The sequence below is a fragment of the Pseudanabaena sp. BC1403 genome, assembly GCF_002914585.1.
Classification (GTDB): Bacteria; Cyanobacteriota; Cyanobacteriia; order Pseudanabaenales; family Pseudanabaenaceae; genus Pseudanabaena.
Window position 1 is genome coordinate 1 of sequence record NZ_PDDM01000003.1, and the last position, 57,671, is coordinate 57,671.

General features: G+C 42.5%; 39 protein-coding genes (1 of these 39 running past the window's edge). 21 read left to right on the top strand and 18 right to left on the bottom strand.

Annotation, left to right across the window (positions count from 1 at the left end; all coding sequences use genetic code 11):
* The first annotated feature begins 492 nt into the window (after window positions 1–492).
* Window positions 493–3,084 carry an ATP-binding protein gene (locus tag CQ839_RS03905; protein WP_103666977.1) on the top strand — a complete coding sequence of 864 codons (2,592 nt, stop codon included), beginning with the start codon at window positions 493–495 and terminating at the stop codon, window positions 3,082–3,084.
* Window positions 3,085–3,150: 66 nt separating this feature from the next.
* Here CQ839_RS03905 and CQ839_RS03910 read toward each other — a convergent pair whose 3' ends face one another.
* Together CQ839_RS03910 and CQ839_RS03915 are read right to left on the bottom strand one after the other, a co-directional pair.
* Complete coding sequence (locus tag CQ839_RS03910; protein ID WP_103666978.1) at window positions 3,151–4,284, bottom strand: hybrid sensor histidine kinase/response regulator; 1,134 nt, start codon at window positions 4,282–4,284, stop codon at window positions 3,151–3,153.
* A 19-nt stretch (window positions 4,285–4,303) separates the two neighbouring features.
* Window positions 4,304–8,029 (bottom strand): GAF domain-containing protein, encoded by a 3,726-nt coding sequence (locus CQ839_RS03915; protein ID WP_103666979.1) that lies wholly within the window; start codon window positions 8,027–8,029, stop codon window positions 4,304–4,306.
* A 375-nt stretch (window positions 8,030–8,404) separates the two neighbouring features.
* Here CQ839_RS03915 and CQ839_RS03920 point away from each other — a divergent pair, with 375 nt between their 5' ends.
* The 4 genes from CQ839_RS03920 (at window position 8,405) to CQ839_RS03935 (ending at window position 19,190) form a co-directional block, all read left to right on the top strand.
* Window positions 8,405–10,165, top strand: a complete 1,761-nt coding sequence (locus CQ839_RS03920) for a GAF domain-containing protein (protein ID WP_103666980.1) — start codon at window positions 8,405–8,407, stop codon at window positions 10,163–10,165.
* Between the two features lie 131 nt (window positions 10,166–10,296).
* Window positions 10,297–15,705 (top strand): PAS domain S-box protein, encoded by a 5,409-nt coding sequence (locus tag CQ839_RS03925; RefSeq protein WP_103666981.1) that lies wholly within the window; start codon window positions 10,297–10,299, stop codon window positions 15,703–15,705.
* A 3-nt stretch (window positions 15,706–15,708) separates the two neighbouring features.
* Window positions 15,709–16,128, top strand: coding sequence for a response regulator (locus tag CQ839_RS03930; protein WP_103666982.1), 420 nt, complete (start codon window positions 15,709–15,711; stop codon window positions 16,126–16,128).
* Between the two features lie 11 nt (window positions 16,129–16,139).
* Window positions 16,140–19,190, top strand: coding sequence for a response regulator (locus CQ839_RS03935; RefSeq protein ID WP_103666983.1), 3,051 nt, complete (start codon window positions 16,140–16,142; stop codon window positions 19,188–19,190).
* Window positions 19,191–19,408: 218 nt separating this feature from the next.
* Here the strand turns inward: CQ839_RS03935 and CQ839_RS03940 are convergent, their stop codons facing one another.
* Window positions 19,409–20,296 (bottom strand): ion channel, encoded by an 888-nt coding sequence (locus tag CQ839_RS03940; protein ID WP_103666984.1) that lies wholly within the window; start codon window positions 20,294–20,296, stop codon window positions 19,409–19,411.
* Window positions 20,297–20,381: 85 nt separating this feature from the next.
* On the opposite strand from CQ839_RS03940, the gene sfsA reads away from it, so the two are divergent.
* The 8 genes from sfsA (at window position 20,382) to CQ839_RS03980 (ending at window position 30,075) form a co-directional block, all read left to right on the top strand.
* Window positions 20,382–21,095, top strand: coding sequence for a DNA/RNA nuclease SfsA (gene sfsA / locus CQ839_RS03945; protein ID WP_103666985.1), 714 nt, complete (start codon window positions 20,382–20,384; stop codon window positions 21,093–21,095).
* Window positions 21,096–21,512: 417 nt separating this feature from the next.
* Window positions 21,513–22,040: a hypothetical protein gene (locus CQ839_RS03950; RefSeq protein ID WP_103666986.1), complete on the top strand. Its 528-nt coding sequence runs from the start codon at window positions 21,513–21,515 to the stop codon at window positions 22,038–22,040.
* Between the two features lie 441 nt (window positions 22,041–22,481).
* A complete protein-coding gene (locus CQ839_RS03955) occupies window positions 22,482–22,706 on the top strand; it encodes an RNA chaperone Hfq (protein WP_103666987.1) in 225 nt (74 codons plus the stop codon).
* A 338-nt stretch (window positions 22,707–23,044) separates the two neighbouring features.
* Window positions 23,045–24,160, top strand: a complete 1,116-nt coding sequence (locus tag CQ839_RS03960; protein ID WP_146048692.1) for a hypothetical protein — start codon at window positions 23,045–23,047, stop codon at window positions 24,158–24,160.
* Between the two features lie 112 nt (window positions 24,161–24,272).
* Complete coding sequence (locus CQ839_RS03965; protein WP_103666989.1) at window positions 24,273–26,150, top strand: long-chain fatty acid--CoA ligase; 1,878 nt, start codon at window positions 24,273–24,275, stop codon at window positions 26,148–26,150.
* Between the two features lie 109 nt (window positions 26,151–26,259).
* Window positions 26,260–26,715, top strand: a complete 456-nt coding sequence (locus CQ839_RS03970) for a YlqD family protein (protein WP_103666990.1) — start codon at window positions 26,260–26,262, stop codon at window positions 26,713–26,715.
* A 59-nt stretch (window positions 26,716–26,774) separates the two neighbouring features.
* Window positions 26,775–28,364 (top strand): B12-binding domain-containing radical SAM protein, encoded by a 1,590-nt coding sequence (locus CQ839_RS03975; protein WP_103666991.1) that lies wholly within the window; start codon window positions 26,775–26,777, stop codon window positions 28,362–28,364.
* 82 nt (window positions 28,365–28,446) lie between these two features.
* Window positions 28,447–30,075, top strand: coding sequence for a B12-binding domain-containing radical SAM protein (locus tag CQ839_RS03980; RefSeq protein WP_103666992.1), 1,629 nt, complete (start codon window positions 28,447–28,449; stop codon window positions 30,073–30,075).
* A gap of 35 nt (window positions 30,076–30,110) precedes the next feature.
* On the opposite strand, the gene CQ839_RS03985 is transcribed toward CQ839_RS03980, so the two are convergent.
* The 4 genes from CQ839_RS03985 to CQ839_RS04000 form a co-directional block, all read right to left on the bottom strand.
* Window positions 30,111–30,707 (bottom strand): Uma2 family endonuclease, encoded by a 597-nt coding sequence (locus tag CQ839_RS03985; RefSeq protein WP_103666993.1) that lies wholly within the window; start codon window positions 30,705–30,707, stop codon window positions 30,111–30,113.
* Window positions 30,708–30,739: 32 nt separating this feature from the next.
* Complete coding sequence (locus CQ839_RS03990) at window positions 30,740–33,409, bottom strand: PAS domain S-box protein (RefSeq protein ID WP_103666994.1); 2,670 nt, start codon at window positions 33,407–33,409, stop codon at window positions 30,740–30,742.
* A gap of 218 nt (window positions 33,410–33,627) precedes the next feature.
* On the bottom strand, window positions 33,628–34,365 hold the full coding sequence (locus CQ839_RS03995) for a phycobilisome rod-core linker polypeptide (protein WP_103666995.1): 738 nt from the start codon (window positions 34,363–34,365) through the stop codon (window positions 33,628–33,630).
* A 71-nt stretch (window positions 34,366–34,436) separates the two neighbouring features.
* Window positions 34,437–35,498, bottom strand: a complete 1,062-nt coding sequence (locus CQ839_RS04000) for a phycobilisome rod-core linker polypeptide (protein WP_103666996.1) — start codon at window positions 35,496–35,498, stop codon at window positions 34,437–34,439.
* Between the two features lie 420 nt (window positions 35,499–35,918).
* Between CQ839_RS04000 and CQ839_RS04005 the strand changes: the two genes are divergently transcribed.
* The gene (locus CQ839_RS04005) at window positions 35,919–36,608 is read left to right on the top strand and encodes a response regulator transcription factor (protein WP_103666997.1); all 690 of its coding nucleotides are present in this window, start codon (window positions 35,919–35,921) and stop codon (window positions 36,606–36,608) included.
* Window positions 36,609–36,858: 250 nt separating this feature from the next.
* On the opposite strand, the gene CQ839_RS04010 is transcribed toward CQ839_RS04005, so the two are convergent.
* The 8 genes from CQ839_RS04010 to CQ839_RS04045 form a co-directional block, all read right to left on the bottom strand.
* Complete coding sequence (locus CQ839_RS04010) at window positions 36,859–38,178, bottom strand: CmpA/NrtA family ABC transporter substrate-binding protein (RefSeq protein ID WP_103666998.1); 1,320 nt, start codon at window positions 38,176–38,178, stop codon at window positions 36,859–36,861.
* An 80-nt stretch (window positions 38,179–38,258) separates the two neighbouring features.
* The gene (gene wecB / locus CQ839_RS04015; protein ID WP_103666999.1) at window positions 38,259–39,377 is read right to left on the bottom strand and encodes a non-hydrolyzing UDP-N-acetylglucosamine 2-epimerase; all 1,119 of its coding nucleotides are present in this window, start codon (window positions 39,375–39,377) and stop codon (window positions 38,259–38,261) included.
* A gap of 8 nt (window positions 39,378–39,385) precedes the next feature.
* A complete protein-coding gene (locus tag CQ839_RS04020) occupies window positions 39,386–40,237 on the bottom strand; it encodes a hypothetical protein (RefSeq protein ID WP_103667000.1) in 852 nt (283 codons plus the stop codon).
* A 185-nt stretch (window positions 40,238–40,422) separates the two neighbouring features.
* Complete coding sequence (locus CQ839_RS04025; protein WP_103667001.1) at window positions 40,423–41,634, bottom strand: M48 family metallopeptidase; 1,212 nt, start codon at window positions 41,632–41,634, stop codon at window positions 40,423–40,425.
* 578 nt (window positions 41,635–42,212) lie between these two features.
* A complete protein-coding gene (locus tag CQ839_RS04030; RefSeq protein WP_103667002.1) occupies window positions 42,213–42,974 on the bottom strand; it encodes an alpha/beta fold hydrolase in 762 nt (253 codons plus the stop codon).
* A 385-nt stretch (window positions 42,975–43,359) separates the two neighbouring features.
* Entirely contained in the window at window positions 43,360–45,324 is a 1,965-nt protein-coding gene (locus tag CQ839_RS04035) for a WD40 repeat domain-containing serine/threonine-protein kinase (protein WP_181016092.1), read from the bottom strand.
* Between the two features lie 84 nt (window positions 45,325–45,408).
* Window positions 45,409–45,948 (bottom strand): CDP-diacylglycerol--glycerol-3-phosphate 3-phosphatidyltransferase, encoded by a 540-nt coding sequence (gene pgsA, locus CQ839_RS04040; RefSeq protein ID WP_103667172.1) that lies wholly within the window; start codon window positions 45,946–45,948, stop codon window positions 45,409–45,411.
* A gap of 47 nt (window positions 45,949–45,995) precedes the next feature.
* Window positions 45,996–47,255 (bottom strand): glycosyltransferase, encoded by a 1,260-nt coding sequence (locus CQ839_RS04045; RefSeq protein WP_103667004.1) that lies wholly within the window; start codon window positions 47,253–47,255, stop codon window positions 45,996–45,998.
* Between the two features lie 401 nt (window positions 47,256–47,656).
* Here CQ839_RS04045 and CQ839_RS04050 point away from each other — a divergent pair, with 401 nt between their 5' ends.
* The 7 genes from CQ839_RS04050 to acsF all read left to right on the top strand — a co-directional run bounded on the left by CQ839_RS04050 (window position 47,657) and on the right by acsF (window position 55,881).
* Window positions 47,657–49,003, top strand: coding sequence for a nitrate/sulfonate/bicarbonate ABC transporter ATP-binding protein (locus tag CQ839_RS04050; RefSeq protein WP_103667005.1), 1,347 nt, complete (start codon window positions 47,657–47,659; stop codon window positions 49,001–49,003).
* Between the two features lie 287 nt (window positions 49,004–49,290).
* Window positions 49,291–51,021 carry an ABC transporter permease subunit gene (locus tag CQ839_RS04055; protein WP_103667006.1) on the top strand — a complete coding sequence of 577 codons (1,731 nt, stop codon included), beginning with the start codon at window positions 49,291–49,293 and terminating at the stop codon, window positions 51,019–51,021.
* Window positions 51,022–51,280: 259 nt separating this feature from the next.
* Entirely contained in the window at window positions 51,281–52,015 is a 735-nt protein-coding gene (locus CQ839_RS04065) for a heme oxygenase (biliverdin-producing) (protein ID WP_103667008.1), read from the top strand.
* Window positions 52,016–52,046: 31 nt separating this feature from the next.
* Window positions 52,047–53,447 (top strand): oxygen-independent coproporphyrinogen III oxidase, encoded by a 1,401-nt coding sequence (hemN, locus tag CQ839_RS04070; protein ID WP_103667009.1) that lies wholly within the window; start codon window positions 52,047–52,049, stop codon window positions 53,445–53,447.
* A gap of 136 nt (window positions 53,448–53,583) precedes the next feature.
* A complete protein-coding gene (locus CQ839_RS04075) occupies window positions 53,584–54,204 on the top strand; it encodes a 4Fe-4S single cluster domain-containing protein (protein WP_103667010.1) in 621 nt (206 codons plus the stop codon).
* A 62-nt stretch (window positions 54,205–54,266) separates the two neighbouring features.
* On the top strand, window positions 54,267–54,686 hold the full coding sequence (locus tag CQ839_RS04080; RefSeq protein WP_103667011.1) for a bacteriohemerythrin: 420 nt from the start codon (window positions 54,267–54,269) through the stop codon (window positions 54,684–54,686).
* A gap of 118 nt (window positions 54,687–54,804) precedes the next feature.
* Window positions 54,805–55,881: a magnesium-protoporphyrin IX monomethyl ester (oxidative) cyclase gene (acsF, locus tag CQ839_RS04085; RefSeq protein WP_103667012.1), complete on the top strand. Its 1,077-nt coding sequence runs from the start codon at window positions 54,805–54,807 to the stop codon at window positions 55,879–55,881.
* A gap of 177 nt (window positions 55,882–56,058) precedes the next feature.
* On the opposite strand, the gene CQ839_RS04090 is transcribed toward acsF, so the two are convergent.
* The 3 genes from CQ839_RS04090 to CQ839_RS04100 all read right to left on the bottom strand — a co-directional run.
* A complete protein-coding gene (locus CQ839_RS04090) occupies window positions 56,059–56,496 on the bottom strand; it encodes a type II toxin-antitoxin system VapC family toxin (protein ID WP_103667013.1) in 438 nt (145 codons plus the stop codon).
* Window positions 56,489–56,701, bottom strand: coding sequence for a hypothetical protein (locus CQ839_RS04095; protein WP_094530300.1), 213 nt, complete (start codon window positions 56,699–56,701; stop codon window positions 56,489–56,491). Before CQ839_RS04095 ends, CQ839_RS04090 begins: the two co-directional genes overlap by 8 nt.
* A gap of 375 nt (window positions 56,702–57,076) precedes the next feature.
* Window positions 57,077–57,671, bottom strand: the 3' end of a protein-coding gene (locus CQ839_RS04100) for a lipopolysaccharide assembly protein LapB (RefSeq protein WP_103667014.1). 2,519 nt of this gene lie beyond the right edge of the window; the window shows 595 of its 3,114 coding nt (coding positions 2,520–3,114); its start codon lies off the right edge, out of view — the gene reads right to left on this strand; its stop codon occupies window positions 57,077–57,079.

Here is a 57,671-nt window from a genome sequence, read left to right on the forward strand (position 1 = left end):
CTTTCCCTCCGCTTGTCGTCGCTATTATCTTCTCCCTCTCCCTGATTCCTAATTGTTTTTTTACTTATTTTGAGAGCGGAATGTGGGATAGAAGACTTCTCAACCAAGCTCTAAGGCAACCTTTTTTCTTGGCTTGATAAATCTTTAAACAACTTTTTTTGATTTGAGAGATAATGTAGTAATGCCAAAACACAAAATGGCTACGCCATTTTGTGTTTTTAAAACCCTTACAGGGTTTGACTTTTAATTCGCAGAAGTGTTGTCACACTTTTGTGAATTGGTATAACAACTAAATATTACGTGGAAAGAATTCATGAGAGAGCAAGATTTAGGGCTGGCATGGGGGTCCATAATCCCGACCAAATCAACTTTTTCAGGCAAGGGCAATTCCTCTGTGGTTGCCTCTCTTCGCTAACAGCAAGAGAACTTTCGTCCATATTCTACAAAGCATCAAAATAAATTATAAATTAATATTTACGGACTTTCGTCGTCGTGCTCCAACCCCATAGTCCAAATCTATTAAAACAATCGGTCGCCAGCAATCTGCTGATTATCAAAGCTGACTCCACTGTAAGGGATGTGGTGAAGTTGATGGCTCAAGCGCAAGCGCTTGATGTAATGCAAGCTGAGCAGAGTGGGGGAGAGTTCAAGATCTTCAAAAGTTGCGTATCCTGCGTTTTGGTTGTTGCTGAGTCTCAACTCGTCGGGATCGTGACTCAATCTGACTTGATGCGGTTAATGGTTGAGGACTTAGATATTAATCAAACTCAGGTTGCGGCTGTAATGACTCAACCTGTGCTGTCATTAGCGCTAAAAGATTTTCGGGATGTGGAAACGCCTCTCAATTTACTGCACCAACATCACTTTAGTCATTTACCTCTAATTGACGAGCATAACTATCCAGTCGGATTAATTACCCTGCAATCACTGCTATTGCTAAAAGACAAAGAGCGATCGCATCAGCGAAGTCAACCACATCAAATTGAACATGAATCGTTGTTAACAGCGATCGCCAATCGAATAAATGCATCCCTTGACTTGCAAGTTATTCTTGACACAACAGTTGCCGAAATACGCCAATTCCTGAATACTGACCGCGTTATCGCTTACCGATTTGAGCCAGACTGGAGCGGTATTGTTGTTGCCGAATCGGTTACGCATGGTTGCGACTCTCTACTAGGGAGAGTCCTCACCGATCCACATTTTGGCGAAGCGATGGTGGAACCTTACAAAAATGGACGCATTCAGGTAACAGATAGTATCTATTTGGGTCTAACAGAATGCCATACCAAGTTTTTAGAGAACCTTCAGGTAAAGGCGATCGTTGTCGTACCGATTCTCCAAGAAGGAGAGCTTTGGGGATTATTGGCAGCGCAGGAATGTTGGCGATCGCGGCTTTGGGAGAGATCGTCAGTAACATTACTTCAGCAGTTGGCAACGCACGTTAGCATTGCGCTCCGACAAGCACATACAACGGCACAGATGCGGCAACTCAATCAGGAACTAGAGAATAAAATACTGGAGAGAACAAAAGCACTAATAACCAGTGAAACCCGTCTAAATCTGATTGTCTCGAATATATCTGATGGCATATTGATCGTCGATCAATATGGAAAAATAGTGTTTGCAAATCCATCAGCAGCAAAAATATTTGATCTGTCAATTGCGGAAATTATTGGTCAGAGCATTGGCATACCTAACTCACTGAATAGACAATTTGAAATCAATCACCTCAAGAAAGATGGCAAAATAGGAGCAAGCGTTCTGCAATTTGTACTGATTGAGTGGAATAATTATCCTGCATATTTAATATCACTACATGATATTACGGAACGTCAGGAAGCAGAAGTTAAGCTGAGTGAGAGCAATCAGCAACTGGAGATATCCAATCAAGAACTCGCTCGCGCTACGCGACTTAAAGACGAATTCCTTGCTAATATGAGTCACGAGCTCCGTACTCCTCTCAATGCCATTTTAGGTATGACCGAAGGACTACAGGAGGGAGTTTTTGGTGCAGTAAATGAGAAACAAATCAAAGCGTTACAAACTGTTGAACGCAGTGGTTCGCATCTATTATCGCTAATTAACGATATCCTCGATGTTGCCAAAATTGAATCGGGGCAGATTGAGCTAGACTACACACTCACCGATGTAGCTGCTCTTTGCCAATCTAGTCTTGCCTTTATCAAACAACAATCCGTGAAAAAGCGCATCCAACTGGAGATTAAACTACCGCAACAGCTTTCAGAACTATTAATTGACGAGAGGCGGATCCGTCAAGTATTGATTAATCTACTTAACAATGCGGTTAAATTCACTTTAGAGGAAGGACGTATTACACTAGAAGTCACGCAGCTACCTACCGATATTGATCATCTCGATTTCCCTACGCCACAATTTATCCGCATCGCCGTGATCGATACTGGTATTGGTATTACCCCAGAGAATATCCCCAAGTTATTCCAGCCATTCATCCAAATTGATAGCGCCTTAAATCGACAATATGCTGGGACAGGATTGGGCTTATCACTAGTAAAGCGTATCGTAGAACTCCATGGGGGAAAAGTTTCACTAACGAGTGAGTTGGGAAGTGGCAGTTGTTTTGCGATCGATTTACCATGCACTCCTTTTTCTCCGATTCCTCTCTCACTCCCCGACATCAATATTTCAAGTCTAGAGGCTCTAATTTCTACAACAACTCGCAAAAAATCGCATCTAATTCTATTAGCAGAAGATAATGAAGCTAATATCATGACATTTACTAGCTATCTAGAAGCTAAGGGTTATCAAATGCTCTTGGCAAACGATGGACAACAGGCGATCGCCCTTGCTAAAGCCCAACATCCTGATTTGATATTGATGGATATGCAAATGCCTGTCATGGATGGTTTAGAGGCAATCCAGCAAATCCGCCTCGATCCTAATCTGGTTGATATTCCAATTATTGCGCTGACGGCTTTGGCAATGATAGGCGATCGCGAAAGATTCCTTGAAGTTGGAGCTAGTGATTATTTAGCTAAGCCAGTTAAGCTAAAGTCTTTAGATCAAATGATTCAAATATGGTTGAATAGAGCATCTCCTTGACTGGAGTATAGAAAGCATTATTTTTCTAAATGTCTCCCTCCATTATCCATGATTCTAGATTCTTGGCTAACTGCGAACGATCGGCAGTGTCAGATGTACCGTAGTTTCATGCTGATAGACACTCGTAATCCAAAATTGTCCTCCAGTTAGCTCGGCAATTTTTCGGGAGATGGTTAAGCCAAGACCAGTCCCCTGTTGCTCGTAAGTCTCGCGCTCAAACTGAATAAAGGCATCAATTTTAGCAATTTGCTCTTCGGTCATGCCTCGACCTAAGTCGAGTACGGATAACTTCAGCATATCCCCCTCGATTTGACTGCTAACAGTAATGGATGTCCCAGAAGAGGAGAATTTCAAAGCATTATCGACTAATTCATACAAAAGCGTGGATAGATATTGCTCTGATAGCGCGATCTCGGCATCCTCAAGCGAAAATACTAGGTCGTTACTACGGTTGCTACTCTGAGCCTGCGATCGCAATGTCGTTTCGATGGCGGTACTGGAGAATTTAGTTCGCATTGGTTTAACAGGATGTTGCTTATTTACGAATGCTTCTAACTCAAAATAAACAAGTAATCTCTTTGTTAGCATTTCTATGCGACAGGCAGATTGATCGACTATGTCCAGCATCTCAAGGGCTGGAGCTATCTTCATGTCTTTGAGAAAGTCTTTGATTAACTCGATCGGAGCGATGATGCCATAGAGGGGGGTATTTAATTCGTGGGATAGGTTTGAGGCTAAGTTGCCCCGCAGCGCTCCGAGAGAAATTTTTAAGGTATCGATCGTATTTTCTTGGATCTGCGTTAAGGACTGAATCTTGTCAAACTGCTTTTTGATTCTAAGCATTGACTTAATACGGGCGCGTAACTCCTCAGGATTAACTGGCTTGCTGATGAAGTCATCGGCTCCAGCATCTAAACATTTGGCAAGGTCTGATTTGGAACTTAATGCTGTCACCATCACGATCGGAATTGCTTGCCATTTTGGCATGGCTTTGATTTGCTGACAGACCTCAATGCCGTTGATGCCAGGCATCATGACATCCAGTAAAATTAGATCGGGATTGTAGATATCTAGGGATGAAAGAGCTTGTTGACCGCTGGAAGCATAATGTATCTGATAGTCACAATCGCTTAATTGGGCAGCAATCACTGCAAAATTATTCGGTTCGTCGTCAACGATCAAAATTGAGGGTGCGTTCATATTTTCTATTGAGCTAAATTTATTGAACTAAAATTTGTTGAATTGCATCATTAAGTTGCTGAAACATGATCGGTTTAGTCAGATATTCATTGGCTCCCGCCTCTAAACATCTTTCGCGATCGCCTTCCATCGCCAGAGCTGTTAAGGCAATAATTGGAATTGCCGCAATTTGTGGATCGGTTCGGATCAGGCGAATCGCTGTTAGCCCATCCATTCTTGGCATTTGAATATCCATAATGATCGCATCTGGAGAATGAGCTTTAGCCATTGCCACAGCTTCTTCGCCATTTCTAGCAATGACCACTCGGTAATTGAGTGCTGTCAGATAAGCGGTAAGGGTGGCAATGTTTGCCTCATTATCTTCAGCTAGCAAAATCAGCGGAGCGATCGCTTTGCCAGAATTACCTGCGATCGATCGTCGAGTAGCATCAGTCATGTCGGTCGAGGGAGCGCTAGTCCCAAACATTTCATAGGGTAGGGCAACGGTAAAGCAACTCCCCTTTCCTATTTGACTCTCGGCGATGACTTGCCCCCCATGAAGTTCGACGATCTTTTTAACGAGAGCTAGACCCAAGCCAGTACCTTCGTATTGTCGGTTGAGTGCGCTATCTAACTGCATAAAGGGTTGAAAGAGTCGTTGCAAATCTTCAGGAGCAATACCAATACCTGTATCCGTGACTTGAAATACGATCGCTGGCGAATTCATGGCTCTAATTTGTTGCGGAATCGTCGCCACTCCTTGCCATGTATCTCCACTACCGATAGCAACTAACAGGCTGACTTTCCCACCGCTTGGGGTGAATTTGACGGCATTGTTGAGTAAGTTAATTAAAACCTGTTTGATGCGACGTTCTTCGACATCGATTTTGTTGATATTTTGAGGAATATTGCTATAGATTTCCAATCCCTTCTGAAATGCTTGTTGTTTGATGAAGACTAGGCTGGAATCACAGAGATTTTGGACTGAGGTGGGTTCAGTTTTTAATTCCACAATTCCTGATGAAATTTTTGATAAATCGAGAATATCGTTAATCAGTTCTAGTAGGTGTATGCCGCTTGATTCTACAATGCCGATCGCGTTTAATTGAGATTCAGTCAACGAGCCTAAAAGCTTTTCTTTGAGCGCATTTGACAGTCCTAAAATGGCATTAAGGGGCGTGCGGAGTTCGTGACTCATGTTGGCGAGAAACTCGTCTTTGAGACGGGTGGCACGAACGAGTTCTTTGTTAGTTTGCTCTAAAGCGGTGGTGCGGTTTGCCACACGGTCTTCGAGCTCTTGGTTGATCTGTTTTAGGGCTTGCGTGGCAATTTCCTGCTCGATCGCAATTTTGGCAATATTTGCCGCTAGGGCGATCGCCGCTAACTCTTGCTCTAGGGGAATGTGGATATCCCTGTGATAAATAGCAAAGGTCGCTAAAACAGAACCATTACTGGATATCGCTGGAAATGACCAACAGGATCTCAATTCATGCACCAATGCAAGTGACTTAAAGTTCTGCCAGAGTGGATCGGTGGCAATATCAGAGACAATCACAGGCTCCCGACGAAATGCAGCCGTCCCACAGAAACCAATCCCTTCGCCAATGGCAAGCCCTTCGAGCGCTTGATTGTAGGCATTAGGCAAATTAGGAGCAGCACCATAATGCAGTTTACCTTCGCAACAGAGCATAATCGAACATAGTCCTCCTTCTATCTGTTCTTCGGTTGTTCGCGCGAGTGCGTCGAGAATGACAGGAAGAGGTTCAGCTTTAGCAATTCGCTCTAATATTGAATTTTGCATTACAGTTCGCAGTTCAGACAGCTTGCGATCGTTAATATTTGCGATCGCACCGATTATGCCAATGGTATTACCCATAAGGTCATATAGCCATTGATTACGGTCTTCCATCCAAAGGTAATGACCGTCACGATGCAGCACCCTATATTGAGCAAACAAGGGGGTTTTATCGACTCTAGTCCGTTCTAAAACTTCCTGAAAATGAGATCGATCCTCAGGATGAATTAAATTCATCCACCCATCCAATTGCAGGGGCAGATCTGAATATGCATAGCCGAGGATGAGTTTTGCATTTGCGCCCCATGTAATCAAAGCAGTACTAAAATTATATTCGTATAGAACCTGTCCGATCGCTTGCCCTACTGTCTCATAGCGATTTTGCCATGTTATGGATTCGGTCAACTGCTGCTGGATCAGTACTTTCGCAACTTCTCTTGCCTCTAACTCAGTTTGAAGTTTTTCATAGGCGATCGCTTGTTGAATGACGATCGCAAATTGCACGGAAATATCTTGCAGGAATCGCACATCATCATCTTGCCAATCTCGATAATCGGTGCATTGGTGTCCGATTAAAAGCCCCCATAATCCTCCTGATGCGCGAATGGGAACCACCAAATTTGACTTGACCTGATATTCTTCTAGCAAGCGAATATGACAGTCAGCGTAGCCCGTAGTATAGATGTTTTTGACTGAGATTGGAGTGTCATGGGCATACAGTGTTGAAGTTTGTTCCTGAAAACAAGAATCCTGAATGTGCCTGCCTAAGGACGAAGGCAAATTTCGCTCGACTGATTCGGCAATAATCACGCCGCTCCAATCAGGTTGAAATTGGTATACGATTACGCGATCGCATTGTAAAAAGGCGCGTACCTCGGTAACGCAAATATCTAAAACCTCTTGCAGGTTCATGGAGACGCGAATGCGATCGGCAATTTCAGCGACGAGATGCTCTCTTTCTGCTTTTTTGAGTAAAGACTCCGTTCTTTCTGCGACCTGTCTCTCTAGCTCAACATTGCGATCTTCCAGTAGTTCTAACTTCTCTGCTTCTAATTGCAATACTTTGACTTCTAAAATCTTTGCCAAATTATAGATTTCAGTTGGATTTAGTGCGTTTAGCAAACTGGTCTGGGTAACAATGCCTAATAGTTCGCCAAGTTCCCCTGTTACTACCAAACGCCGAATCAATCGCTGCTCCATGATCTGATGCACAGTCCAGAGCGTATCCTCTTTTGTAACCGCAAAAATTGGCGCGCTCATCACTGAACTCGCTTGGTAGTTAGCAAGATTTAAACCTAGCGCCTGAAACTGGACGATATCTCTCTCGGTGACGATGCCTACTGGTCTCCTTAGAGATGTTTCATCAGCGATCGACTCTACGATAATGACGGAACTAACATTTTGGGTTGCCATTAGTTGGGCGACGGCTAACATCGAGCGATCGCTCGCAGCACAAACTACATCGCCAGTCATTACCTCCGATACTAGCCGCAGTCGCATGAGATCGATGGGACGCGAAACTTGCCTTAAGCTTTCGTGAGTAACCATACCCACTAGGCAGTCTTGCTCATCGAGAATTGGCAAATGCCGAATGCGGAACTGTTGGATGAGGTTGACTGCTAAAAACAAATCTGTGAGGGCAGACTCATGCAGAGTCACCAAAGGTTGCGCCATCACCTCACTCACCAACAGGCAATCGAGATTTTGCGTCTGAGCGCTCAGACGTACTACGTCTCGCTCGGTCATGATGCCAATGACTTTTCGATCTTCGACCACAAATACACAGCTCGATCTCGACTCTTGCAGAAATTCTTGCTGGTGAATATCGCTATTACTGTCAGCATCACATTGCGATCGCCCACTACTCATTAATGCGATCGCCTCCATGACTGTCGCAGCGCGATCGACGACCAAAAGATCTCGAATAATTGCTGACTTCAGTGCAGAAAGTTTGATAATGTCTGAGTTCAAAATACTTCCCTATCGATATTTATACTATTGCACAGCACACGACCAACAACAATGCGCCAAAATCTAGATACATTCCTAAGCGGATGATGGGGATTCGTTAGTGTTTTTACCAGCCGCAGGCGCAGATGAATATCTATAGCAAGGGAATTACCCCACCCTAACCCTCCCCTTGCAAAGGGGAGGGAACAAGATTTCTGGTCTTCCCCCTTTGCAAGGGGGGAATTAAAGGGGGTAAGTCCGACTTGATATATACACGGTAGCCCTTTGCAAGGGGGAGTTAGAGGGGGTAAAGAAACTTCTCAAGCACGCTCTTAATTTAAGAAGTGGTATAACATGAGTTAAATAAATTGTTCAAACCTCTTACTATCTATTTCTGTGAGCCAACAGATCGAAGAACTACTGAACAAAGCTCCCTGTGGCTTTCTTTCGTTTACCGACGATGGCTTGATTGTGCTCGCAAATTTTACGCTATCGCAACTATTAGGATATGAAGCTGACAGCCTTTTGGGAAAGAAGTTTGAAACAATCTTACCGATCGCTAGTCGTATTTTCTATCAGACACATTTCTTTCCAATTTTAAAACTCCATAACAAGGCTGAAGAGATCTACTTCTCATTGAGAGCAAAAGATGGTAATGATATCCCGATGCTGATCAATGCATCTCGGCGCAGTCAGGGAGAAGATTTTGTCAATGATTGTATTTTTATTCCCATTCGCCAACGTATTCAGTACGAAGATGAAATCCTGAAAGCGAAGAAAGTAGCTGAGGCGGCTACCATAGCCCAAAAGCAGGCAGAAATTGCGTTGCGATCACAATACGATCGCGCAATATTAGTGGGAGAAATTACTCAACGGATTCGACAATCCCTTGATTTGGCGAAAATCTTTGAAATTGCTACATTGGAGATTCGTAAATCTATTCATGTTGAGCGCGTTTGCATCTATAAATTTACGCCCGACTCTGATTTTAATGATGGCGAATTTGTTTCTGAATCAATCGCTGAAAATATCGACTCAATTCTTAATATTAAAATTGGCGATCACATTTTTGCTGAACAATATGCCGAGTTGTATTTGCGTGGACGCATTCAAATAGTTGATGATATTAGTCTTGCAGATCTAACGGAATGTCATAAAGAATTTTTGCAGCAATTTCAGATTCAAGCTAATTTAGTTGTACCTTTGCTTGAAGGAGAAGATTTTTTGTGGGGATTGCTATGCATTCATCAATGTTCTGCACCGAGACAATGGCAAGAGCTAGAGATTGAGTTTATACAGCAAATTGCTAATCAACTTGCGATCGCTATCCAGCAAGCTAATTTAGTGGAACAGTTGCAGTCTGAGCTAGCAGAACGACAGCGAGCCGAAGACAGACTGATCGAGGCTAATGCCCAGCTCTCGATGTCTAATCTCGAACTACGAAAAACCAGTACTCAACTAGAAGCATCTAACCATGAACTAGAATCTTTTTCCTATTCTATTTCCCATGACTTACGTGCACCATTACGGGCGATCAATGGGTTCAGTCAAATCTTGCTCGAAGACTATGGCGATCGCTTCGATGATGATTGCAAAGATTACTTTCATCGTATCCAGCGTAACGTCGATCGCATGGGAACACTGATCGAAGACTTATTGTTGCTATCGCGGCTATCTAGATCGGAAATGCGCTATGACAAGGTCAATCTTAGCGAACTAGTCCAAGAGATTTCTGGCGACATCCAAGCTTTGCAGCCAGAGAGAATAGTGGAGCTGATCGTTGTGCCAGATGTCATGGTCTACGCCGATCGCAACCTCATGCGCGTAGTCTTAGAGAATCTTTTGCAGAATGCTTGGAAATTTACTAGTCGTCATCCTACGGCTCAGATTAGCTTTGGTATTACCCAAAATCCAGATCAAACGCTAGCACAAACGACTTATTTTATGCATGATGACGGTGCAGGGTTTAATATGGAGCAAAGCTCTAAACTCTTTGGAGTATTTCAACGATTACATAGCACCAGTGAATTCTCTGGCACTGGAATTGGCTTGGCAACAGTCCAGAGAATAATTCACCGTCATGGAGGCAAAATTTGGGCAGATGCAGTGATCGAACAGGGAGCTACTTTTTACTTCACCTTACCCAATCCACCTTGAAAGCCCAAAATTAGTTTCAGTAAGGTTTTGGGGTTTTCATTTTGCCTACAGCAAAATGAAAACCGATACAAAAAGAGATCTACCGTTCGTTTCGGAAAGTAATTTCTATTCATACTACGCCGCAAACCTTTATGTCTAAACCCACAACGACACTCACTCAAATCGAACTAAAATCGGCAATCGTGCGTAACCCTTTGGTGGTTACAGCCGAAACTACTGTGATGGAAGCGATCGCGAAAATGAGCGAGATGCGAAATATCTGTGCTGCTGATCACATCAGCGACTACGCAGATAACGTTCATCAAGAGGCTCGCTCAAGTTGTGTGTTGGTTATGGAAGGTGAAAAAGTTATCGGTATTATGACCGAACGCGATGTAGTGCGTCTCAGCGCCCAACAGCGATCGCTTAATACAGTTACCGTGCAAGATGTAATGGCATCACCTGTGCTCACGTTACAAGAAGCTAACTTTACCGATCTATTCTCGGCAGTGAATATGCTTCAGCATCTGCGCATTCGCCATATGCCTGTTTTAGATCGAGACGCTCGACTGTTGGGCATGATCACCCACGAGAGCTTGCGACAACTAGCGCGACCTATCGATTTATTGCGTTTGCGTTTGGTGTCTGAGGTGATGATGGCAAATGTAGTCTGTGCCGAGCCATCGACATCGATGCTAGCGATCGCCCAAAGTATGGCAGAGCGACGAGTTGGCTCAGTCTTGATTGTGGAAGCCCAAATCGATCCAGAGGGAAACCCCTTGCAAATTCCCTTAGGCATCACCACCGAACGCGATATTGTCCAGTTTCAATCTCTAGGTCTGCAATTAGAGCGTGTGGAAGTGCAGATGGTGATGAGTGCTCCTGTGTTTGCGGTACGCCCTAACGACACCTTGATGTTGGTGCAGCAGATCATGGAGCAGCGATCAATCCGTCGCTTGGTCGTGACTGGCGATCATGGTGAACTGTTAGGTGTTGTGACTCAGACCAGTCTATTAAATGCACTCAATCCATTAGAGCTATATACTCTGTCCAGAATTTTGGAGCAAAAGGTTTCGCAGTTAGAGGCAGAGAAACTAAAACTGCTAGAAAATTACAATGCTGAACTAGAGCATCAAGTAGAGCAACGCACGGCGGACCTCCATACTAAGTTCGAGCGGGAGCAGTTGATCGCCAAGATTTCAACAGATATTGCAGCTTTATTTAGTTTGCCAGAAATCCTCAATGCCGCTGTACGAGAACTGAGATCGTTCCTTAGTTGCGATCGCATGTTAATTTGGCAGTTTCAACCCGATTGGAAAGGGGAGGTCGTCTCCGAGTCGGTGGGTGCTGGTTGGCGGGCATCATTGCCTGATACGATCGAAGATTTTTGTTTTCTCGGGGATATTGCTCAGAGGTATCAAGAAGGTCGAACGATCGCGATCACCAATATCCATCAGGTCAATTATCCCAACTGTTATGTTGAGATGCTAGAGGGATATCAGGTTAAGTCCAATCTTGTCGTTCCAATTCATGTCTCAGGAAAATTATGGGGATTGTTGATTGCACATCAGTGTGACGATTATCGAGTATGGAAGGATGATGATTTAATCTTGTTAAATGAGTTGGCAGTACAGATTGCGATCGCAATCCAGCAAGCTGCCGCCTATGAGCAAGCCCAAATCGAACAAGCAGAGCGGCAACGCACTGAATCTGCTCTCAGGGAGAGCGAACAAAGATTTCGCGCCATTTTTGACAACATGTTCCAATTTATTGGTCTATTGTCACCCGAAGGGATTTTGCTGGAGTCCAATCAAGCCTCGCTAACGGCGGCTGGGATAGAGCTTGAAGATGTCGTGGGGCAACCTTTTTGGGAAACTCATTGGTGGCAAGTTTCACCAGAAACACAACTACAGTTGCAGCAAGCGATCGCCCGTGCTGCCAAGGGTGAATTTGTGCGCTATGAAGTTGATGTCTTAGGAATAAATCAAACGATTATTCCCATTGACTTCTCATTACGCCCCATCTTTAATGATTCTGGACAAATCGTGTTATTAATTCCTGAAGGGAGAGATCTCACGGATGTAAAACGTCGTGAGTTAGAACTTAAGCAGAGCGAGCAAAGATTTACCTCTTTGGCGAGTGCTGCCCCAGTCGGGATTTTTCGGACGGATACTGAAGGTAGATGTCTTTATGTAAATGAGCGTTGGTGTGAGATTGCTGGACTTACACCTGAGCAGGCAGCAGGTTTTGGTTGGGTAAATGGCATTCATCCTAGCGATCGCGAACTAGTCTCGGCAGAATGGAATGCATCTGTGCAAGCTAACCGACCTTTTTATTTAGAATATCGATTTCTAAATGACTTAGAGCAAGTTACTTGGGCACTTGGTCAGTCGGAGGCTGAACGAGATGAGTCGGGCGAAATCATCGGCTATGTTGGGACGATTACGGATATTAGCGATCGCAAACAAGCTGAAGCGTCCTTAGCTAAACTGGCAGCCATTGTCGAATCGTCTGCGGATGGCATCATTAGCAAGAATTTAGATGGCATAATAGTTAGTTGGAACTTAGGGGCAGAAAGACTTTTTGGCTACACTGCCGAGGAAGCCATTGGTCAATCAGTACTTCTATGCATCCCCCAAAACCTCAGGGATGAAGAATCACTCCTGCTAGAGAAGCTTAATTCAGGAGAAATAGTCCAACATTATGATACATTTCGCCAACATAAAGATGGAAGATTGATTGATGTTTCATTAACCATTTCGCCGATTAGAGATGAAACTGGAAAGATCGTTGGCGCATCAAAAATTGCAAGGGATATCAGAGATCGCAAACAAGCCGAGGCTGCCCTACTACAACTCAATCAAGAGCTAGAAGCCAAGGTCGAAGAACGTACCCAAGCACTTTGGCAAGTCAATAGTTTACAAAGAGCTATTCTTGATGGTGCTGATTATGCATTTATTTCCACCGATTTAAATGGGGTAATTCAGACCTTTAACAAAGCTGCGGAAAGAATGTTAGGCTATAGCGCCTCTGAATTAATTGGTCAATTCACACCAGAGATTATCCACGAACCTCAGGAGGTAATTAATCGGGCTGCCATAATCTCTGCGGAACTGGAGCAAAATATTCCCATTGGCTTTGAAGTATTTGCCGCCAAAGCGCGTCTAGGTATTGCTAGTGAAGACGAATGGACTTATATCCGCAAAGATGGTTCTCGATTTCCTGTGTTGCTATCTGCTACCGCTTTAAAGGATATCAATCAGCGAATTATTGGTTTCTTAGGTATCGCCCAAGATATTAGCGATCGCAAACGGGCAGAGCTAGCTATTCAAGAAAGTGAAGCAAGATTTCGCTATTTAGCAGACTATGCACCTGTGTTGATTTGGATGTCAGGTTTAGATAAACTTTGCTTCCACTTCAACAAGACTTGGCTAGACTTTACAGGGCGGATGATGGAACAGGAATCTGGCAATGGCTGGGCTGAAGGGGTTCATCCTGACGATTTTCAAATTTGTCTAGATGTCTATACGACTTCTTTTGATATGCGTCAATCCTTTGAGATGGAATATCGTCTCAGAAGATTTGACGGTGAATATCGATGGATGCTAAATACTGGCAACCCTCGATTTGATGCTGACGGTGAATTTTTAGGCTATATCGGCTCTTGTATTGATATCACCGATCGCAAAGTGATCGAACAGGAGATTTTAGAAAACCAAAGATTTGTTCAAAAGATTGCCGAGGCATCGCCGAACATTCTCTATCTCTATGACCTGCAAGAACATTGCAACGTTTACACCAATCGCGAGATTACTACATCCCTTGGTTATACTCCCGATGAGATACAAGCTATGGGGTCAGAGCTATTTGCGACACTCATGCATCCTGAAGACCTTGCGAAAATACCTGCCTACTATCAACAAATCAGGGCTGCTCAAGGGGAAGAAGTTTTTGAAATTGAATATCGGATGCGTCATGCCAATGGCGAATGGCGATGGCTCTACAGTCGCGACACAGTATTTAGTCGAGACGATCGCGGACAGGTAAAGTTAACCATTGGGACTGCACAAGACATTAGCGATCGCAAGCAAGCAGAGCAACAACTCAAACAACAACTCACTGCGATCGAAGCCGCCGTGGATGGCATTGCGATCCTCAAAGACAATTGCTATATTTACATAAACTCATCACATGTTAGTTTATTTGGCTATACTCGCCCAGAAGAACTCTTGGGCAAAAACTGGAGAATGCTCTATTCCCCAGAAGAGCTTCAGCGTTTTGAGGACGAAGTGTTTCCAGTCTTAGGAGCTAATAGACATTGGGAAGGTGAAGCGATCGCTATCCGTAAAGATAGAACTACATTTATGGAGGGGTTATCGCTCACCTTGACAGAAGATGGCTTGCTGATTTGTGTCTGTCGTGATGTTTCCGCCCGTAAACAACAAGAAGAAGAACTACAAAACCTCTCGACTCGCCTCACCCTAGCAGTAAAGTCAGCAGCGATCGGTATTTGGGACTGGGATATCACTCAAAATATCCTCACTTGGGATGACCGCATGTATGCGATATATGGCATTAAATCCAATCAGTTCACGAGCATTTATGAAGCTTGGTCAAACAGCTTACATCCAGATGATCGTAACGTGACTGAATTGGCAATTCAACAAGCACTAACAGGTGAAAAAGACTACGATCCTGAATTTCGGGTAGTGCACCCCGACGGAACAATTCGCTTTATCCAAGGCTATGCAATAGTACAGCGCAACGCACAGGGTGAAGCACAGCGTATGGTTGGGGTTAACATCGACATTACCGATCGCAAACAGGCAGAATCTCAAATCTTGCAAACCACTGCTCAGTTGCAATCCTCCAACCAAGAGTTAGAAGCCTTTGCTTATTCTGTTTCCCATGATCTCCGCTCTCCTCTTAGGGCGATCGATGGCTATAGTAATGCATTAATGGAGGATTATAATGATAAATTAGACGATGAAGGTCGTGATTACTTTGATCGCATCCGCCGCAATATTAAGCGGATGGGAATGCTGATTGATGACCTATTGCGGCTCTCCCGCGTTTCGCGATCGGAAATGCAGTATAGCTTTGTTAACCTAAGTGCATTGGTTGAAGAACAAGTAAATGAATTACAAGTATTAGAGCCTGAACGAGAAGTAGAAGTAGTCATCACTCCAAACATATTCGTACCAGCCGATCTCACCTTAATGCGAATGGTGATCAGTAACTTAGTCCAAAATGCTTGGAAATTTACCAGCCATCATGCGACATCGCGCATTGAATTTGGCATAATGCAGCAGGAGGATCAGTTAATCTATTTTATTCGTGATGATGGCGCAGGATTTGATATGGCATTTGCTAAAATGCTCTTCGGAGTCTTCCAACGTCTACATAACACCAATGAATTTGCAGGCACTGGCATTGGTCTGGCAAGCGTGCAGAGAGCAATCCATCGACATGGGGGAAAAGTCTGGGCTGAGGGATTTGTCGAAAAAGGTGCGACAATCTATTTTACAGTACCCAATACGTCGCCTAGAATTGGAGATTAAATCATGGCATCGCAACAGACTATTTTATTAGTTGAAGATAATCCTGATGACGAACGGCTGGCCGTCAGGGCATTGCGTCGAGCCAATATCTCTGCTGAAATCCTCATCGCCCGTAATGGAGAAGAAGCCCTAGCCACAGTCTTTAATGCAAATCCCCTTCCTATCGTTATGATTCTAGACTTAAAATTACCAAAAATTGACGGTCTAGATGTTTTAAGAGCTATCCGCGCTAATGAAAGAACGCGCCTGTTACCAGTGGTGATACTCACTTCATCAAGTGAACAACGGGATATTATAGAAAGTTATCAATTAGGTGCAAATAGCTATGTTCGGAAACCAATTGAATTTACTCAATTTACTGAAGCTGTAGGTCAATTGGCAACTTACTGGGCAGGAATTAATGAACCAATCACTCTACTCTAGAGATGTAACCCATGTCTGATGTTCTAAATATTTTAATAGTTGAGGATATTGAGAATGATGCGCTTCTAGTCGTTCGAGAGTTGCAGCGAGGAGATTTTATCGTTGAATGGGAGCGCGTGCAGGCCTCTGAAGCAATTCATAATGCCCTGTCTAACCGAGCTTGGGATGTGATCATTGCAAATTATGATCTACCTGAAATTACAGCACCTGAGGTATTGGATCTCCTCCAGAAAAGCCATCTCGATCTACCCTTTATCATCATTTTAGGAAAAATCAATGAATCTGTAGCAATTGATCTCATGAGGCAAGGGGCAGATGACTACCTGCAAAAAGATCACTTAAACAAACTAACAGAGGCGGTAAGACGAGGCATAAAGGATATCAAGAGCCGTAAAGAACGTCAACAACAAACTCTAGAATTAGCTCGTACTAAGGAAAGATTGCAACTGGCGATCGCAGGTTCTGGTATTGGCTTATGGGATTGGGCGATTCAGACTGGATCTGTGACATTTAATGATCGTTGGGCGGAGATTATTGGTTATAGCATTGAGGAGCTAGAGCCTCTGAGCATTGAAACATGGCAGCAAAATACGTATCCTGATGATCTACAGAAGGCTACCTTAGCTTTAGAACAACATTTCCGCAAAGAAACTGAGACTTACGAGTGTGAACTCAGGATGCGCCACAAAATAGGCGGATGGGTGTGGGTTTTGGCGAGTGGTAAGGTAGTGGAATGGGATACTGATGGTAATCCCCTGCGGATGATAGGGACGCATCTCGATATTAGCGGACGTAAACAGTCGGTCGAGATGTTGCAAAATCTTAATGAAACCTTAGGAAAAAAGGTGCAAGCGCGGACTGCTGATTTGCAAAGAAGTGAGAGCCGCTTGCGTGAAGCTCAGCAAATCGCCCACCTCGGTAGTTGGGAGTTAGATGTTCAGACCAGAGAAAATTCTTGGTCAATAGAAGTTTTTAGGGTTTTTAAGCTCGATCCTAATTTCCCAGAGCCAAACTATGAAGAGTTGCTGGCATATTTCCCAATCGATGATCGCAAGCGATTTCTCCAACTTATCGATAGAGCAATTCAGTTTGGGGAAACCTTTGAAACAGATTTACAGATTCTTCGCGCTGATGGTTCATCTGGTTATATATTTCTAAAAGCCGAAGCTGTCAGGAATGCAGAAGATGTGGTGGCGAGACTGTTTGGGATTGTGATGGATATAAGCGATCGCAAGCAAGCTGAAATACAGTTACAACAAAAAATAAAGCAGCAAATCCTGATGGCGGAAATCACCCAAAAGATAAGGCGATCGTTAGATTTGCAAACTATTTTTGATACGGCAGTGCAGGAAATGCAAAATTTTCTTAATACCGATCGCATCGGGATCTTTAAGTTCTATCCCGAATCTAATTTTGATGATGGCGAAATTGTTGCCGAAGCTCTTGTTGAAGGCTTCGTATCAGCGTTGGCTGTCAGGGTTCATGACCATACCTTTGGCGAAAACTATGCAGCTCTCTATGCTAAGGGAAGAGCCTATATCGTCGATGATATCTATAAAAATGGTTCACAAGTCTGTCACGTTGATATCTTGGCTAAGTTTCAGGTGAAAGCAAATATCGTGATGCCATTACTTTGCGGTAAGGAGTTGTGGGGCTTGTTATGCATCCATCAATGCGCGTCAACTCGCCATTGGTTACAGCATGAGATTAACTTTTGCTATCAGATATCCGATCAGTTAGCGATCGCAATTTATCAGTCGAGTCTATTAGAACAATCTCAACTGGAGCTTGCAGAAAAGAAACAAGCAGAAATACTGCTAATGGAGAGCTACAAACAACTCGCCCACACAAATGAAGAACTCATCCGTGCAACAAGGCTCAAGGATGAGTTTCTTGCTAACATGAGCCATGAGCTGCGCACACCGCTCAATGCTATTTTGGGAATGACTGAAGCGATGCAAGATCGTATTTTAGGTACAATCAGCGATCGCCAAATCAAGGCATTACTGACGATCGAGCGTAGTGGTAATCACCTCTTATCATTGATCAATGACATTTTAGATGTTGCAAAAATCGAATCAGGAAAAATCACCCTAGATTTAACGGCTACATCCATTCAAATGTTATGCCAATCAAGCTTGGTATTCATTAGACAGCAAGCATTCCAAAAATCTATTCAATTAATAGAGAAAATTCCAAATGATTTACCAGATCTAATGATTGATGAGCGGCGCATCCGTCAAGTGCTGATCAACCTGCTAAATAATGCTGTCAAATTTACGCCTGAAGGTGGGAGCATCACTCTAGAAATATCACGACTGACTCCTGAACAAATGCCCACAAAAGCCACGAGTTCTACAATGTCTTATTTGCGAGCTGCTGTAATTGATAATGGCATTGGCATTTCAGCAGAGAATATCTCGAAGCTATTTCAACCCTTTATCCAAATTGATAGTTCTCTAAATCGTAAATATGAAGGAACAGGATTGGGACTAGCGCTAGTGAAACGAATTGTGGAACTACATGGAGGGCAAGTGCGACTAACCAGCGAAAAAGGTGTTGGTAGCTGCTTTATGTTTGATTTGCCCTACAATGAAATTATCTCATCTTCTCAAAATCTTCCTCTTGAGCCAGATCTTAATACAGAAGATACTCCTGAGAAGAGTGAACCAAATCCAACATGGTCACCATTAATCTTGATCGCAGAAGACAACGAAGCTAATATCATTACTTTTTCTAGTTATCTAGAGGCTAAGGGTTATCGACATCAGGTGGCAAGGGATGGACAGGAGGCGATCGCTCTTGCCAAAATCCATCAACCTGATTTGATTTTGATGGATATCCAGATGCCATGTATCGATGGACTAGAGGCAACCCAACAAATTCGTCGTGATCCTAATTTGGTTAATATTCCGATTATTGCTCTGACCGCTTTAGCGATGATAGGCGATCGCGAAAAGTGCTTAGAAGCTGGAGCTAATGACTATCTGGCTAAGCCTATAAAACTGAAAGCTTTAGATCAAATGATTCAAACTCACTTAAGTCGTAGCCACTTGCGTTAGGACAAAATCAAAGCCCAAGAAGATAATGGCGGCGCGAAGCGCCGCCATTATCTTCTTGGGCTTCAACTAAGAAACCATTTAAGAATTACTTTCTGCGGTCAAAAACTCTAAGAGATCCCCCTCAATCCCCCTTTTTAAGGGGGAAGAATTAAATTCTCCCCCTTAAAAAGGGGGGCTGGGGGGATCTAGTGAATTCTTAAATGGCTTTCTAATTGGCTTTATATAGCTGTCGTTTCGTGAAAATACGTGTAATCTAGATATCGATGTCCATCATTTCCCATGTGAATCACATCAACAAAACGGCGATCGAACTTGAGGTTGCGGGCTGCATAAAAGTGTCGAGCGTGAAGCGTACCTTCAACTGTTTCATCAACACCAGTCAGCGATACAAGGACTTGAGCATGTAATCGTTCCATTGATTCTAAAGTCAAACCATACAAAGGACTACTCTGATCGATAGTATGCATCACTGTCCATGATAGTAAAAAGACAGGAGAATGCTCGCGCACTAATTTTAATTCATGCAATCGCCGCATCATTTGTCCTTCTTCCGTCACTTCATCGATCATTAGATAAACACTCAACTTGGCTTCGAGAATATTATTACGTCGCTCGTTAGCAGCACGAAACATTAGAGTCGGAATACCATTGTAGTTATGAATCGTAGCAACACGACTGAACATCACACGAGAAGAAGATTTGGCAAATCTGGTAAAGGCTATTCCCGTGATCACCGCAAATAACATCAAACTTGCGATCGATTCTAGGGTAACAAGAAGATTGGCATAAAGTGTTTGGGGATTCATTACTCCATAGCCAATGGAAGCAAGGGTCTGCACACTAAAGAAAAAAGCTTCCATAAAGCCTACCTTTGGAATGCCTGCGATCGCATTAGCATCGAGTAAATAGAGAACAGCAAAAACCGCATTGAGGAATATATCAAATCCCACCACGATCCCCACAAATCCAATCCAAGGAATTGTTAATAAGAGATGATAAGGATCGCGAAAATAAGAATGCCAAGAGTTTCCGCCGACAACTTGCAGAACGCCATCACGCTGTTCTAACTTAATTAGAGGACTATGCAGCCTACGTTTGATTCTCATATTAACTTACTGTCAAAGTGACTTTCTTCTCATGTTAATATGATCAGCGCTTTGCATCGTTCATATCAAACCAATTAAACTCAAGATGTCACAAGTCCATACTTACGCTGATCTCATCTCAGGTCGTCTGGTCAGCCGCTATAAAAGGTTCTTTGCCGATATAGAGCTAGAGAATGGCGAAATAATTACTGCTCATTGTGCTAATACTGGCCCAATGACAGGTGTATGCAAAATTGGTAGTCCCGTTTTGATTTCTCATCACTCCAATCCTAAGCGTAAACTTGCCTATAGTTGGGAAGCAATTTATCTAGATGAACAATGGATTGGGATTAATACGAGTCTTCCCAATCGCGTAATCGGACATATGCTCGATCTCCATTTACTTCCAGAACTAGAACCATATACCGATATCAAGGGTGAAGTTGGCTATGGTAACGAAAAGAGTCGTATTGATTTCCTATTGACTGATAGTGCTACTGCTAAAAAAACCTATGTAGAAGTTAAAAATACAACTTGGTGTAAGGGAAACTTAGCTTTATTTCCTGATACGGTGACAACAAGAGGACAAAAACATTTACGAGAGTTGATGTCAGTAATTACAGAAGATACATCTGCTGCTTTAATTTTCTTTATTAATCGTGGTGACTGCGATCGCTTTGCCGCAGGAGCAGAAGCCGATCCCGAATACGCCAAGCTTTTAAAAGAAGCGATCGCTAAAGGAGTGAAAGTATTACCCTGTCGATTTGCGATCGAGCCAACAAAAATTACATACTTAGGCTTAGCAAATTTAGAAATTTAGCCCAAAAGTAGTCATAGACGAAGCTTTGCTCCGCCTATGACTACTCAAAAAAATAGAGGAGACGCTTTGCGTCTCCTCTATTTTTTTGAGTTAAGTAGTTATACATCCGTAAAAGGTTTAACGATTTTCCAGAATGTGTAAGGAACACCAAGACTCAAAACAAAACAAATTGCTAGTTCTGCCATATGTCAAGAGACAAGTTTTGTATAGGTAAGTTTTTAATCGATAGCAGAATCTGCTAGATAGATCCTTGATACTACAGTCTTTTCTCTATTTTGGCTATATCCAGTTGGGTGATATAAATATTTTCGCCAAACTCTCCAACTTGTGATAGTCTGTCTCCCTGACGGGGTTACTCAGAAAACCAAGTAAAAAACTAAGTAAATAAATCGTTTCTCACACAAGGAAGTGATATCAATGAAAAATATAACTAACTTAAATAAAATTTTGATTGGCTTGACTGCATTGGGATGCATGTCAGCGATCGCAGCAGTTCCCTCAGCTCAAGCACAGCCAGCTTATGGCAGCTATGTAGGCGTAGGTGCTAGTTTTGGCTTTACAAGTGGCAATACTGCCGCAGGTGAGAGCTCTCGTACATCTGGTCTAATTGCAGCCCGCTATAAGTTTTTAGAACTCCCTGTTTCGATCAGAACCCAAATTTTGGTTGGTAATAGCACCGCAGTTGTACCAACAGTTTCCTTTGATGTGCCATTAAACTTTGATACCGATGTTTATATTGGTGCTGGTGTAGCGCTTTCTAATACGGTTGATACGACACCTGTAGGCAACAAAAACAGCTTTGTAATTCAACCTGGAATTGATTACACAGTACCTAATAGTAATCTTGTCCTATTTGGCAATGTGATCTTCGCCTTTGATGCCTATCGCAATTCTGGTGGAACATCGGCAACATCTTTACAAACTGGCTTGGGTTTGCGGTTCTAGTAAAGGCAAATTTAATTATGTCTCCAAAAAATAAGCTAAAGGCAGCTCTAAGAGCTGCCTTTAGCTTTAGCAATTTTCATTTTTATAGCTGTAGTCATACCAAAACACAAAGTGGCGCAGCCATTTTGTGTTTTTAAAACCCTTACAGGGTTTGGTTTTTAATTCACAAAAGTGTGACAACACTTCTGTGAATTGGTATTAGGACAAATCAAAACCCAAGAATTGATTGGCGACGCTTCGTGCCGCCAATCAATTCTTGGGTTTTGATTCACAAAAAGGCTACGCCACTTTATGCTTAGGCATAAAATCAGTTTTGATGAAAGTCCGCCAAAGGCGGACTTTCATCAAAACTGATTTTGGATTTTTTAACGCTGTAGGCGATGAAAAATCCAAAATCAGTTTCATAATGATAGTATTCGTAAAACTGCCATAGGTAAGACGATGAGCGCACCAACAGCAACCAAAATCGGACTCAATACGGCTCTGCCAAGCATTCGCCGCATTCATGCCATTATTCGCGACAAAAACGAAGTCCAAGTAAAACTAACCACAGGCGATGAATTGCGCGGCAAGATTATTTGGATTGATGATCAATGTATTTGCATGGATGCATCTGGACATAAAATCGTGATTTGGCAACATGCGATCGCCTTCATCAAAGGCTAACTAACTTTTTAAAATTATTCTCCCTGTCTACGTTTCACGGTGTAGATCCCCCCCAGCCCCCCTTAAAAAGGAGAATAAATAAATAAAAAATTCTTCCCCCTTTTTAAGGGGGATTGAGGGGGATCTCTTAGAGCTTTTGACCGCAGAATGTAATTCCTAAGATCAAAGCACTGTAACTAACCCAATTCTTTGGAGGATATATGGTTGCGACACCGCATTCTATTGTGAAATCTCCACTCGTCATCAAGTGGGAAAAATTGGATTAATCCCGATCAATTACCTCAAGCTGAAATCTAATAAGGGCTGCGCGAAGCGCTGCTCTTATTAACGAGTAAATCATGAAAGTAGAATTTTATTACAGTCAGCGTAAGTATGAATGCATGGTTGTGGTGCTGTCTGATGATCAGGGGGAGAAAAAGGAATTACGCATCCGCAATCACGAAGGTGAAATATTAGCTATACGGCAAGGACAAAAGACTGCTTTGCGCGGTAAAAGTCGGGCTACTTCACAGGAAGTAGATATTTTAAAAAATAATTACTACAACTTAATCAAAGCCGCTGTCAATGCTCTCGATCTAGCAGAAAAGTACAAACTCCTCAAGGATAAAGATGAGGAAATTCGCTTACTTAATGCAGAGATCGCTATTTTCAGGGAAAAGGCTAATCTTTCAGATACAGAAAGAGGAGAGATATTACAACTCAGAGATCAACTCAAAACTTTAGCCGATCAGCAAAACATTGCAACCTTTAATTATGATGAACAAGAGACTAAATCAAAACTAATTAAAAGGCTTGGAGCTAAAGCTTGGGAAAATATTGAAATATCTAGTAAAAATGATTTGTTTAGTGCCTATAAACATAAGTATTTAGTTGAGTCTGACATTTTTACAGAAGATTTTTCAGACTACAAACCCTCCTGTTTATATATTGCCAGCGTTGTTGAAAGAGAAATTGTGCAGTCTTTTTTTAAGAGCTTCTATCACTTTCTTTGCAAACAAAATCCAATGCAAAAAGATTTTGCGATCGCTGGAGTGATTCTCAAAAACAGAGGGAAATATACTATTGGGAGTTTGCCTTATTTGATTGCGAAGGAATGGGATACTTTTAGTGATGAAATTTTAAATAGAGATAGTTTATCTAATATTGATCGTGATCGCCTTTACTATCACAAAGTTAATGATCAGAAAATATCAACCAGAGATCGCCAATTAGTAAACGAATTTTTAGAGCAGTGGGATCATCCAGTTTCTAGTTGGCTCTCAGGCAACCAAAAAGCCGCTAGTAAAATTGACCAAATCGCTAAATTACGCAACTTGACAGCGCATCCTATGCCAATATACAAATGGCAATTTACAGAATTATGGCTTCTAGTTATTGGTGGTAAAACTAAAAGCGGTCGTAACCAGAAGGGATTGCTCAAGGAAATATACGAGAACTCAAATGCAATCCATTGAAAATAACCAATGGTTTTAGAAATAATCCAATTCTTAAGTTAATGCTTATTTTTTAACTACAATTCCTAGTAATCAAAAATAATTAAACATTAGTGAGATCCGCCCCTAAATTATGGCTATATCCTTTCCTCCTTCGCAAGCCTCTAGCCTCTGGCAACTCTGGCAACAGGGTGCAAAAAATCATCCCGATGCGATCGCACTTCACGATCCCCATGCTAAGCCCCCTGTCAGAATTTCTTACAAAGATACCTTTGAGCAAATTAATGCCTTTGGTGCTGGTTTGAGATCGCTGGGTATCCAGTTTGGCGAAAAAGTTGCCCTAATTGCCGATAACTCACCACGTTGGTTGATTGCTGATCAAGGAATTTTAGCGATCGGGGCAGCTAATGCCACCCGTAGCTCTCAAGCTGAACGGAGCGAATTACTCTACATCATCGAGCATAGTGATAGTGTTGCGATCGTCGTTGAAAATCTCGCCACCCTCAAAAAACTCGAACCTGAACTACATACATTACCTGTCAAGCAAATTATTTTGCTCTCAGACGAAACGCCGCCAGAAGGAGCTTATAACTTCCAGCAATTGCTGCAAAAAGGCAGTAGTAAAGATTTAGGCAATCCCCTAATTCAGCGCGATACACTTGCCACACTGATCTACACCTCAGGCACTACAGCCAGACCTAAAGGAGTAATGCTCACTCACGGGAATTTCTTATACGAAGTGGAAGGAGCGCAGTCGGTTTTGCAGCTAAAAGTCAACGAAAAAGTATTAAGCATCCTACCGACATGGCATTCCTACGAGCGCACCTTTGAATATTTCATCTTTTCCCAAGGATGCACCCAGATTTACACCAATCTCCGCACCATCAAAAAAGATCTCAAGGAACACAAGCCTGACTATATGGTCGCAGTGCCACGTCTGTGGGAATCGATTTATGAAGGTGTGCAGAAAAATTTTCGGGATCAACCTGCTAAGAAGCAGCGTTTAGTGAATTTCTTCCTAAAAGCCAGTCAGAAATACATTACGGCAAAGCGAATTGTCCAAGGTTTGAATGTCGAAAACCTCTACCCTTCACTTGGTGATAAGTTAAAGGCTTCGCTAGTAGTTGTAGGGCTGTGGGTAATTCACAAGCTCGGCAATAAGTTGGTTTATCAGAAAGTCCGAGAGGCGACTGGCGGCAACTTCAAATACATCGTTAGCGGTGGCGGCTCGATCGCAGAACACCTCGAAGACTTTTATGAAATTGTCGGTATCGAGATTTTGGGCGGCTATGGCTTGACTGAAACTTCTCCGATTACCCATGTGCGTCGTCCAGCTCGTAATATTCGCGGCGGCGATGGGCAGCCATTGCCCAATACCGAAACTCGCATTGTCGATATGTCTACAAGAGCCGATGTGCCAGTCGGTCAGCAAGGGCTAGTTTTAATTCGTGGTCCACAAGTGATGCAGGGATATTACAAAAATCCTGAAGCCACGGCAAAAGCGATCGATCCGCAGGGCTGGTTTGATACAGGGGATTTGGGCTATGTCAGTAAATGGGATGATTTGGTCATCACAGGTCGCGCCAAGGATACGATCGTCTTAACTAATGGTGAGAATATCGAACCGCAGCCGATCGAAGATGCTTGTATCCGTAGTACCTATATTGATCAGGTAGTACTAGTGGGGCAAGACCAAAAGCAGTTGGGGGTCTTGATTGTTCCTAATCTATCGGCACTAGAAGCCGCAGGTTTAGTTCCTGCTGATTCTAATTTGGCGAATATTTTGCCAATGTTAAATAATCCCAAAATTCGTAATCTCTATCGTGACGAACTCAACCGTGAAGTCCAAAACCGCCCAGGGTATAGCATCAACGATCGCATCGGAGTTTTCGAGTTCTTGCCTGAACCCTTTACCATCGATAATGGGTTCCTAACGCAAACATTCAAGATCCGACGTAACATCGTATTTGAGCGTTATCAAGATATTATTGTCAAAATGTTTACTTCATAATGTGAAAGCGGCAAAGCCGCCTGCACATTAAAAACTACTTCATAATGTGAAAGCGGCAAAGCCGCTCTCGCATTAAACACTACTAAATTTGGAGATAAGTGTGAATTCGATGGATTTTTCTAATCAGCTTTTATTGCGTCGCACCGCCAATATTCAAGTAATTGTGACGCAGCGCTGGAAAGAGGAAATGCAGCAACAACTGCAACAACAAATTGCCCAACTGGATGGTCAAGTTCAGCAAGTCGATGCTCAAGGCTCACGTCAGATTAACGAAATTGAACGCCAAAGCATCAAACCATTTTCTGCCGAAGTTTCCAATGCGATCGAAGGTATTCGCGCCGAAATGAATCGAGTCAAGGCAGAATTATTAGAACAAAAGAATCAATTGTTGACCCAATTGACCCAAGTTCAAAATCTGGAACTAGAGCAAGAAGTTTCCCAAGGGCAGCTTGACAGCTACTTCCCCGCAGGTAAAGGTGATAACTTGATTGCCCAAATGCGCGTAGAAATTGTCCTCCGCGACGGCATTATCGAAGATATCCGTACTGGTTTTCCTGCTGTCTAATTAAAAAGCCTGCTGTGTACAGCAGGCTTTTTTGTATCCGCCCACTTATCCCTAAACGAATGAACGTTTTACTGGTTTATCCACTTTTTCCAAAAACGTTTTGGTCTTACGAAAAAATCTTAGAGCTAGTAAATCGTAAAGTGTTACTACCGCCGCTAGGTTTGATCACAGTTGCGGCAATCTTGCCCCAAGAATGGAGCTTTAAACTAGTCGATCGCAATGTACGCACAATCACAGAGGCGGAGTGGCAATGGGCGGATTTAGTACTTTTGTCGGCAATGATCGTCCAAAAAGATGACCTTTTGTCTTTAATTAAAGAAGCAAAGCGACGTGGCAAAAAAGTTGCTTGTGGTGGGCCTTATCCTACTTCGATGCCTGAAGACCCTCAAGGTGCAGGTGTTGATTACCTTATTTTAGATGAGGGCGAAATTACTTTGCCAATGTTTGTGGAGGCGATCGCCAAGGGCGAACCCAGTGGCACTTTCCGCACTACTGAAAAGCCAGATATTACGGGTACTCCTGTGCCGCGTTTTGATCTTTTAGAGCTTGATGCTTATGATTCGATGTCGATTCAGTTCTCGCGGGGATGTCCTTTCCAATGCGAATTCTGCGACATCATTGTGCTGTATGGACGCAAACCCCGTACCAAGACTCCCGCCCAACTACTTGCCGAACTTGACCGTCTCAATGAGTTAGGGTGGCGACGTAGCGTATTTATGGTTGATGATAATTTTATTGGTAACAAGCGTAACGTCAGACTGTTGTTGCAAGAGTTAAAAACTTGGCAGCTAAATCATCAATATCCTTTCAGTTTTATCACCGAAGCATCTGTAGATCTGGCGGCTGATCAAGAACTGATGGATCTGATGATGGAATGTCGTTTTGATGCTGTGTTCGTCGGTATTGAAACTCCTGACGAAGAAAGCTTACAACTTACTCAAAAATTCCAAAATACACGCTCTTCTTTGATTGAAGCCGTCGAAACAATCACCAAGACAGGATTGCGGGTAATGGCTGGCTTTATCATTGGGTTTGACGGTGAAAAATCTGGAGCAGGCGATCGCATTGTCCAATTTGTAAAACAGACTGGCATTCCTGCCACCACTTTTGCGATGTTGCAAGCACTGCCTCATACGGCACTCTCACATCGACTAGAAAAAGAAGGTCGCTTGCGGAGTGGTAATGGCAATATTAACCAGACCACACTGTTGAATTTTGTGCCGACTCGCCCCATCGAAGAGATCGCTCATGAATATGTTGAAGCCTTTTGCGCTCTCTACGAGCCGAATGCCTATCTAGATCGTGTTTATAGTTACTACCTTAAAATGGGCGCACCTAGAGTTAAACCTCCAGATCAGTCCCCTAGCTGGGTTGATCTCAAGGCTCTGGCGATCGTTATTTGGCGGCAAGGATTTAAACGCAATACTCGTTGGAAGTTCTGGCATCATTTGTTTAGCATGATCAAGACTAACCCTGCGGTTTGGGAACAATACCTAACTGTCTGCGCACACAATGAACATTTCATGGAGTACCGCGATATCGTGCGCAATGAAATCGAAGGACAATTGGCTGTTTATTGGGTAGAAGAAAAACGTCTGAAAAAACTTCAGGATGTTTCTAAAAAGGAGCTTGATCTTCTTGCTAGCTAAGCTCATAAGGGTGGTGCTTCTCACCTCCCCTTATAATATTTACAGTACAACATTAATCAAACCCAACCCCAAAATATAAATAATGCGTGTTTTACTCGTCTATCCCTTATTCCCCAAAAGCTTTTGGTCGTTTGAAAAAACTCTAGAATTAGTTGGTTATAAGGCTCAACTACCACCTCTTGGCATGGTTACAGTTGCTGCGATCTTGCCACAAACTTGGGAATTTAAGCTAGTCGATCGCAATGTGCGTGATATCACCGAATCCGAGTGGGAATGGGCGGAAGTGGTGATCCTCTCAGCGATGATCGTCCAAAAGACAGATTTTCTCGCTCAAATTCAAGAAGCGAAAAAACGCGGTAAATTGGTCGCCGTTGGTGGCCCCTACCCCACCGCTTTACCTGAAGAAGCGAAAGTTTCAGGTGCAGACTTCTTGATTCTGGACGAAGGCGAAATCACTTTGCCGATGTTTGTTGAAGCAATAGAAAGAGGCGATCGCAGTGGTATTTTGCGAGCCAATGGCGAGAAACCTGCGGTCACTGATACGCCTATACCCCGTTTTGATCTATTAGAAATGAACCGCTATGCGGAAATGTCGGTGCAATTCTCCCGTGGTTGCCCCTTCCAGTGCGAATTTTGCGACATCATCGTTCTCTATGGACGTAAACCTCGTACTAAGACCCCTGCTCAGATTCTTGCTGAATTACAATGTCTCTACGATCTCGGATGGAGACGCAGTATTTTCATGGTTGATGATAACTTCATCGGCAACAAGCGCAACGTGAAGGTAATGCTCCAAGAGTTAAAACCTTGGATGAAAGAGCGTAATTTCCCCTTCTCCTTTGCAACAGAAGCATCAGTAGATCTTGCCCAAGACCCTGAAATGATGCAGATGATGGTGGAATGTAATTTTGGTTCCGTCTTCCTTGGCATCGAAACCCCTGACACTGATAGTTTGGCGCTCACTAAGAAGTTCCAAAACAATCGTGATCCCCTGTCTGAATCGGTAATTAACATCGCCAAAGCAGGAATTCGGGTCATGGCTGGATTTATCATTGGCTTCGATGGTGAGAAAAAAGGAGCAGGCGATCGCATTGTTCAGTTTGTGGAACTTACCGCTGTTCCGACGGCTCTCTTCAGTATGCTGCAAGCTTTGCCTGACACAGGGCTATGGCATCGATTGAACAAAGAAGGACGGATGATTACCCAGAATAGTAATGGGCATCAAGCCACTTTGATGAATTTCATGCCCACTCGTCCTCTAGAAGATATTGCGACGGAATATGTTCACGCTTTCTGGACTCTTTATGATCCCCTTGTCTTCCTCAATCGTACCTATCGCCATTTCTTGATTCTTGGCGAGTCGCCATATAAGCGGATCAAGCGTGAGAAGACTGATGCTAAGAAGAAAACTGATTGGACTGCAATCAAAGCCTTGCTAATCCTATGCTGGAGACAAGGTTTTGTGCGCAAGACCCGTTTCCAATTCTGGATTAATCTCTTTGACTTGATGAAGCGTTATCCAAATGTGGTGACTAGCTATCTATCAGTTTGCGCTCAAGGTGAGCATTTCCTCGAATATCGCTCGATCGTGCGCGAACAAATCGAAGCTCAACTTGCTGATTATCTCGCCAATCCTCCTGTACTTCAACCGAAGGTTCTGCCAACGGTTCAACCAGCGGAGCAAGTGCAAGACTTACAAGAAGTTAAGTAGCGATAAATAAAAGCGGCGCTAAGCGCCGCTTTTATTTATTCAAAAATCTGGGCTAGGGGACAAGAGAATTCTGGTAATAATGGTGAAGTGATTGTATCACTTACAAATAGAGTCATGGTTAGTTTGAGAATGCCATTCTCGCGGCGATATACTTGGATTTGCTTAGCTCTCCAATCAGCGATCCAATATTCCAATACACCCTGAGATGAATAGAGCTTTAACTTAACTTCGCGATCGCGTCTTTCATTTTCTTTGCCTGATGACAGGATCTCGATCGCAAGATCAGGCGCACCAAGTAAATGTCCTGACTCATCAATCAAAGCTTCATATTTTTCTTTGCTGACCCATACCACATCAGGAATAACATCATCTTTATCACCAAAGATCACACCTGCACCGATTGCTGCATATCCTAATTTGGTTTGATCTGACCATAATTTGAGCTTGGCATAGAAGTTGCCGCAGGTGGTTTGATGTTTCCAGTGAGGCGCTCTAGTCACGCAAAGTTCTCCATTAATAATTTCATAACGGTTGCCGTTGTCGGGTAGTAGCTCTAGGTCGGCACTTGTCCATAGAAGGCTATCTTCCTTGACATTGGTTGAGATTTCGGGGGGAGCGATCGCTTGAGTCATGATAGTTTTTCCTTGGCAGAGCGATATAGCAATTATAACAAGCCATCCCCATTAAGGGGCTTGGATTTCAAGGGAATATTGATTACACAGGTTGTTCCTCGTCCAACTTCGCTACTGATGGAAATATGCCCTTGATGTAAATCCACACATTTTTTGACGACAACTAAACCTAGCCCAGTGCCAGAGATAGTTTTGACATTTTTACCTCGATGAAAGGGCTCAAACAATTGTTTTTGATCTTCTAGTAAAATACCAATCCCTTGATCTTGAACTTTAATTATGAGGTTGCCTGATTGGAACTGTAGAGAAAGAGAGATATTCCCACCCTGTGGAGAATATTTAATAGCGTTAGAAAGTAAATTAGAGAGCATCGATCGCAATAGCTTTTCATCCAGACAAACATGCTGAGACCTTCCTTGACAACTAAAAGTGAGCTGATGCAGATTTCCAGCATTGAGTTGCATCTCTTCGACGAAATGACGGCAATAGGCTTCTAGTGCTAGAGATTTAGGGTTAAATGCGAGTTTTCCTGTCTCAGCACGATTGATTGTCAAAATGTCATCAAGTAACTGCACCATATTCCTCACTGAATCTTGGATACGATGTAAGTTACGCAATCTTTTTTCAGTATTATCCCATTCCTGTTGAGAGTTTTCGAGAACCTGAGCTGCTGCTAAAGCTGTGCTCAATGGCGTGCGAAACTCATGGGATGCCATGGAGAAAAAGCGCGTTTTTAACTCACTTAGTTCTTTCTCTCTTTCAAGAGCTAGCCAAATTTCATCAAGGCGTTTACGCTCAGTGATGTCACGGGCATTGACCATAACGCGCAAAGTTGCTGCACTATCAGCAAAGGGCTGACTGATGGCTTCAAGAATTCGCCAAGAACCATCTTGATGCCGATGCCGAAATTCGATGGGATTGAGAATTTCGGCTTGATTATTATTGGTAAGGCGATCGCGCAATGTCACTTGCGGAAAACTTTGGGCGATCGGCAAATCCTCTGGATGAATAAATGCATTTACATTTTCGCCAACAAGCTCAGTGACAGCATAGCCTAAAACTTTTTCGACAGAGGGACTAACATAGCCAATTGTGCCATCAGGATCGAGGATCATAATAATATCTAAGGCATTTTCGATCAGCGATCGGAAGCGTTCTTCGCTTTGTCGCAGTGCTTGTTCAACTTGCTTACGCTCAGTAGTGTCACGCTGCACAGCAATCCAATGGGTATACCAACCTTTTGCATTCGCGACAGGCACTAGGCTAAATTCATTCCAAAATTCTGATCCATCTTTGCAATAGTTAATGACTTCAACCGTGATAGATTCCCATCGGCAAAGTGCATTGCGGACTTTCTTGAGTTGGGCTTGATCCGTTTTTGCTCCTTGCAAAATTCGTGGCGTTTTTCCTAACACCTCTTCAGGTTTGTAGCCAGTGATTCTTGTAAAAGCTTCATTTACATAGAGGATTCTGGGACCAGGAGCGTCGATAGATTCTGCTTCTGTAACGATTACTGCGTCATTGGTATTGACTACGACGGATTGCAATAGTCGCACCTGTTCTGCTTGTCTTTTTTGTTCGGAAATATCCGCGATTACAGCAACGAGTCCGCTGATTTCCCCATTTGAGTCGGGCAAGGGAGCCGCCGAGAAAATGATGTCGATCGCTGAGCCATCTTTTTTTAAGCGAGACATTTCTAATCGAGTATAGGTTTTACCTTGAAGAACGCTATTTAGGATGGTGGTACGATCTTCTAATTGTTCATCTAATGGAATTGGACTAGGATGATTAATTACCTCATCTTCTTTCCAGCCAAACATCTGTTCAGCCGCAGGATTCCAGATTTTAACTCTCCCTTCTAAATCCAGCATAAAAATTGCACGGGGAGAAGCACTGACTAGAGCTTGGAGGGTTTCATTGGTATGGCGCAGGGCAACTTCCGTACGCTGCCGTTCTGAAATCTCATCTCGTAGGGAAGCATTAACATTAGCAAGTTCGATGGTACGCTGTTGAACTCGCAGTTCGAGTTGCATATTGAGATGTTGAAGTTGCTTATAAAGCTCTGATTGTTGAATAGCGATCGCTACCTGAGTAGCGAGTTGCTTCATTAGCTCCACTTCCCAGTCTTCCCATTGGCGTGGATGATTGCATTGATGCGCGATCAATAATCCCCAGAGATAGGGATGAGAAGTTTCTGACTCATTCCCTTTGCGATTTTCTTGAATAATTGGTACTACTAGTTTAGCTTGAACTCCAAACTGTTTTACAAAATCAGCAAGACACAGTTCTACATCAGCCTGCATAACGTTAGCAATGGAGCGAGCTTTTCCTAAAGAGTAAGCTTGATGATATTGTTGAGGGAAAACTTCTTCGGGAAAGACTTGACCTAAAATACTGGGGTAGGCTGGTAAGACAGTTTCATGGATAGCGCTACCAGTGCCATCGTCCCATAGGCGATAAATTAGGACGCGATCTGCTTGCAAAAAGAGTTGGACTTCTTTGACTGTGGTGGCAAGGACTTCATCAAGATTGAGGGATTGGCGAATTTGGTGAGCAATTTGTGTAACCAGTCTTTCGCGATCGCTCTGCTGTCGCAATAATTTTTCTGTACGACGACGATTTCCTTCTCTTGTAAAAAAAAGGAAGCCTACCAATAGGATGAAAAGGCTAAGGCAAATTGCGATCGCATAAAAACTGGTCATACTCCCAACCATCCTGAAAAGGACGTAGCTCCAAACGCTCTAATACCAAAACACAAAGTGGCGCAGCCATTTTGTGTTTTTAAAACCCTTACAGGGTTTGGTTTCTAATTCACAGAAGTGTTGTCACACTTTTGTGAATTGGTATAACTAACTATAAACAATCTTAAAAAAGCCTTGCTTTGCAAGGCTTTTTTAAGATTGTTTATAAATTATAAAGTTTACAACCCAATTAAAACTCCCAATAGCAATACACCAACAAAAGCAGCACCAGCATAGGTAATACCTGCACCAATTTTGCTAACAATAGCAGGTGGATTCTTTTGCCATTCCCAACGGACATAATCCAATCTAGCCGCGCCTTTATTGCCTTTAAAGACTTGTTTAGGCATACGATCTCGATAGTCAGCACCATAACGAGCAGTATGAGCAAAGGTGACTTCGCCCTTGGTCTGCTTAGCCAAGATACGACGACGTTGATAGGGAACAACACTATCACCAAAGTTACTGAGATATTCTTCGCTACTGAGCAACTCATCAACAAAAGCTTGGATGCCCTTGGTCGCAATCACAATTGACCATGCAATCTTTTCGCGATCGCTATAGACATTACGACCAAGAATTCGCTGGATACAAATCTCGGCAAAGCGATAGTTATTATTACTATCAAAAGTCAATCGTCTGAAGGAATCAGATAATACCAAGCCACGAATGAATCCTCTAACTGTAATTTGTCCTGCTCGCAGCTGAGACTCTAGATTTACTTGACGATGGCTTTCTAGCATCTGCTGTTCATTGCAGATTTGACGATAGGCGGCGCTGATCAACAAATCCATCTCAAAGCCAGATAGCAGATTGTCGGTGCTATAAATCCGAGGTTGCTCATCACCTGCGACTTCAAATCCAGCCACGCGCTGATTTTGGGATAAAGGTTTGTACTCTAACAATGGAAGCGACATAAATAATTCTCCTAAAAAATTTTAATGAATTTTTAGAACTTGGCGCAAAGCGTCAAGCTCTACATTGAGCGTTAACTATTGAAAACGCGGCTGCGCCATTTGTTCAATCGCGCATCACCGATCGAGGCATATCTCCGCGCATCGGCAATCTGAGCTTGCAGGTTTGCAATCTGTTTAATCTGATTGTCTGACTGTTGTAATAAGGAGTCAGAGGCATCTCCTTGAACTGAGACGACCAAAGGTTGCCAAGAATTTTTGAGATAAGATGCACCAATAGAAGCCGCTGGACGAAGATCGGCAAGTTGTGTTTGCAAACTTTCGATAATGAGATCTTGATCGAGTAGAGTTTGGCGTAATGCTTGTTCGGCAGCAAACCTTGCCGATGTCCCCCAAGAATCGGCTTGTCCGATACCTGAGACTTTAGGCTTAAAGACTTCAGCAAGAATGGCAGCAGTATCACTAACTTTGAGCTTGCCGTAGGGAGCAGAAGATGCGCCCTTGAGTGGTGCGATCGCGCTTGGACGATTTCGGAAAATACAACTATTCAGTCGAAAGCGATTTTGATGAGTTGGATCTTTATCGCTGCTAGCTGATCCGCGCAAAAGCTGAAACATATGCGTAAATCCCACCATTTTCTTCCCCATTTGGGATTTATGCCCACGATAGTAAGGAACGGTATCTTCGCCAAAAGCATGATGATATTCATCGCTATCGATGTAATTATTGATTTCCATCTCAAACCCACCGCGATCGAGTAACTGAGCATGATCAGCCATCTCTTCAGCACTTTCAGGAGCACGACCGAGCAAATGTTTGAAGTTGAGTTCAATTAATCGCATTCGTGGACATGGCTCAAAAAATCTAGCGCGATACTGATCCGATAGGGCAATCTGACGCACAAATTCGCGTACAGAGAGTTCTCCCTGTCTAAGTTGAGATTCGGCAACAAGCAACCGTTCGCTTTCCATTAAATAGGCATTGCCAAGTACTTGGCGATAGGCGGCACGAATAACTAAATCGACCTCAGATTCGGAATGATTTTGCCAAAGTTGGATTGGTTCTGTTTCATCGAATCGACTAACCCCAAGGTTTGCTTCTGGGTTAACCAATGGATTAATAAAAGTACTGACCATGTTAAATATCTTCTCGGAATAAAAATGGATTCTAATGTTAAATGAATATAATTAAAGGGAGTAGAAGAATTAAACCTGTCTATCAAGTATTGTGCGAAAAATCGAAGTGATATAAAAACAATCACTGTTTTCTCACGATGAATCTAAATAATCCCATACCAAAAGTAAGGAAACTAGTTAGAGAATTGTAAAGAAAACGGAAAGATTGATTCTAGGCAATAAATCTTGATGTTCTGTTACATTTATTTGGGTTTACAAGTCGCAATCTGTGATATATAGCTGCCGCCACTCTCCAAAACCCAAGAAATAATGGCGGCGCTTCGCACTGCGATTATTTCTTGGGTTTTGGAATCGTAATTTTGGTAACAAATTTTTGTAGAATTAGAGAAGTCTGATCGCATCTCCAAAAAAATTCATCCTATGAGGATTCTTCTAGTTGAAGATGATATCCGCCTTGCCGAAACCTTGGCTGAAGCGCTAACCGATGAGCGCTATGTTGTGGATATTGCCGCTGATGGTGAAACTGGCTGGCATCAAGCTCAGTCCCTAGATTACGATCTGATGCTTTTGGATTTAATGTTGCCAGAACTGGATGGTATTAGTCTCTGCCATCGGTTGCGATCCCATGGCTACAGCTTACCAATCTTGATGCTTACTGCTTGCGACACGATCGATCATGAAATTAACGGGCTAGACGTGGGAGCCGATGATTATATTGTTAAGCCTGTTGATTTACAAAAGCTATTTGCAAGGATTCGCGCCCTATTACGTCGTGGTAGTCAAATCGCATCGCCAGTCTTGGAGTGGGGTGAACTGTATCTTAATCCAAGCACTTGCGAAGTTGGCTATGGTGAAAATCCTATCCATTTAACGCCCAAGGAATATTCTCTTTTAGAATTGCTACTTCGCAATGGAAGAAGGGTATTGAGCCGTAGTGTCATGATCGAGCATGTTTGGTCTTTGGAGTCACCGCCAGAGGAGCATACCGTGAAGGTGCATATTCGAGGTTTGCGTCAAAAGATGAAAGCCGCAGGTGCTAACGAAGATTTAATTGAGACAGTTCATAGTATGGGCTACCGTCTAAATCGGAATTACAGTAAACTTCGCTAAAACCTAAAAACCTGTACCGCTTGCTTAGCTGGCGGTACAGGTTTTTAGGTTTTATAGTTGCAGTCACTCGTCTTAGGACAAATCATACCAAAACACAAAATGGCTACGCCATTTTGTGTTTTTAAAACCCTTACTGGGTTTAGTTTTTAATTCACAGAAGTGTGGCAAAACTTTTGTGAATAGGATATAAATTGATTGGCGGCGCTTCGCGCCGCCAATCAATTTATATCCTATTCACACTTGGCGACTGCTATATGTTTGATAATTTAGGATCGTAAGTTGAACCATCAAAAAAAGTTTCTACTCCTCGTGAAGTTGAAATGGGGATATTGGTATCAGGAACCCCGATCGCTTTAGCTGCATTTTTCCAAAGATCTTCACGATTTACGGCATCAATGGTTTCTTTAGTCTCAAAATCATTAGGCAAAGGATTCCATCGATGATATTCTCTCAGAAACCAAAAATCGTGGCTTTTGTATGGATATGAAACCGATATATCATCATTTGACCAATATTTAATAGAACTAATGGAATTAGGGCTATCTATCTTCAGCCTTTTCATGCTTTGTTTGGGACTATTTTGGAAAAGCTGAGAAAACATCTTGATCGGCTCAGATATGAGATTACGACTTGTAAAACTTAGAGCTAAAAGTGTATCCAACTCCCTAACATTAGCAGGATCATCACACCAGATCTGTGCTTCCATAATCGCTTGGAGCAGAGCTTGAGTCGCGATCGGATATTTATCTACCCAATCAGCTCGCATTGCCAAAATCTCCCCAGGGTAATTGTGCCAGATCTCACCAATAGCGATCGCAGGGTCAGCAAGGTTAGCTTCAATTAATTTAAGGCTGCGCCAGCTATCTAGGCAGAGTAAATCAGCTTTATTCTGTTTAACTTGTGGAATGATCTCATCAAATGGAATCTCCAGAATATCGATATTTTGTTTAGGAATTACATCCATTGATGCTAGCCAATATCTTAGCCATAGGTCATAATTACTGCCTAGTTCTGCGATCGCACCATACATTGGCTGACCAAAGAACTTAGCAACATCTTGCCAAGGTGAGAAGGTAGCACGTTTAAGCTGAATGCCAAAAGGCTTAAGTCGTTTAGAGGCAACAATATATCCGCCATGAGTATGCAGTCGCATCAGTACATACATAGCGGTTTTGCGCGGATGTCGTTTGATTAAGCCCTCATTCATCAGTTCAGGTAAAGGACTATAGAAATGCCCGCCATCAATACCATCATCACTTGTGCCCAATTCGGTTCCTATTGCCGTGCGATCGCAGATATCTTGCCAAGATTTAAATGGAACCAGTTCCACATCAGTCATGCCATATTTGGCAAATAGTTTTTTATTTTGGGCAACTAAAATTGGCGCAATTTCGAGCGATGGAATTATGCCAAGCCGAACTGATTGTACTTCTGGGATGTCAGACACCTTCACTTCAGGATTAATCTGAAGTGACTGATTTACTGAGGTTTTAGGCGTACAGTTACTCAGCAATACTGTACTTGCTGCTACGCCAAAGCTAGTTAGGAGCTTACGTCTAGAGAGTTGCATAACATTTCTTACAGCAATTACAAAAAATTTGATAAAAGTGTTGCTCTGCAACACTTTTATCAAATTTTTTGTTTTTCAGTTCAGCGCGAGGCGTTTAAAAAAGAATGAACTATATCTAGGATACGCTGACTAGATTTGCCATCGCCAAAGGGATTAGCAATATTCGCCATTTGGTCATAGGCATTGCGATCGCTGAGCAATTTGGAAGCCGCTGCCACAATATCATCGGTTTCTGTGCCGACCAGCTTGCTTGTACCTGCATCAACCGCTTCTGGACGCTCAGTGGTGGAACGCAATACCAATACGGGTTTACCGAGACTCGGGGCTTCTTCTTGCAAGCCACCTGAGTCACTCATGATCAGATAGCAGCGCTGCATAGCCCCAACCAATTGTTCATAATCCAAAGGTTCAACCAAGAAAATCCGTGGATGATTGCCCAGTTTCTCGATTAAAGGCTCCCGCACCACAGGATTAAGATGCAATGGCAATACCAAAGCCACATCAGGAAAGTCTGCCAAGATCTGCAACCATGCTTGGATAATTTGAGCTAACGGCTCTCCCCAATTCTCCCGACGATGGACGGTGGCTAAAATCACCCGATGGGCTGACCAATCTAAGCCTTTAATCTCACATTTAGGCGATCGCCCTGAAACATATAACAATGCATCAATTACTGTATTACCTGTGTTGTGGATACCAGTTTTTACGCCAGAAACTTGGAGATTATGCACTGAGGCGTTGGTAGGCGCAAAATGAAGCTGGGCAATTTGTGAGACTAAACGACGATTTGCTTCTTCAGGAAATGGATTAAATAGATTGTCTGTTCGCAGCCCTGCCTCCACATGTCCAACAGGAATTTGCTGATAAAAGGCAGCTAACGCCGCCGCAAAAGCTGTAGTTGTATCACCTTGGACTAGAACAATATTTGGCTGAATTTCTTTGTATAACTTCTCTAAACCGTTCAAACTGTTACAGGTAATCTGAGTGAGAGTTTGCTTCGGCTGCATGATGTCCAAGTCATAATCTGCTTTGAGTTCAAACAACTGCATCACCTGTTCCACCATTTCTCGATGTTGCCCAGTTAAAATCACCGAAGTTTGGAACTCAAGATTATTTCTGAATAGATGAATGATTGGAGCAAGTTTAATAGCCTCTGGACGAGTTCCTAAAGTAATACAAACATGGAATTGAGTTGACACAATAATCCTTACTTAATAACCAATTGGGGTGAAACAGATACAGCTTTAGGTGCTTTGCTACTACCAAAAACGGTATGAATTCCTCTCAAGGTGGCAATAATAATCGCACAAACAACAACGTATTGAGCAAGCTGAATTGCAAAAACTGGGGTTCTAATAATTAAATCTTGCCAAGAAATGTTATTTGTCGAAGGAATTGTTGCCTCAGAATGAAAATCACTACTCTCTGTGGAATCAGGACTTAAAGGAACATCTGAAAAAAATAGTAGCTCTGTTTCCTTAGCCGATCGCATCTTAACTAAATCAGGATCTAGAGAATTAGTTGAATTAATATTTGGTAAAGATTCAGGAAAACTTGTGTCTCCAAACATTTCATCTAGGTCAGTACTAGATGCTGGAGGATTGTTTTCGCTATTTGTGTGATCGCTGCGAACATTTCGCTCAATCATAGATTTTTGTGGCAATACTGGTAAAGGAGGTATTCTAGGACTTTGTTGAGTCTCAGTGATTCCGCCATTTTCACTAATATTGCGATCTTCTTGCTCAACTAAGTAAATTTCCTCAGTCCATGCAGGTTCATCAAATCCTGTTTGCTGCCATGACACCGAGATTCTCGAAACTGTCTTAACTTCAAGGGTCACAAACCATTTCTTGAGCATCCCCACTAGTACCTGCCGATTAGGAATTCGTACCTCATCGTCTAGCGATCGCAGATCTGACTCAATTAAAATTTCTAAGCGATCGCCGTCACGCTCAACGTTTGCTAGCATTGCTTGAGACTTGAGCAATCGATTCATTAGCGATGCGATCGCATTAACGTTACCCTGTTTGGCTTGTTCAACTAGTGGATTTTGTGTCATGGCATCAACCTCGGATGCTAATCCTAAAATTGTTTTTCAGATTAAGCCAAATGTATCAGATTTTTGCAACTATAGCTGTCACCAAAAGCAAAAAGTAAATGGGGCGCTTTGCGCCCCCATTTATAGCTAAAAAATAAATACAGCTAAAAATAGAGTGGGCGCTTTGCGCCCACTCTATTTTTTAGCTAGAAACTACCGCGCATGACTTTATTTAGCATTGCTTCAACCTGTGAGGCAATCTGGGTATTACTCATGCCAATTTGATCTAAGACACTAAGCGATAATTCTAGCGATCGCAAAGACTTGCCTTGATATTGATATTGAAACTGCGAACTACCACATATCTGATATAGACAGGCTAAATCGTAGAGAGATTTGGCATATTCAGGCATCATCCCAAATTGCTCAAAAGCGATCGAAGCATCAAGTAATGAGTCTTCAGCCGTTTCGATCGCATCTTCATCAAGACTATCTAAGCCATCGAGCAATCGATATACATAGATGCGTCCTCGAATATGTTTGGCGATCGCAATCCCCCGTAGATATTGATAATCGCGGAAACGAGGCAGAACATTCACTCTGATACAGATCAGGCTGTCTTCAACCTGGCGATTGCCTAGCAGAGCTTCAGCCATATCACAATATAAATAGCCAATTTCGATGGAATCAACAGGCTCTTTGAGTAGAGATATCGCATCTTTACTTAATTCAATAGCTAATTGCCATTGAGACTCAGCGATCGCAACTTTTACCATTCCTTTAAGCGCCTGCAAACGCAAAAAATTATCGGAATTGGCTAAAGCAATATCGAGAGTACTTTGAAAAAGGCTAGCTGCTTGATGAATATCACCAGAAGCCAAATACAATTGCCCCAAGTAAACGTAGCTTTTGGCAATCGTGCATTCGTCTTCTATTTCTAGTCGCGCTGACAGGGAGCGCTCAAAACTCATTAAAGCAGATTGAATATCATTTACTTGTAAATAATATTGACCGATGGCATCATCAACGAGAGATTGTCCCTCCAAACTATTTCCATAAGATTCATGAGCCGCCTCCAAAACATGTAAAACATCGCTCAATTCCCCCAATTCGAGCGCCAGAATTGCACGCACATACAGCAAATAAGCCTCTTGTCCGTGAACATGATCTGGATTTTGATTTAAAGCTTCCCCCGCCTGTTGCACAAGAGCTTGTGCTCTTTGCAATGATTCAGATTGTTTTGTGGCAATTAACTCCACAGCAAGATCAAGTAAAACCCTGATGGTCGTACTGGGATCTTCTTCGACGTTTTCACCAGTGGCTGTATTTTGAAGACATTGCTCAAAATAGGCGATCGCTAAGGTGCGATCCTGCTGCCGCAGTTGCTGTCCTTGGATCAGAAATTCAGCTAATTTCATGAGAAACTCCAAAATTATGCGTGTAAGCCACCTACTGCTAGGCGTTACACTTCATAAATCATATCGTACCCAAAATCATCTATCCCAAAATCACCCATAGGATTATCAAATCGAACTTAGGGACTTGCCTCACCTTCGGTGAGGCAAGTCCCTAAGTTCGGTTTGATATGGATTTCTCCTAATACCAATTCACAAAAGTGTGACAACACTTCTGTGAATTAAAAAGCAAACCCTGTAAGGGTTTTAAAAGTACAAAGTGGCTACGCCACTTTGTGCTTTGGTATAAGGAGATTTCCAAGCAGCAGTTCTCATTATAAAAATTGGTTGTTTGAAATCCCGCCGTTGGCGGGATTTCAAACAACCAATTTTGGTGTTTCCAGCGCCTTTGGCGCTGGAAACACCAAAATTGGTTTCATAATGAGAATTGCTGATTTCCAAGAGAAAATATACCCATGCGTAGGGGCAGGTGGGAGAATAATAGGCTTTATATAGCTGTCGCCAAGCGCACTAGGACATAAAACCCAAGAATTGATTGGCGGCGCTTCGCGCCGCCAATCAATTCTTGGGTTTTGAAGAAATCACCTAAGTTCAATTTGCTGTTTAATGGAAACAACATGATTAAGATCTAAAGAATTCCAAAAAGAACGAATTTGATTGCTGACTGCTTGCCACTGCGAATAATGAAAGAAATGCTTTCCCTGATTACTCAACCAAAGGCGATCGCTATCTTTAAGATGCAATCTCCATCTTTGGTAGGCATTTTCGCCGCCAATAACATAGTCATCTAATGCACCACAAACTAACATTGGTACAGCAATCGGAGCTGGTGCGATATATGTAGGTGCATAGAGAGAATGGGGAACCAGAGAATTATCGAGATCTTGCTTAAGCAAATTGGCTAGCCAAGACAACATCTCTCGATCGCGATAGCCAAATAGATAAAACGCTGTCCGCATCAGCATCGTTTCCCGACTACAACCTATTAACTGACGCTGCTCGTAATAGTGACTATGCCAGCTAGTTGCTAAGTTAACTCCCACAGATAACAAAGTTAGCGATCGCACCTGCTCGGGATATTGTTTTGCATAGAGCCACCCAACTAAACCCGCAATTCCATGTCCAACTAAATGCACGGAGCCTTTACAAGTTTGTAAGTATTCGTGCAATGAGGCGATCGCTAAATTTAGATCGATTGCTTCGTCAGGGTTTTGGCAATATTCCCACTGGGCGATCTCATATTGTCGCGATAGCGATCGCAATAGTTGTAAATCGAAGCGGCGTAAAGATTGACTGGTGCAAATACCGACAACCTGAGGCGAGGCAGACTGTTTAAAGGTCATATTGGGGTAGTTTTTATTGCTATTAATTATTAATAAACTTTTAAATATCGGTTGTTGTTCTATCCAGAGAAAAGAAAGGAGTGAGTGACAAATAGTTACTTTTACTAAAATTTATATCAGCAATCCCTGTAAAAAGCATTTCACCACTCACTCCTGCCAACGCATTTGAACTATGTGTAATGAAGCGTGCTGAGTCAAGCCGCATCAGAACATAATCAACACTCTAACACTATTGATTATAATTATCAATAGGAAAACAAAATAAATAAAAAATAAAAGTGCTACTTTTGTTTTTGATACTAAGTACCTACGCACAATTAAATTTGTCGAAAGTGTTGCCAAGCAACACTTTCGACAAATTTAATTGTGCGTAAAGCATTGTGCTTTACTTAGCTTGCAATTGCCAGACCTTGACTGTGCGATCGGCACTACCACTGACTAGAGTTTCATCTTTAGGACTAAAACTGAGCGATAGGACTGGTGCTTCATGTTGATTGAGGATTTGCATTGATTTACCTGTTTTCACGTCCCAAATCTGAATTGTTTTATCCACACCACCAGAAGCGATCACACTGCCATCACGATTAAACTCAACCGCTAACACCCCACCTACATGCCCAGCAAGAGTACGAACGACTTTGCCAGAACTCACATCCCAGATTTTTACAGTTTGATCTTGGCTACCACTGGCGAGTAGTTTGCCATCGGGACTAAAGGCGATCGCATTTACAGGAGACCCATGTCCAGACATGCTAAGAACTTGCTTTCCTGTATTTACATCCCAGATTTTAATGGTTTTGTCAAAACTTGCACTGGCAATTCTTTTACCATCTGGATAAAAAGCGACAGAGACAACCTTATCCTGATGACCTTCAAAAGTTTGTAATAGTTCGCCTTTACGCCAATTCCAAAGCTTAATCGTTTTATCAGCACTAGCGCTGACCAAAGTGTTCCCATCAGGGCTATAGGCAACACTGTAGACCTGTCCAAGATGTCCTTCGATATTTCGTACTGGTTTGCCACTACGGAAGTTCCATAACTTGATCGATTTATCGATACAGGCGGTAGCGAAAGTATTGCCATTGGGATGTACGGCGATCGCATTAATTCCCGAAATCGAGCCAAGGTGATTCGATAAAGTCCCAAAAGACTGATTGTCACGGGTATTCCATAATTTTAAAGTGCGATCGTAACTACCACTAGCAAGACTAAATCCATTGGGAAAGAAAGCTACGGCTCTCACCCAACCTGTATGTCCTTTGAGAGTCTGTCGCAATATATAATTAGAAGTTACTGGCGCAGGCTCAGCAACTGTAGGAGTCGGGGTAGGAGTAACGGCTAGTTTGGGAAGATATTGAGAGAAACTGATCACACCCCAACTAATTCCAGCGATACAGGCTAGCGCTATCGCCCAACGATTCGTATTTTGACTAAAGGTAAACGTGGGCATTTGGAAATTTTCAGCATCTTGCATAGGCAAGTTATCGAGATCGTAGAGAACTTCTTGAGCAGTCTGATAGCGATCTTCAGAATGATGCTTGACCATGCGATTGAGAATGAGCGCTAATTTAGGGTGAATCGTTGAACCCATCTGCCAGTCAAGCAAATTCAGATCTTCTCGGCGAACTAGCTGGCTAGGATGTAAGCCAGTGAGAAGTTGTATCGCAGTTAAGCCAAGGGCGTAAATATCACAACTAGGAGTAAAATTTCCAAGGGCTTGCTCGTAAGGCATATAGCTAGGCGTACCGAGGACAACTCCATTTTGAGCTGCCGTTGCATAGATACCTTTAAGAACTGCAAAATTAGTGAGCACAAAATGCTGATCACCACTATTGACAGATTGATTGCTGCCCTGATAGTCTCTCTGATTCTGCTTACGGCGAATTAAATTTCTGGGGCAGATATCTCCATGCACCATATTAGAACTATGGGCTATATGAAGACTAGTCAATAATTGTCGCAGAAATTGAATTAATTCTGACTCACTATAGAGTCTACCTAATGCAGTCTCATCACTAAGACGAGTTCCATCAATCGCTTCTTCTACGATATAAAATCCCTCCTCTTGTTCAAAATAGGTTGTAATCTTTGGGAAGTCAGTACTGCGATCGCTAAGTTGCTGCAATTTAGGAACTTGATTGCGAAATAGTGATCGCGCCCAGTCGAGTTGCGGATTAGTTTTATTAATCAAACAAAAACTCTTCGCAATCCAGCGCGGCATTTCCGCTGCAACGGTATCTTCAACCAAGTAGGTCTGCCCATAAGCGTCATCAGCGATCGTTTGGACAACTCGAAAGCGTCCGCCTAACAGATTGCCAAACGCTTTACCTATTGTTTGTGATGTCGCCATGAGAACCTTACTCCAACCGCAACTCATTTGATTATAATCCAAAGCGCCTTGTTGCCATCGGCAACAAGGCGCTTTGGATTATAACTAGCCCTTTGCTGCTGGCACAACATAGAGAATGCCAGAAATCAACGTGAGTAAGACTGCAATCCAGAAAAAGGCGATCGCATAGGGAATTTTGACCAATAAAGCGGCAATTGCTATGATTTGCATTACAGTTTTCGCTTTCCCCCAAAAATTTGCACCAACAATTTGCGGTTTACTTGTTTCGCCAGAAATCTCCTGACTAGATGCACTCGGCGCACCACGCCAAGCGGTGATCAATAGCTCTCGCGTAATAATTAAAAATACTGCCCAAGCAGGAACCTGACCGAGTTCAATGAACAATAAGAATAAGGCGATCGTCAGGACTTTATCGACAAGGGGATCAAGGAATTTACCCAGTTCTGTTATTTGATTAAGTTTTCTTGCTAAATATCCATCTAGCCAATCGGTAATTGCCGCAATGATAAACACGCTTAGCGCAATTAGGCGAGTAAGTTCGCTATCTTGCCAAAGAAATAGCCCAAAAATAATAGGAACCGCGATCAACCTTGATAAAGTTACCCAAGTTGGTAATGTAATCATAAATAACCAAATAATATAAAAAGTGGTGCTTTGCACCACTTTTTATATTATTTGGTTTGGGTAACTCGCCAGCTAAGTTTGAGATTAAACCAGAAGTTCCATATTGTGACGATCGCGATCGCAATCAAGTTAGCAATATATTTATTGACACCGAAATAATTGTAAAGGAGATTGAGGATTATCAGATTCAATCCAATCCCCAGTAAGCAAATTAGATTGAACTTCACAAATCTCTTAATTACTTTTTTCCACCCAGATTGTTGCTGAGAAAGATCCCGAAATGTCCAGAGATCATTCCAAAGAAAATTATTGAGAACTGCCACTTCAGACGCAATTATCTTACTACGTGTTAGTCCCCATCCCAGAGAAGAAGCATCACTAAGTAAATAGAAGATTGCCATATCTATAAATACGCCACTCAAGCCAACAAGTCCAAACTTAAAAAAACGTTTGACAGGAACTCGCAATTTTTCACGTAGTTTGGTAACTCGACCACGCGATCGCAAACGCAATAGATGCAAAATATAATCCACATATTGCCGCCAAGTCACCTTACTCTCGCCCTCTTGACGTTCTTGAAATACATAGCCAACCTCAGCAACAGAGCCAATATTGCCGCGCCCAAGTACTTCAATCAAAATTTTATAGCCTAAGGGATTCATCGGACAGTTAGCGATCGCACTGCGCCTGACCATAAAATAGCCACTCATCGGATCAGAAACTCGACCGATTACATTAGGTAAAATGAGCAGACCTAGCATCTGTGCGCCCCTTGATAGAACCCGCCGCATAAATCCCCAATCGCTGACACCGCCACCCTCGACATGGCGACTAGCCACCGCTAAATCTGCTCCCTTCGCCATTTCATCAAGCATCTTAATCAGCGTTTCTGGTGGATGCTGCAAATCTCCATCAATCACCCCCAAAATCTCTCCTTGCGAAGATTGCCAACCCCGAATCACCGCTGTCGAAAGCCCTTTCTCTCCTTGACGACGCATTACTCGCAATTGAGGATAGTTTGGCAATAGATCTAATCCAACTTGCCAAGTCAAATCTGGACTATCATCATCAACGATAATTAACTCATAGTTTTCATGGAAATAATTATTTAATAACTGAGTCAGGATTTCCACTAGCTTCGCTAAGTTCTTGCTCTCATTGTAAGTAGGTACAATTAGCGAAAATTTAACTAGGTTCGCCTGCGACTGAGAAACTTGATCAAAATTTGACTCATCTACACTTTCAGAGAAGAGAAGTTCATTAACTTGAAATGTGCCCAGAGGAACAGAGATGAGAGAGTAGGACATTATCTAACAATTAAAAAGAATTTTATGGCGACCCAATCTAAGGAATGGGTGATTATTTTAGGACTTACGCAAAAGAACGAGTAGGGGCAATTCATGAATTGCCCTTACGATAAAATGAGATAAAATGAGGATTTTAGGGCATTTTTGCGCAAGTCCTATATTTGCTATATCTACAATGGACTTTAGACTAACTTACAACAAATTGTGAATAAGCGAGCCACTATATTTTTATAAAAGCCATGCGAAGCATAGCTTTTATGAAAATATGGATTAAGCGATCCAAAAATTCATGGAAAACATATGTAGTGTAATTTCTGAGCGCTCTTAGATGATAATGTATTGGGTTGGGTAGCGAAAACTTCCCTGTCTATGTAGCTCAAAACACCTGCACAGATAACATTATGGTTCAAAAAGCCGCAAAAAATAGCTTCGTTGCCTTAGAAGGTGTTGGTAAGTCTTACTTACAGCCAAATGGGCAGACTATTTCGATTATTGAAAATATTAATTGTCAGTTGCAAGTAGGTGAAATTATTGCTTTGTTAGGACCATCAGGCTCTGGCAAGTCAACATTAATGCGAATGATTGCTGGGTTAATCCCACCTTCCTCTGGGAAAGTACTTTATTACAATCGCCCATTAGTAGGATTAAACCCAGGGGTAGCGATCGTTTTTCAAAATTTTGCACTTTATCCTTGGTTAACTGTCTTAGAGAATGTAGAACTTGGGCTAAAAGCAAAGGGAGAAGCAAAGGATACTAGAGAGCAAAAAGCCCTTCGGATGATCGATGTGATTGGTTTAGATGGATTTGAGAATGCTTATCCTAAAGAGCTATCAGGCGGGATGCGTCAGCGTGTTGGTTTTGCCAGAGCTTTGGCGGTGGAGCCAGAATTGTTATGTATGGATGAGCCATTTTCGGCATTGGATGTGTTAACTGCCGAGAACTTACGTTTTGAGTTGCTTGACCTTTGGCTAGAAAAACGTATTCCCACTAAGTCAATTTTGATCGTGACGCATGGGATTGAAGAGGCGGTGACGCTTGCCGATCGCGTAATTGTTTTGGGGCGTAACCCTGGGCGAATTCGTGCTGATTTGCCAATTACACTCCCCCATTATCGCGATCGCAAAAGCCCTGAGTTCCAAGCCTTAGTTGACCAAGTTTACAAGATCTTGACAAATCCTGATCTGCCAGATTTATCGACGCAGACTGCCACCACCACGACTTCCAGCTCTGAGCCTAAAACTCAAGCAAAATATCAATCCCTTCCCCATGTCCGCATTGGCTCAGTAGCTGGCTTATTAGAACTTCTGGAAGGTCGTCAAGATAAAGATCTATATCGAATTGCTCAAGAACTTTTGTTGGAAGTAGATGATATATTGCCAATTGTGGACGCTAGCAAACTAATGGAACTAGTTGCGGTCACGGAGGGTGATATTCAACTATCAGCGATCGGTGAGAATTTTATTAATAGTAATATTGATGAGCGCAAAGCAATTATTCGCGATCTTTTGCAAAAGAATATTCGCTTAGTCCAACAAATTTGCCAGCTTTTGCAGGCCAAGCGTAATCATCGCATTTCGGAGGAATTAGTTCTCGATCTTTTAGAGAATCATTTCACTAGTAAAGAAGCTCAGCGCCAACTCAGGACAGCAATGGACTGGGGACGCTATGCTGAATTATTCAGCTATGACGAACCTTCAGGTGAAATCTTTATTGAAGAGAGTACTACAGAAACTGAAGAGTCTGAATAAATTAAGATAGGCAGCGGAAATCGCCGCCTATCTTACAGCGCTTTGTGTTCAAGCCCAAAACAATAAATTATTGAAAAGTGTTGCGAAGCAACACTTTTCAATAATTTATTGTGGTTCGTTTGATCGTAAGTAACTAAGCAAAACTAAATATAAAACCCCAGAATTTGTACCGCCCACTAAGCGGGCGGTACAAATTCTGACCCTAGGTTTTTAATTTTGCTTAGCTACTTCAATTGCTGTAAATGTCAATCGTAAATCGCCTAATTCATGTTTAGTCTGGATTGCTTATGTATCAGCCCACTATCGATCCCAAATCAAAATTTAGCTCGCGTTGGAGCCTTGGTGATGTTTTACTACCTTTGGCGATCATTGCTTTTATATTCATCATTGTACAAACTGCTAGGAACTTTACAGGTACTTACGAAAGTGGCTATGTAGTTAATCTATCCCTGAGTTTTTTACCTAGTTACGCATTGCAAACACTAGTGAGAATGTTGGCTGCATACTCGATCTCGTTGGTGTTTAGCCTCTTATATGCCTATGTCGCCTATCGTTCGGCTTTGTGGTCAAAGGTTCTCATTCCTCTATTAGATGTTCTCCAGTCGATTCCAGTACTGTCATTTTTGCCTGCTGTTGTACTTGCTTTAGTAGGTTTGTTTCCTGGGCAACGATTGGGAATTGAGATTGCTTCGATTTTACTGATTTTTACGGGCATGACTTGGAATATGACCTTTAGTTTTTATCAATCGCTAAGTAGTATTCCTAAAGAATTGATCGAAGCAAGTCAAGTTTATCGGCTCGGAGCTTGGCAGCGTTTCTGGACGCTAGAACTACCTTCAGGCGTGGTGGGTTTAGTTTGGAATAGTGTGATGTCTGTGGCTGGCGGTTGGTTCTTTTTGATGCAAACAGAATCATTTACGCTCTCCAATCGAGACTTTACGCTTCCAGGACTAGGTTCATTTCTGAAGGCGGCGGCAGATGCAGGCGATAACCGAGCAATTTTTAGTGGACTAGTGGTTTTAATTGGCATAATTACGATCATTGATTATTTTGTGTGGAGACCTCTAATTGCTTGGGCTGAGAAGTTTAAAAATGAGACGGTTGAAGCTGCTCAAGTACCAGAATCACGAGTACTAGACTTTTTAAGGCGATCGCCTACGATGCGAATTATTAGCGATCGCTTGCTTATGCCAATCTCTGAAGCTGTCAATCATAGCTTTAGACGTAAAGCTCCAAGCTCTCTGATTAGTCTGCATAAAACATCGCAGTGGATTAATTGGTTTAACTGGCTATTAGTTGGGTTAGCAGGTTTTATTGTTTTGAGTGGTGCATCAAGTGCGATCGCGTTACTGAGTCATATGCCATTGAATTCTTGGAAACAAGTAGCGATCGGTGCTCTTTTTACTGCTATTCGAGTATTTATCGTCCTAATTATTTCTTTAATAATCACGGTTCCGATCGGAGTATCGATCGGGAGAAATCCTAAGCTAGCCCAGTTTTTGCAGCCAATTGTCCAAATCGCCGCTTCAGTTCCTGCGACAGCTTTATTTCCAGTTCTATTATTGTATTTAGGGAATATGGCTGGTGGTTTGGATATTGGTGCAGTGATCCTGATGACTTTAGGAAGTATGTGGTACATTCTGTTCAATGTAATTGCTGGAGCACAAGCTATTCCTTCAGAACTGTTTGAAGCAGCGCGAGTATATAAACTTTCTCCATTGCAACGTTGGAAGACTTTGATTTTGCCAGGGATTTTTCCGTATTTAGTGACAGGGATTATTACAGCCGTTGGGGGTGCATGGAATGCGAGTATTGCTGGCGAATATGTCAAGTTTCAAGGAAGAGTGCTGACAGCAACGGGGCTAGGATCGACAATTACGCAAGCCTCGGACGTGGGGGATTTCCCACTTTTGCTGGCTTCCACCATTGTGATGTCGCTACTAGTTGTCACAACTAATCGCTTAGTGTGGCGACCACTTTATCGATTGGCTCAGGCTAAGTATCAATTAGTTGTTTAAGGGAACTCCAAGGAAAAAATGATCCATATAGAGCCCAAAAACATAGCGGCGGGCTACGCCCGCCGCTATGTTTTTGGGCTCTATTATTTTGTATAAGAGCATTATTGCTTTGATTAATGACAAAACTTTGCTGGACATTATCTAGGCTAAAAAGAAAGGCTGCAAGGCAGCCTTTCTTTTTAGTTACAAAACTTTGCTTGACATTATATATAGGTATAAGGTCTAGGATGCAGTGATTAAGTTTAGTGAGTAAATACCGATGACTAGTCACTTAGCTACCCGTCTACGCGAAGGTACACAACAGTCTCATACAGCCGCCGAAAACACCGCATTTATGAAGTGCTTTCTTAAGGGAATTGTGGAAATTGTTCCTTTTAGAAAATTATTGGCTAATCTTTACCTTGTTTACAGTACGCTTGAGGCAGAGTTAAAGCGTCATGCCGATCATCCCATCGTTGGCAAAATGTATTTCCCAGAAATCGATCGCCAAGCAAATTTAGAACAAGATTTGGCTTTCTATTTTGGTGATAATTGGCGTTCAGAACTTATTCCTTTAAAAGCAGGACAGGTTTATGTCGATCGCATTCTGGAAATTTCTAACACTGATCCAGCCCTTCTCATTGCCCATTCCTACACGCGCTATATGGGAGATCTGTCAGGTGGACAGGCTTTGAAACATATTATTCGTTCGGCTTTGGATTTGCCAAGCGATCGCGGTACAACTTTCTATGAATTTGACCAACTACCAACCATTGAGGCAAAGAGAGATTTTAAGGATAAGTATCGACATACGCTAGATTCTCTGGTTGTGGATGAAGACACAATTTTGAGAATTGTGGAAGAGGCAAACTATGCTTTTACACTCAATCGCAATGTGGTAGATGAGTTAGAAGCCGATGTTAGAGCAGTAGTTGATCCCCATGTTTTTGAGCTACTTACTAAGCAGAATCGCGTCGGTAGCACAACACATCACGATCGCATGGTATCAGTCTAAAGGACAAGAGGAATTTAAGGGATTTGAATGGATGAGCACATTATCACAAGCAGTTAAATTTGATATTAATTTATTACATAAATACAATCAGCCAGTTCCACGCTATACCAGCTATCCACCAGCTACAGAATTAAATGAAGATTTTGATGAGATGGATTTTCGAGGAGCGATCGCCTTAGGGAATTTGCAGAAAACTCCGCTATCTCTCTATGCTCATATTCCTTTTTGTGACGAACCCTGTTATTTTTGTGGTTGCAACACCGTAATTAGCAATCGGAAGGAAATTGCTGAGCCTTATTTAGGTTATTTGATCCGTCACATTGCCCAAGTTGCAGCAACCGTGCATCGCGATCGCTTAGTCCAACAAATGCACTGGGGCGGTGGCACTCCCAATTATTTCTCCCTCGATCAAGTAGAACGCCTGTGGCATTGTCTACAAGAGCATTTTACCTTTGCTGCTGATGCGGAAATTTCCATCGAAGTGAATCCGCGATCGCTGACTAAAGAATATTTGCAAGGCTTAAGAAATCTCGGATTTAATCGCATTAGCTTTGGTATTCAGGATTTTAACTTCAAAGTTCAAGAAGCCGTCAATCGCATTCAGCCAGAAGAGATGCTCTTTGATGGAATGCGTTGGATGCGCGAAGTGGGATTTGAAGGCGTAAATGTGGATTTAATCTATGGATTACCTTTCCAAACCCTAGAGACATTCCGCGAAACCCTCGCCAAAACGATCGCGCTTAATCCCGATCGCATTGCCGTGTTTAACTTCGCCTATGTGCCTTGGCTGAAGCCATTACAAAAGAAGAAAATCGATCCCGAAACTTTGCCTTCACCAGAAGAGAAGTTGCAAATTATGGAAATGACGATTGAAACCTTAACCAAGCATGGTTATGTGTTTATCGGCATGGATCACTTCGCCAAACCCAATGATGAATTGGCGATCGCTCAGCGAGAAGGTAATTTACATCGTAATTTCCAAGGATATACGACCAAGCCTGAATCTGACCTCTTAGGCTTCGGCATGACCTCGATCAGTATGCTGCAAAACGTCTATACCCAAAATCATAAGGGTTTACAGGACTTTTATAAGGCGATCGATGCAAGCGAATTGCCAATTGAGCGCGGTGTCACACTCAATGCCGACGACATTTTGCGCCGTTCCATCATTATGGAACTGATGTGTCAATTTGAACTCTCACAGCAAGAGATTGAAGCGAAATATCACTTAACCTGCGATCGCGATTTTGGCAAATATTTTGCACCAGAACGCTTGCAGTTGCGGCAGTTAGAAGTAGATGGCTTGATCGAAATAGAACGGGATCATATTGAGGTTACTCCTGCGGGACGCTTGTTAATCCGTAATATTGCCTCAGTGTTTGATGCCTATCTGAAAAAGAACGATCTTGGGAAGTTCTCAAGGTCAGTCTAGATATGAAGCCCTTTAAGAATTGTCTGGATCCCCCCCAGCCCCCCTTAAAAAGGGGGGAGAATTAAATTCTTCCCCCTTTTTAAGGGGGATTGAGGGGGATCTCTTAGAGTCTTTGACCGTAGAAAGTAATTCTTAAATGGCTTCTAAAGTTGCGATCGCAGAAACATTGGAGATTGACATGACACCACAACTCAATATCATGGGCTATCTGAATCGCTCTGAGGTAAATGGGCCTGGTTGTCGTGCTGTGGTCTGGGTACAGGGTTGCTGGCGCGAATGTCCAGACTGCTTTAATCCCTCCTCTTGGTATTTCGATGTTAATCAACTCGTGTCAGTAGAGGATCTCGCAGAAAGAATACTCAGTGATCCTGCTAATCAAGGAGTCACCTTTTCTGGAGGTGAGCCATTTTTGCAGGCTCCTGCTCTAGCTGCCCTTGCCAAGCAGGTTAAAGCCGCAGGACTGAATGTGATGTCGTTTACGGGATATACATTATCGGAACTGCGATCGCCTAGTGCTCCTGAGGGAGCTGAGGATCTCCTCGACCAACTTGATATTTTGATAGATGGCCCCTATGTTTCGGCTCTTGCCATTCATGCGCCCGATTCTCCTGTTTCGTCGCGCAATCAGCGTTTACATGTCTTTAATCCCGCTTTTGCAGACAAAATTGACTGGGCAAGCGATCAAACCGAAATCCATATTCTTAAGGATGGTACTCGTGTTTTTACTGGATTTCGCGGACAAATGGACTTCGGTTAAATCCGCTTTCAAACACGTTTGTGCTTCGCACAACCTAACACATACATTGTTTCTACAAATTCATGCTTTCTACTTTGACTAAACCAATCGCTTGTTGGCAACAGGAATATAACACTGGTAACTCACAGGTCGATGGACAACATCAACAACTATTTGAGATTGTTAATGCCCTCCATGAAGCTGTTGTTACCAAAAAAAATATTTATACAATGCAAGAGCTTCTAGAATGCTTAGCTAATCACACCATTGAGCATTTCCAAACGGAAGAGGCTTTGATGATGGCGGTGGATTATCCCGAATACGATATCCACAAACGCACCCATGATTGTCTCTTATCCAAAGTAGATCGGCTACTTCTAAAGTTGCGCGATCACAATACGGCAGCAGTAACAACAGAAATCACGCAATTTCTCACTGAATGGTTGGCGCACCATATCAAGGGTGAAGACAAAAAGATGGTTCAGTTTTTTCAAAATCAATAGATCCCCCCCAGCCCCCCTTAAAAAGGGGGGAGAATTAAATTCTTCCCCCTTTTTAAGGGGGATTGAGGGGGATCAAACATCTCAAACTTTATAAAAACCTATATAACTAATTACTACTATGGTTTCAATTCAATCTAGACCCGAACCAGAACTCCTCCGTGAAGGTATTAAAGTTCCTGTTAAAGAAACCCTCTTAACTCCAAGATTCTACACCACTGACTATGACGCTGTTGCGAAGATGGATGTATCATCGCAACAGGCAGAACTAGAAGCCGTAGTCGAAGAGCTTCGCACTGATTACAATCGCTATCACTACAAGCGCGATCGAGAGTTTTTACAGTCTTGGGAACATATTGATGGCGAAACTCGCGCCGCTTTTATTGATTTCTTAGAGCGCTCTTGCACCTCGGAATTCTCTGGATTTCTGCTATTTAAAGAATTGTCTCGTCAACTAGGCGATCGCAGTCCTCTGTTGGCTGAAGCCTTTAACCTTATGGCAAGGGATGAAGCACGTCACGCAGGGTTTTTGAATAAGGCGATGAAGGATTTTAATCTGTCGTTGGATTTAGTCAATATGACTAAAAAACGCAGCTATACATTCTTCAAGCCAGAATGGGTAATTTATTCTGTTTATCTGTCAGAGAAAATTGGCTACTGGCGCTATATTCTTGTCCATTACCATTTAAAAGAGCATCCAGAAAACCAGTTTTATCCTCTCTTCAAATATTTTGAAAGCTGGTGTCAGGATGAGAACCGTCATGGCGATTTCTTTAAGGTGTTGTTGCGATCGCAGCCTGCGCTATGGGGTACATGGAAGGCTAAATTATGGGCGCGGTTTTTCCTGTTGACGGTATTTGCTACGCACACGATTACCGTGTTTGAACGGGCTGATTTCTATAAATCCATTGGTTTAGATGCTCGTGAATATAACAAGCAAGTGGTGATCAATACTAATCACACTGCCATCAGTGCATTCCCTGCGGTGCTAGATACTAGTCATCCCGACTTTTTCCCTAGATTGGAGAAATGCGTTGATTACAATTTCAAGCTGATGGCAATTAATGATAGCGATCGCCCCCAATTTGTGAAGACATTGCAGAAGTTGCCTTTATTCGTGGCGATTTTCTGGCAGTTGTTACTGGTGTATTTCGCCAAGCCTATTGATGCTGAAGCTAAGCGCGGCGAAGTTCATTAGTATTTTTGGCAATTAAATAAGAATCACTAGCCCAAGCTCGTAGAAATCTATTTGGATTTCTATGAGCTTAAGCTGTATTTATAGGGCGATCGCCTACTTCTTCAATATCTAATCGCTCTACAAAATTTGACGGTTGATCAAAAGAGGGTTTTAGCTAATAATCACTATTTCAGTAAGTCAAAAGGAGCTAGGTTCAAGTTGAAATCCTAAGCCGACTTGGGTAAAATGTGCATCTTCTGTCAAGATGCGATAGATATCAAATTCTTGCATAATTAGCATTGAAGTTAAGTCTGTGAAAGAGATTTGGGGTTTGTCGAGATACTTTAAACGCAACATTTGAGTTTGAGTAAAGCGAAATTCATCTATTTGGATTAGTTCAAATTGCTCTGTAGAAAATGCTTCAGATAGTTGGAGCATTGCTTGTTTGGCTTGGAAGGAGTTAAGGCGCTTAAAAAATAATGTGAATGTTTCATCTAGAACGAAAGTACTGGAATAGATGGGTATTCTTTCTGCGATTAACGTTTGATAAAGATTTGCAACTTCTTTATGTCTGCGTTCTCCTGCATCGTTTAGGGTGAGCCATCCCCATGTATCGATGAATATGGCGTTACTCATAGAGGTCTTGGTCAATTTGTTGGGCGAGATTGCCGTGATTGGTAGCTCCAATAAAGTTTGCTAGTGGATCGAATGGTGTAGAAGTTGGGTTAGAGAGCTTTTTGGGTTGCAGTGTTTGAATAAATCGTAAAACTATCTGGATCTGCTGCTGGCTAAGTTCACTGATCGCTTCTAAGATTTGTTGGTTTTGGTTTGTGGAATACATGGTGAGTCAATGTATCTATATTTTTTCAGTGTAGCAAATTTTGAATGTTGATGTAGTGGCCTAAAATCCTCAGTATCTAATCGCTCTACAAAACTTGGAAGAAATCGCCAAACCGCAACAAAATCCTAATGTATATCCAGATCCCCGATTTTTGTTAATGTCATTATTTATTCACGCCCATAGAGTCGAACTGTAGGGGCAGTGCATTCCCGCAGGAATTTATAAATTTTTAGATCATCTTCTTTTGGGAATGCACTGCCCAAAACTTTGCAACGCAGAGACAAATTGTCTGTAAAAGCAGAGAGGGCTTAGCATTTGCGGATCGAGATTTCTGTGATGGGTTTTAAAATTGTGGCGCAAATGCTAAGCCGCTACTTATTGCGCCTTCTCAATCGCCTGATGCAGCATCTCAACCACAGTATCAATGCCCTCAAGTTTAGTAGGAAATTGCGCTATAAGTTCTGCATCTTTAAGAACTTCTGTCAGAATACCCACTGGTGGTTTCTCTGTTTCTAAAATCTCTCGCAAGCTGTTTGTACCGCGCTCAATTTCACCAATTCCAACTTCATGTAATGTCCGAAATAGGCGGTCATATTGTGAATTGCCAGAAAGAATTGATAAGCTTTGTTTAAATAATTCAATAGCTTTATCCTGCTTGTCTTGAAGTCCCATTACAATACTAAGATTGAATATTGGACTAACATCAGTGGGATCAAGTTTGATTGCCTGTTGATAAGATTCAACAGCTAATTCATTATCTCCTTTAGATTGGTAAGCTATGCCTAGTCTATTGTGAGAAGACGCATATGTTGGGTCGAGTTCAAGAGCTTGTTGATAGGATGCGATCGCTAAGTCATACTCTCCTTGGACTTGGTAGACATAGCCCAAATCGTCATAAGCTGATGTAAGTTTTGAGTCTAGTTCAATTGCCTGTTGATAGAATGTGATTGCTAATTCGTAATGTCCTTGT

Excerpts from the sequence above, each read along its gene's own strand:
- CQ839_RS04030 (WP_103667002.1), bottom strand. The coding sequence starts at position 42,974 with ATGACCTTTAAACAGTCTGCCTCGCCTCAGGTTGTCGGTATTTGCACC.
- CQ839_RS03925 (WP_103666981.1), top strand. The coding sequence starts at position 10,297 with ATGTCTAAACCCACAACGACACTCACTCAAATCGAACTAAAATCGGCA.
- CQ839_RS04090 (WP_103667013.1), bottom strand. The coding sequence starts at position 56,496 with ATGAGTAACGCCATATTCATCGATACATGGGGATGGCTCACCCTAAAC.
- CQ839_RS04000 (WP_103666996.1), bottom strand. The coding sequence starts at position 35,498 with ATGGTCAGTACTTTTATTAATCCATTGGTTAACCCAGAAGCAAACCTT.
- CQ839_RS03910 (WP_103666978.1), bottom strand. The coding sequence starts at position 4,284 with ATGAACGCACCCTCAATTTTGATCGTTGACGACGAACCGAATAATTTT.
- CQ839_RS04035 (WP_181016092.1), bottom strand. The coding sequence starts at position 45,324 with ATGGCGACATCACAAACAATAGGTAAAGCGTTTGGCAATCTGTTAGGC.
- acsF (WP_103667012.1), top strand. The coding sequence starts at position 54,805 with ATGGTTTCAATTCAATCTAGACCCGAACCAGAACTCCTCCGTGAAGGT.
- CQ839_RS03950 (WP_103666986.1), top strand. The coding sequence starts at position 21,513 with ATGAAAAATATAACTAACTTAAATAAAATTTTGATTGGCTTGACTGCA.
- CQ839_RS04080 (WP_103667011.1), top strand. The coding sequence starts at position 54,267 with ATGCTTTCTACTTTGACTAAACCAATCGCTTGTTGGCAACAGGAATAT.
- CQ839_RS03930 (WP_103666982.1), top strand. The coding sequence starts at position 15,709 with ATGGCATCGCAACAGACTATTTTATTAGTTGAAGATAATCCTGATGAC.
- CQ839_RS03960 (WP_146048692.1), top strand. The coding sequence starts at position 23,045 with ATGAAAGTAGAATTTTATTACAGTCAGCGTAAGTATGAATGCATGGTT.
- CQ839_RS03990 (WP_103666994.1), bottom strand. The coding sequence starts at position 33,409 with ATGACCAGTTTTTATGCGATCGCAATTTGCCTTAGCCTTTTCATCCTA.
- CQ839_RS03965 (WP_103666989.1), top strand. The coding sequence starts at position 24,273 with ATGGCTATATCCTTTCCTCCTTCGCAAGCCTCTAGCCTCTGGCAACTC.
- CQ839_RS03980 (WP_103666992.1), top strand. The coding sequence starts at position 28,447 with ATGCGTGTTTTACTCGTCTATCCCTTATTCCCCAAAAGCTTTTGGTCG.
- CQ839_RS04075 (WP_103667010.1), top strand. The coding sequence starts at position 53,584 with ATGGCTTCTAAAGTTGCGATCGCAGAAACATTGGAGATTGACATGACA.
- CQ839_RS03985 (WP_103666993.1), bottom strand. The coding sequence starts at position 30,707 with ATGACTCAAGCGATCGCTCCCCCCGAAATCTCAACCAATGTCAAGGAA.
- pgsA (WP_103667172.1), bottom strand. The coding sequence starts at position 45,948 with ATGATTACATTACCAACTTGGGTAACTTTATCAAGGTTGATCGCGGTT.
- hemN (WP_103667009.1), top strand. The coding sequence starts at position 52,047 with ATGAGCACATTATCACAAGCAGTTAAATTTGATATTAATTTATTACAT.
- CQ839_RS04065 (WP_103667008.1), top strand. The coding sequence starts at position 51,281 with ATGACTAGTCACTTAGCTACCCGTCTACGCGAAGGTACACAACAGTCT.
- CQ839_RS03995 (WP_103666995.1), bottom strand. The coding sequence starts at position 34,365 with ATGTCGCTTCCATTGTTAGAGTACAAACCTTTATCCCAAAATCAGCGC.
- CQ839_RS04010 (WP_103666998.1), bottom strand. The coding sequence starts at position 38,178 with ATGCAACTCTCTAGACGTAAGCTCCTAACTAGCTTTGGCGTAGCAGCA.
- CQ839_RS03940 (WP_103666984.1), bottom strand. The coding sequence starts at position 20,296 with ATGAGAATCAAACGTAGGCTGCATAGTCCTCTAATTAAGTTAGAACAG.
- CQ839_RS04045 (WP_103667004.1), bottom strand. The coding sequence starts at position 47,255 with ATGTCCTACTCTCTCATCTCTGTTCCTCTGGGCACATTTCAAGTTAAT.
- CQ839_RS03935 (WP_103666983.1), top strand. The coding sequence starts at position 16,140 with ATGTCTGATGTTCTAAATATTTTAATAGTTGAGGATATTGAGAATGAT.
- CQ839_RS04055 (WP_103667006.1), top strand. The coding sequence starts at position 49,291 with ATGTATCAGCCCACTATCGATCCCAAATCAAAATTTAGCTCGCGTTGG.
- CQ839_RS04020 (WP_103667000.1), bottom strand. The coding sequence starts at position 40,237 with ATGACACAAAATCCACTAGTTGAACAAGCCAAACAGGGTAACGTTAAT.
- CQ839_RS04025 (WP_103667001.1), bottom strand. The coding sequence starts at position 41,634 with ATGAAATTAGCTGAATTTCTGATCCAAGGACAGCAACTGCGGCAGCAG.
- CQ839_RS04050 (WP_103667005.1), top strand. The coding sequence starts at position 47,657 with ATGGTTCAAAAAGCCGCAAAAAATAGCTTCGTTGCCTTAGAAGGTGTT.
- CQ839_RS04005 (WP_103666997.1), top strand. The coding sequence starts at position 35,919 with ATGAGGATTCTTCTAGTTGAAGATGATATCCGCCTTGCCGAAACCTTG.
- CQ839_RS04095 (WP_094530300.1), bottom strand. The coding sequence starts at position 56,701 with ATGTATTCCACAAACCAAAACCAACAAATCTTAGAAGCGATCAGTGAA.
- sfsA (WP_103666985.1), top strand. The coding sequence starts at position 20,382 with ATGTCACAAGTCCATACTTACGCTGATCTCATCTCAGGTCGTCTGGTC.
- CQ839_RS03970 (WP_103666990.1), top strand. The coding sequence starts at position 26,260 with ATGGATTTTTCTAATCAGCTTTTATTGCGTCGCACCGCCAATATTCAA.
- CQ839_RS03955 (WP_103666987.1), top strand. The coding sequence starts at position 22,482 with ATGAGCGCACCAACAGCAACCAAAATCGGACTCAATACGGCTCTGCCA.
- CQ839_RS03975 (WP_103666991.1), top strand. The coding sequence starts at position 26,775 with ATGAACGTTTTACTGGTTTATCCACTTTTTCCAAAAACGTTTTGGTCT.